Origin of the sequence: Cellulomonas algicola, assembly GCF_019024305.1 — a bacterium.
Classification (GTDB): Bacteria; Actinomycetota; Actinomycetes; order Actinomycetales; family Cellulomonadaceae; genus Cellulomonas; species Cellulomonas algicola.
This window is the reverse complement of record NZ_JAHKSJ010000011.1, coordinates 1-56517: the sequence shown is the minus strand read 5'-3', so window position 1 is coordinate 56517 and position 56517 is coordinate 1. Positions and strand designations below refer to the sequence as shown.

51 protein-coding genes and 2 tRNA genes are annotated in these 56517 nt (G+C 74.1%); 27 read left to right on the top strand and 26 right to left on the bottom strand.

The features are described from left to right. Positions 1-20 precede the first annotated feature (20 nt). The gene (locus tag KOV94_RS09725) at positions 21-473 is read left to right on the top strand and encodes a ribose-5-phosphate isomerase (protein ID WP_218051918.1); all 453 of its coding nucleotides are present in this window, start codon (positions 21-23) and stop codon (positions 471-473) included. A gap of 125 nt (positions 474-598) precedes the next feature. On the opposite strand, the gene KOV94_RS09720 is transcribed toward KOV94_RS09725, so the two are convergent. Further along, positions 599-1867, bottom strand: a complete 1269-nt coding sequence (locus KOV94_RS09720; protein WP_124343229.1) for a GNAT family N-acetyltransferase — start codon at positions 1865-1867, stop codon at positions 599-601. 106 nt (positions 1868-1973) lie between these two features. On the opposite strand from KOV94_RS09720, the gene KOV94_RS09715 reads away from it, so the two are divergent. Further along, on the top strand, positions 1974-3059 hold the full coding sequence (locus KOV94_RS09715) for a PP2C family protein-serine/threonine phosphatase (protein ID WP_124343230.1): 1086 nt from the start codon (positions 1974-1976) through the stop codon (positions 3057-3059). A gap of 112 nt (positions 3060-3171) precedes the next feature. Here KOV94_RS09715 and KOV94_RS09710 read toward each other — a convergent pair whose 3' ends face one another. The 9 genes from KOV94_RS09710 to KOV94_RS09670 all read right to left on the bottom strand — a co-directional run bounded on the left by KOV94_RS09710 (position 3172) and on the right by KOV94_RS09670 (position 10022). Then, entirely contained in the window at positions 3172-3501 is a 330-nt protein-coding gene (locus KOV94_RS09710) for an MGMT family protein (protein ID WP_124343231.1), read from the bottom strand. A gap of 29 nt (positions 3502-3530) precedes the next feature. Further along, positions 3531-4595: an LLM class F420-dependent oxidoreductase gene (locus tag KOV94_RS09705; RefSeq protein WP_218051917.1), complete on the bottom strand. Its 1065-nt coding sequence runs from the start codon at positions 4593-4595 to the stop codon at positions 3531-3533. A 99-nt stretch (positions 4596-4694) separates the two neighbouring features. Continuing rightward, positions 4695-5681 (bottom strand): DUF1648 domain-containing protein, encoded by a 987-nt coding sequence (locus KOV94_RS09700; RefSeq protein ID WP_218051916.1) that lies wholly within the window; start codon positions 5679-5681, stop codon positions 4695-4697. After that, a complete protein-coding gene (locus KOV94_RS09695; protein WP_124343234.1) occupies positions 5678-6025 on the bottom strand; it encodes a GntR family transcriptional regulator in 348 nt (115 codons plus the stop codon). Before KOV94_RS09695 ends, KOV94_RS09700 begins: the two co-directional genes overlap by 4 nt. Before the next feature lie 149 nt (positions 6026-6174). Then, positions 6175-6759, bottom strand: a complete 585-nt coding sequence (epsC, locus tag KOV94_RS09690) for a serine O-acetyltransferase EpsC (protein ID WP_218051915.1) — start codon at positions 6757-6759, stop codon at positions 6175-6177. Between the two features lie 40 nt (positions 6760-6799). Continuing rightward, entirely contained in the window at positions 6800-7735 is a 936-nt protein-coding gene (gene cysK / locus KOV94_RS09685; RefSeq protein ID WP_124343236.1) for a cysteine synthase A, read from the bottom strand. 407 nt (positions 7736-8142) lie between these two features. Further along, positions 8143-8784, bottom strand: a complete 642-nt coding sequence (locus KOV94_RS09680) for an SGNH/GDSL hydrolase family protein (protein WP_218051914.1) — start codon at positions 8782-8784, stop codon at positions 8143-8145. Between the two features lie 130 nt (positions 8785-8914). Continuing rightward, positions 8915-9307: a PASTA domain-containing protein gene (locus KOV94_RS09675; RefSeq protein WP_124343238.1), complete on the bottom strand. Its 393-nt coding sequence runs from the start codon at positions 9305-9307 to the stop codon at positions 8915-8917. A gap of 280 nt (positions 9308-9587) precedes the next feature. Beyond that, positions 9588-10022 carry a YdeI/OmpD-associated family protein gene (locus tag KOV94_RS09670; protein WP_124343239.1) on the bottom strand — a complete coding sequence of 145 codons (435 nt, stop codon included), beginning with the start codon at positions 10020-10022 and terminating at the stop codon, positions 9588-9590. A 139-nt stretch (positions 10023-10161) separates the two neighbouring features. On the opposite strand from KOV94_RS09670, the gene KOV94_RS09665 reads away from it, so the two are divergent. Next, positions 10162-10677: a gluconokinase gene (locus KOV94_RS09665; RefSeq protein ID WP_218051913.1), complete on the top strand. Its 516-nt coding sequence runs from the start codon at positions 10162-10164 to the stop codon at positions 10675-10677. A gap of 16 nt (positions 10678-10693) precedes the next feature. Beyond that, entirely contained in the window at positions 10694-12067 is a 1374-nt protein-coding gene (locus KOV94_RS09660; RefSeq protein ID WP_235843467.1) for a GntT/GntP/DsdX family permease, read from the top strand. A gap of 87 nt (positions 12068-12154) precedes the next feature. On the opposite strand, the gene KOV94_RS09655 is transcribed toward KOV94_RS09660, so the two are convergent. Next, complete coding sequence (locus KOV94_RS09655) at positions 12155-12571, bottom strand: CBS domain-containing protein (RefSeq protein ID WP_218051912.1); 417 nt, start codon at positions 12569-12571, stop codon at positions 12155-12157. A 231-nt stretch (positions 12572-12802) separates the two neighbouring features. Here KOV94_RS09655 and KOV94_RS09650 point away from each other — a divergent pair, with 231 nt between their 5' ends. Beyond that, positions 12803-15121: a glycoside hydrolase family 43 protein gene (locus KOV94_RS09650; protein ID WP_218051911.1), complete on the top strand. Its 2319-nt coding sequence runs from the start codon at positions 12803-12805 to the stop codon at positions 15119-15121. A gap of 7 nt (positions 15122-15128) precedes the next feature. Here KOV94_RS09650 and KOV94_RS09645 read toward each other — a convergent pair whose 3' ends face one another. The 3 genes from KOV94_RS09645 to KOV94_RS09635 form a co-directional block, all read right to left on the bottom strand. After that, entirely contained in the window at positions 15129-16265 is a 1137-nt protein-coding gene (locus tag KOV94_RS09645; RefSeq protein ID WP_218051910.1) for an epoxide hydrolase family protein, read from the bottom strand. 52 nt (positions 16266-16317) lie between these two features. Further along, complete coding sequence (locus tag KOV94_RS09640; protein ID WP_124341613.1) at positions 16318-17106, bottom strand: hypothetical protein; 789 nt, start codon at positions 17104-17106, stop codon at positions 16318-16320. A gap of 140 nt (positions 17107-17246) precedes the next feature. Then, positions 17247-17317: transfer RNA gene (locus KOV94_RS09635), tRNA-Gly, on the bottom strand. 97 nt (positions 17318-17414) lie between these two features. Between KOV94_RS09635 and KOV94_RS09630 the strand changes: the two genes are divergently transcribed. The 6 genes from KOV94_RS09630 (at position 17415) to clpX (ending at position 23717) form a co-directional block, all read left to right on the top strand. Further along, positions 17415-17488 (top strand) — tRNA-Pro (locus KOV94_RS09630). 153 nt (positions 17489-17641) lie between these two features. Continuing rightward, a complete protein-coding gene (locus KOV94_RS09625) occupies positions 17642-18979 on the top strand; it encodes a glycosyltransferase (protein WP_124341612.1) in 1338 nt (445 codons plus the stop codon). 211 nt (positions 18980-19190) lie between these two features. Beyond that, positions 19191-20591, top strand: coding sequence for a trigger factor (gene tig / locus KOV94_RS09620; protein ID WP_124341620.1), 1401 nt, complete (start codon positions 19191-19193; stop codon positions 20589-20591). Positions 20592-20831: 240 nt separating this feature from the next. Then, positions 20832-21449: an ATP-dependent Clp protease proteolytic subunit gene (locus KOV94_RS09615; RefSeq protein WP_371852313.1), complete on the top strand. Its 618-nt coding sequence runs from the start codon at positions 20832-20834 to the stop codon at positions 21447-21449. A 49-nt stretch (positions 21450-21498) separates the two neighbouring features. Next, positions 21499-22203, top strand: coding sequence for an ATP-dependent Clp protease proteolytic subunit (locus KOV94_RS09610; protein ID WP_124341611.1), 705 nt, complete (start codon positions 21499-21501; stop codon positions 22201-22203). Between the two features lie 236 nt (positions 22204-22439). Beyond that, on the top strand, positions 22440-23717 hold the full coding sequence (clpX, locus tag KOV94_RS09605) for an ATP-dependent Clp protease ATP-binding subunit ClpX (protein ID WP_124341610.1): 1278 nt from the start codon (positions 22440-22442) through the stop codon (positions 23715-23717). 90 nt (positions 23718-23807) lie between these two features. On the opposite strand, the gene KOV94_RS09600 is transcribed toward clpX, so the two are convergent. Next, entirely contained in the window at positions 23808-26516 is a 2709-nt protein-coding gene (locus KOV94_RS09600; RefSeq protein WP_218051909.1) for a cation-translocating P-type ATPase, read from the bottom strand. An 82-nt stretch (positions 26517-26598) separates the two neighbouring features. Continuing rightward, complete coding sequence (locus KOV94_RS09595) at positions 26599-27603, bottom strand: ABC transporter substrate-binding protein (protein WP_160142816.1); 1005 nt, start codon at positions 27601-27603, stop codon at positions 26599-26601. 358 nt (positions 27604-27961) lie between these two features. Here KOV94_RS09595 and KOV94_RS09590 point away from each other — a divergent pair, with 358 nt between their 5' ends. Continuing rightward, the gene (locus tag KOV94_RS09590) at positions 27962-28288 is read left to right on the top strand and encodes a chorismate mutase (protein WP_124341607.1); all 327 of its coding nucleotides are present in this window, start codon (positions 27962-27964) and stop codon (positions 28286-28288) included. A 138-nt stretch (positions 28289-28426) separates the two neighbouring features. Further along, positions 28427-29626 (top strand): baeRF2 domain-containing protein, encoded by a 1200-nt coding sequence (locus KOV94_RS09585; RefSeq protein ID WP_124341606.1) that lies wholly within the window; start codon positions 28427-28429, stop codon positions 29624-29626. Positions 29627-29692: 66 nt separating this feature from the next. On the opposite strand, the gene KOV94_RS09580 is transcribed toward KOV94_RS09585, so the two are convergent. Both KOV94_RS09580 and valS read right to left on the bottom strand, forming a co-directional pair. Then, positions 29693-31510 (bottom strand): AMP-dependent synthetase/ligase, encoded by a 1818-nt coding sequence (locus KOV94_RS09580; RefSeq protein WP_218051908.1) that lies wholly within the window; start codon positions 31508-31510, stop codon positions 29693-29695. A 55-nt stretch (positions 31511-31565) separates the two neighbouring features. Beyond that, positions 31566-34235 carry a valine--tRNA ligase gene (valS, locus tag KOV94_RS09575; RefSeq protein WP_218051907.1) on the bottom strand — a complete coding sequence of 890 codons (2670 nt, stop codon included), beginning with the start codon at positions 34233-34235 and terminating at the stop codon, positions 31566-31568. A gap of 209 nt (positions 34236-34444) precedes the next feature. Here valS and KOV94_RS09570 point away from each other — a divergent pair, with 209 nt between their 5' ends. The 6 genes from KOV94_RS09570 to KOV94_RS09545 all read left to right on the top strand — a co-directional run bounded on the left by KOV94_RS09570 (position 34445) and on the right by KOV94_RS09545 (position 39369). Next, positions 34445-35416: a TIGR03557 family F420-dependent LLM class oxidoreductase gene (locus tag KOV94_RS09570; RefSeq protein ID WP_124341618.1), complete on the top strand. Its 972-nt coding sequence runs from the start codon at positions 34445-34447 to the stop codon at positions 35414-35416. Continuing rightward, positions 35413-36210, top strand: coding sequence for a coenzyme F420-0:L-glutamate ligase (locus KOV94_RS09565; RefSeq protein WP_124341603.1), 798 nt, complete (start codon positions 35413-35415; stop codon positions 36208-36210). Before KOV94_RS09570 ends, KOV94_RS09565 begins: the two co-directional genes overlap by 4 nt. A gap of 134 nt (positions 36211-36344) precedes the next feature. Then, positions 36345-36842 (top strand): type II toxin-antitoxin system HicB family antitoxin, encoded by a 498-nt coding sequence (locus tag KOV94_RS09560; protein WP_218051906.1) that lies wholly within the window; start codon positions 36345-36347, stop codon positions 36840-36842. A 100-nt stretch (positions 36843-36942) separates the two neighbouring features. Beyond that, positions 36943-37788: a DUF4097 family beta strand repeat-containing protein gene (locus tag KOV94_RS09555; protein WP_218051905.1), complete on the top strand. Its 846-nt coding sequence runs from the start codon at positions 36943-36945 to the stop codon at positions 37786-37788. Between the two features lie 34 nt (positions 37789-37822). Beyond that, positions 37823-38611: an ABC transporter ATP-binding protein gene (locus tag KOV94_RS09550; protein WP_218051904.1), complete on the top strand. Its 789-nt coding sequence runs from the start codon at positions 37823-37825 to the stop codon at positions 38609-38611. Further along, positions 38608-39369 carry an ABC transporter permease gene (locus tag KOV94_RS09545; protein WP_124341599.1) on the top strand — a complete coding sequence of 254 codons (762 nt, stop codon included), beginning with the start codon at positions 38608-38610 and terminating at the stop codon, positions 39367-39369. Before KOV94_RS09550 ends, KOV94_RS09545 begins: the two co-directional genes overlap by 4 nt. A gap of 104 nt (positions 39370-39473) precedes the next feature. On the opposite strand, the gene KOV94_RS09540 is transcribed toward KOV94_RS09545, so the two are convergent. Beyond that, complete coding sequence (locus KOV94_RS09540) at positions 39474-39860, bottom strand: YbjQ family protein (RefSeq protein ID WP_124341598.1); 387 nt, start codon at positions 39858-39860, stop codon at positions 39474-39476. Between the two features lie 259 nt (positions 39861-40119). On the opposite strand from KOV94_RS09540, the gene KOV94_RS09535 reads away from it, so the two are divergent. Then, positions 40120-42222, top strand: coding sequence for a carbohydrate-binding module family 20 domain-containing protein (locus KOV94_RS09535; protein ID WP_308160466.1), 2103 nt, complete (start codon positions 40120-40122; stop codon positions 42220-42222). Between the two features lie 87 nt (positions 42223-42309). Here the strand turns inward: KOV94_RS09535 and KOV94_RS09530 are convergent, their stop codons facing one another. From KOV94_RS09530 to KOV94_RS09500, 7 genes are all read right to left on the bottom strand, one after another. Beyond that, complete coding sequence (locus KOV94_RS09530) at positions 42310-42885, bottom strand: HhH-GPD-type base excision DNA repair protein (protein ID WP_124341118.1); 576 nt, start codon at positions 42883-42885, stop codon at positions 42310-42312. Then, the gene (gene cofC / locus KOV94_RS09525) at positions 42882-43511 is read right to left on the bottom strand and encodes a 2-phospho-L-lactate guanylyltransferase (protein WP_218051903.1); all 630 of its coding nucleotides are present in this window, start codon (positions 43509-43511) and stop codon (positions 42882-42884) included. The genes KOV94_RS09530 and cofC overlap by 4 nt, the downstream gene beginning before the upstream one ends. Continuing rightward, the gene (gene cofD / locus KOV94_RS09520) at positions 43508-44494 is read right to left on the bottom strand and encodes a 2-phospho-L-lactate transferase (RefSeq protein WP_124341116.1); all 987 of its coding nucleotides are present in this window, start codon (positions 44492-44494) and stop codon (positions 43508-43510) included. Before cofD ends, cofC begins: the two co-directional genes overlap by 4 nt. After that, positions 44491-45303: a putative F420-0 ABC transporter ATP-binding protein gene (locus KOV94_RS09515; RefSeq protein ID WP_124341115.1), complete on the bottom strand. Its 813-nt coding sequence runs from the start codon at positions 45301-45303 to the stop codon at positions 44491-44493. Before KOV94_RS09515 ends, cofD begins: the two co-directional genes overlap by 4 nt. Continuing rightward, complete coding sequence (locus KOV94_RS09510; RefSeq protein ID WP_218051902.1) at positions 45294-46373, bottom strand: putative F420-0 ABC transporter permease subunit; 1080 nt, start codon at positions 46371-46373, stop codon at positions 45294-45296. The genes KOV94_RS09515 and KOV94_RS09510 overlap by 10 nt, the downstream gene beginning before the upstream one ends. Then, positions 46370-47392: a putative F420-0 ABC transporter substrate-binding protein gene (locus KOV94_RS09505; protein WP_218051901.1), complete on the bottom strand. Its 1023-nt coding sequence runs from the start codon at positions 47390-47392 to the stop codon at positions 46370-46372. Before KOV94_RS09505 ends, KOV94_RS09510 begins: the two co-directional genes overlap by 4 nt. 318 nt (positions 47393-47710) lie before the next feature. Further along, positions 47711-49048 (bottom strand): aminotransferase class I/II-fold pyridoxal phosphate-dependent enzyme, encoded by a 1338-nt coding sequence (locus KOV94_RS09500; RefSeq protein WP_218051900.1) that lies wholly within the window; start codon positions 49046-49048, stop codon positions 47711-47713. A 256-nt stretch (positions 49049-49304) separates the two neighbouring features. Between KOV94_RS09500 and KOV94_RS09495 the strand changes: the two genes are divergently transcribed. The 7 genes from KOV94_RS09495 to KOV94_RS09465 all read left to right on the top strand — a co-directional run bounded on the left by KOV94_RS09495 (position 49305) and on the right by KOV94_RS09465 (position 56502). Next, the gene (locus KOV94_RS09495; RefSeq protein WP_218051899.1) at positions 49305-50153 is read left to right on the top strand and encodes a nitrilase-related carbon-nitrogen hydrolase; all 849 of its coding nucleotides are present in this window, start codon (positions 49305-49307) and stop codon (positions 50151-50153) included. A 28-nt stretch (positions 50154-50181) separates the two neighbouring features. Further along, on the top strand, positions 50182-51606 hold the full coding sequence (hydA, locus tag KOV94_RS09490) for a dihydropyrimidinase (protein WP_218051898.1): 1425 nt from the start codon (positions 50182-50184) through the stop codon (positions 51604-51606). Between the two features lie 56 nt (positions 51607-51662). Further along, positions 51663-52694: a TIGR03842 family LLM class F420-dependent oxidoreductase gene (locus tag KOV94_RS09485; protein ID WP_162351613.1), complete on the top strand. Its 1032-nt coding sequence runs from the start codon at positions 51663-51665 to the stop codon at positions 52692-52694. Beyond that, positions 52691-53569 carry an ABC transporter permease gene (locus tag KOV94_RS09480; RefSeq protein ID WP_218051897.1) on the top strand — a complete coding sequence of 293 codons (879 nt, stop codon included), beginning with the start codon at positions 52691-52693 and terminating at the stop codon, positions 53567-53569. The genes KOV94_RS09485 and KOV94_RS09480 overlap by 4 nt, the downstream gene beginning before the upstream one ends. Continuing rightward, positions 53566-54465, top strand: coding sequence for an ABC transporter ATP-binding protein (locus KOV94_RS09475; RefSeq protein WP_218051896.1), 900 nt, complete (start codon positions 53566-53568; stop codon positions 54463-54465). Before KOV94_RS09480 ends, KOV94_RS09475 begins: the two co-directional genes overlap by 4 nt. Beyond that, complete coding sequence (locus KOV94_RS09470; RefSeq protein WP_218051895.1) at positions 54462-55238, top strand: ABC transporter permease; 777 nt, start codon at positions 54462-54464, stop codon at positions 55236-55238. Before KOV94_RS09475 ends, KOV94_RS09470 begins: the two co-directional genes overlap by 4 nt. Positions 55239-55344: 106 nt before the next feature. Then, entirely contained in the window at positions 55345-56502 is a 1158-nt protein-coding gene (locus KOV94_RS09465) for an ABC transporter substrate-binding protein (protein ID WP_218051894.1), read from the top strand. Positions 56503-56517: the final 15 nt, after the last annotated feature.

The window sequence follows — 56517 nt, the reverse complement described above, 5'->3', positions numbered from 1 at the left end:
CGGTGCGGCAGGATGACCCCATGCGGATCCATGTCGCCTCCGACCATGCCGGTTTCGAGCTCAAGGTCGCGCTCGTCGAGCACCTGCGCTCCGAGGGGCACGACGTCGTCGACCACGGCGCCGACACGTACGACGCGCTCGACGACTACCCGCCGTTCTGCTTCGCCGCGGGCGAGGCCGTCGTCGCGGAGCCCGGCAGCCTCGGCGTCGTGATCGGCGGGTCGGGCAACGGCGAGCAGATCGCCGCGAACAAGGTCACCGGGGTGCGCGCGGCGCTCGCCTGGAACTTCGACACCGCGCGACTGGGCCGCCAGCACAACGACGCGAACGTCGTGGCGATCGGCGCCCGCCAGCACTCCGTCGACGAGGCGATCGCGCTCGTCGACGCGTTCGTCGCGGAGCCGTTCAGCCAGGACCCGCGCCACCAGCGCCGCATCGACCTGCTGGCGGAGTACGAGCGCACGCGCGGCTGACGAGCGCCGCGCGCGAGGGCACGCGTCGCCGACGCCCACTCGCCGGGCGCGAGGGCAGGGCGGCCGACGACGTCGACCGGGCGGACGGGCACGCGTGAGGTCGACCCGCGCGCGCCCGTCCCCGGTCAGAACACCCAGCTGCAGACCGGCGCCACCGGCCAGCCGAACGCCGAGGCCGCCCCCTGCACGGCCTCCGCGCGGACCGGCGTGACGAGCCCGGCCCGGACCTGCGCGGCGAGCGAGCGCCCGCCGAGGTAGAGCGCCCCCAGCTCGCGCACGTCGAGCGCCACGTCGGCGGCGTCCTCCGTGCGCTCGACGCGCGCCTCCCACGCGCCGTCCGTCGGGCTCGTCGCCGTCGTGACGCGCCATCGCCCCGCGTTGGCCGGCAGCAGCGCGTCGCGGACGTCGAGCACGACGTCGACGGGTGCGGCGTAGCGGCGTGCGGTGAGTGCCGCGGGCACGTCGAGCAGACGCACCCACAGGTTGTCGACCATCTTCGGCACGATCCCGCGCGGGTCCACGAGCTGGTGCAGCAGCGCGTCGTCGACGGGGAGCATCGGGCCCTCGACCGTCGCGGTGAGGTCGAGGTCGAGCACGAACGACCAGAGCCGGTGCGCGGCGGCCGCGTCGACCGCGACGGCCTCGCGGACGCGGACCTCGTACCGCGGGCCGCCCTCGGTCCACACGTCCTTGCGCCGCAGCGTCGCGTACCCGCGGACCTCGCCCGCGGTGTCGTGGACCGTCGCGAGCCGCAGCGGCTCCCCGCCGTCGCGCCACGCGGGCGGGTCGACGAGCTGACGACGGCGCAGCACCTCGGTGTCGCGTGTGATCCACCCCGGCCGTCCGGCGCCCGCCGCGCGGTGCACGGCGTCGAGCACGTCGCGGTGCGCGAACGCGTCGAGCGTCGTGAAGCGCACCGTGAGGTCGGCCGACCCCGGGACGTCGCGCAGCGCGGCCCCGCGCGACAGCTTGACGCGCAGGTCGTCGGCGGCCGAGCCGTAGCCGAACCGTCCGTAGATCGCGTGCTCCGCGGCGAACAGCGCCGAGACGGGCTCGCCGCGGTCGAGCGAGCGCGTGAAGTGGCTGTCGATCATCGTCGTGAGCAGGCCGCGGCGGCGCTGGTCGGGCCGCACCCCGACCCAGGTGAGACCCGAGCACGCGACGCTGCCGCCGGGGACGGGGAGCGTGAACGGGAAGGACGCGTGGACGGCGGCGAGCGAGCCGTCGGGCGCCTCGACGCCCATCGTGCGGTCGAACGGCACCGTGAGCGGCACGATCGCGTCGGTCTCGGGTGTGGAGTCGAACGCGAACGCCAGGCGGTCGGTCTCGAGGAACTCGGTCTGACGGGTCTCGGGCACGGCGACGACGCGGTACCCCTCGGGCAGGCGGCTCATGGTCGCCATGGTCGCGGGCCGCCAGCGGTGCGCGCGAGCGGTTTCCCGACGACGGACCGGTCCTGCCGCCCTGTTCGTGGCCGCGACCTGCGGATACGCTCGAGCGATGACGACGGGCGCGGTGGTCGGCCCGGGACCCCTCACGCGGATCGTGCTCGCCGTGCGGCGGCGCGTCCTGCGCTCGCAGCGAGGTCTGGCGGGGCTGCTGATCCTGCTGTCGGGCGCGGTCGTCGCCGGGATCGTCCTGCAGTCGCGGTGGGTGCCCCCGTCGACGCTCCTGCTGCTGCTCCTCGCGGGCGTCGTGCTGCTGCGCCTGCACCCGCTCGCGGCGCTCTGCGTCGTGGTGCTCGTCGAGGCGCTCGTCCTCATGCTGGCCGACGTCCCGGCGATGGTGCCCGGGGTGGTGGTCCTCATCGGCGTCGCGACGGTCGTCGCGCTCGTGTTCGCGAACGAGCGCGACCGGCTGGGACTGCGCGGCGCGCCCGGCGGGCACATGCTCGTCGACCTGCGGGACCGGTTGTCCGCGCACGGCCGCGTGCCCGCGCTGCCGGCGGGCTGGTCGGTCGACACCGAGATCCGGTCCGCGCACGCCGACGCGTTCTCGGGCGACTTCATGGTCGCGCGGCTACGCCGCGGGGCGGTGCTCGAGGTCGTGCTCGTCGACGTCTCGGGCAAGGGGCTCGACGCGGGCGTCCGGTCCCTGCAGCTGTCCGGCGCGTTCGGCGGGCTGCTCGGTGCGCTGCCGACCGAGTCGTTCCTGCAGGCGGCCAACGCGTACGTGCTCGACCAGGACTGGGAGGAGGGTTTCGCGACGGCCGTGCACGTCGCCGTCGACCTCTCCTCGGGCGACTACACGGTCGCGTCGGCCGGGCACCCGCCGCCGCTGCACCTGCACGCGGGCGCGGGCCGGCTCGACGTGGTCGACACCGTCGGCAGCCCTGCGCTCGGGGTCGTCGACGACCTGCCGTACCGGCCCCGGTACGGGCGCCTCGAGCCCGGCGACGTGCTGCTGCTCTACACCGACGGGCTGGTGGACACGCCCGGCACGTCGCTGGACCGCGGCCTCGACCGGCTGATGGGCGCGGCCGACCGCGTGCTCGCCCCGCGCGCCGGCGGTGCCGCGGCCGTGCTCGCGGCGGTGCGCGCCGACGACTCGGACGACCGCGCCCTCGTGCTGGTCCGACGCGACTGAGCCGGAGCCCCGGCAGACGGAGCCGCTCACACGGGGATCGGGGCTTGGACCCCTGCCCGGCACCCTCGCGGGCGTCAGCGAGACGGCGGTCAGGCGTCCGAGCCGGCGACGGTCAGTCGGCGGGGAACCAGATCGCCCGCCGGAGCGCGACGCGCGAGCCGTCGGCGGTCCGGGGCGTCCCCTCGGCGACGAGCTGCTCCATCGCGCGCACGCGGTGCCGTGCGGGCGGCGCGCCCTGCGCGTTGACGACGCGCCACCACGGCACTCCCGACCCGGCGCGGCTCATCACCTGACCGACCTGACGCGGTCCGCCGCGGGGTCGCCCACCCTCGCGCACGGCCTGCTCGCTCACCACCTCGGCGACCGTCCCGTAGGTCATGACGCGACCCGACGGGATCGTCGCGACGAGGTCGAGCACGGCCTCGACGTAGTCGTCGTCCACGTCAGCGGGCCTCCGCGTGCCGGTCCACGTCAGACGGCGTCCGCGGGTGCGTCGACCGCGCCCGCCAGCAGCGCGGCGACCGCGGGCAGCGCGCGCGGGTCGGTCTGGACGAGCATCGTCGTGATCGCGGTGCCCTGCCACGCCGGGAGCTGCGCACGGATGTCGTCCGGGGTCCCGACGAGCGCGATCTCGCGCACGAGCTCGGTCGGGACCGCGGCGACGGCCCGCGCCTTGTCGCCCGCGAGGTAGTGCGCCTGGATCTCGTCGCACGCCTCGGCGTAGCCCAGCCGGTCGAGCACGTTGCGGTGGAAGTTCGCGCCCTTCGCACCCATCCCGCCCGCGTACAGCGCGACGTGGGGGCGGATCGCGTCGGCGGCCTGCTCGACGTCGTCGGCCAGGACGACGGGTACCGCGGCCGTGACCTCGAACTCGTCGACCGGCCGGAGCGCGCCGGACCGCTTCGCGAACCCCTCGGCGAGCAGCGCACGGTGCTCGGCGTCCATGCGCGGCGTGTAGAACATCGGCAGCCAGCCGTCGGCGATCTCGGCCGTGAGTGCGGTGTTGCGCGGCCCCTCGGCGGCCAGGTGGATCGGCAGGTCGGCGCGCAGCGGGTGCACGGTCGAGCGCAGGGGCTTGCCGAGGCCCGTGCCCTGGTCCGCGGGGAGCGGCAGGCGGAAGAAGTCGCCGTCGTAGGTCACGGGCGCCTCGCGTGCGAGCACGTGGCGGACGATGTCGACGTACTCCCGGGTGCGGGCGAGCGGCCGCGGGTACGGCTGGCCGTACCAGCCTTCGACCACCTGCGGACCGCTCGCGCCGAGCCCGAGCACGAAGCGCCCGCCGGACAGGTGGTCGAGCGTGAGCGCGGCCATCGCGGCGGCCGTCGGGGTCCGGGCGGAGAGCTGCGCGATCGCGGTGCCGAGGCGGATCCGCGACGTGCGGGCGCCCCACCACGCGAGCGGGGTCAGCGCGTCGGACCCGTACGCCTCGGCCGTCCAGACCGAGTCGAAGCCGAGCCGTTCCGCGGCGAGCACGGCCTCCTGCGCGCCCGGCGGCGGACCGGCCGACCAGTACCCGACGTAGTACCCGAGGCGCATCCGTCCACCCTCCGCTCGACCGGCGCGTCGGCGGTGACGCGCGGCGGTCAGGTTACCGGTCGGTCGCCTCGCGCGGCTGCCCCGGCTCCGGCCGACCCGTCAGGAGACCCGGGAGCGCTCGGCGAGCGTGTTGAGCAGGGCGGCGGCTGTCGCGGCGTCGTCGACCGTGACGACCGTGGTGCGCCCGCCGGTCCGCTCGACGACGAGTGCGTCACCCGCGCGCAGGACGAACCCGGCCCGACCGTCGAGCGCCACGCGGTATCCCCACCCGCCGAAGTCCCGCAGCGGGCTGATCGTCTCCGCGTGCGCGGCGACGACCTGCTCGAGCGGGACGTGCACGCGCGGCCAGCCGAGCGGCGAGCGTGCGACCAGCCCGGCGGCGCTGACCGTGACGCGCAGGACGAGCATCGTCGCGAGCAGCGCGGCGAGCACGGCGGCGATCGCGAGGAGGAGCCAGGTGTCGAGCACGATCGACAGCACGACCTGGAGCGCGATCACGGGGAGCGCGACGCCGATCGCCGCGGGTGACCACACGCTCACGGTCCACGCGGCGCGCTCGTCGGGCGCGAGGGGCAGCCGTGCTGCGTCGGCGGGCGGGGCGTCGGTCGTGGTGACGTCGGGGTCTCCGGGCACCAGGAGTGCGGCGACGACGCCGAGCACGAGGCCCGTCGCGAACGCGGCGACGACGACACCCGTGATCGGACCGGTGTCGCGCGCGTCGTCGAGTCCGCGCTGCAGCGCGAGCGAGCCCACGACGAGGACCGCGAGCAGCGCGGCGATGCCGACGGACGTCCCGGCGGCGATGCGGCGCGTGGTCGCCTCGGCGCCGAGCCGCAGGGCGAGCACCCAGCACGACAGCGACAGCAGGACCGACGTGAGGGCGAGCAGCAGCAGCGCACCCGCGAGGGACGAGAAGTCGTCGGGTGTGCCGCCGGGGCCCCAGTGCGTCGCGACCGGGTCGGGCAGCTCGTCCGCCCACGTCAGCGCCACGAGCACCGCGACGGCGGTGAGCGCGACGGGTGCGACGAGCGTGACCAGGGTGGTCGCTCGGCGGTGGGGGATGGTCGGGCGGTGGTCGGCGGTCACCGGAGGGCCTCCTTGAGCAGGGCGAGCGTGGTGGCGGGCGGGACGTGCAGCCGGCGGGCGGTCTGCACCACCTGGTCGACGGCCTCGTGCAGCGCGGCGAGGTCGTCCGTGCGGGCGACGACGGCACCGCGGCCGCGCCGGAGCTCGATGACGCCCTCGTCGCGGAGCTCCTGGTAGGCGCGCAGCACGGTGTGCAGGTTGATGTCGAGCGACGTCGAGAGCTCTCGGGCGGCGGGGAGGCGCGCACCCGCGGTGAGCTCGCCGCGGGCGACGGCACGACGCACCTGGTCCGCGAGCTGCTGGAACAGCGGCTCGGGGGAGGAAGGGTCGACGCGCAGCAGCATGCGTCAACTCTAGTTGTTTGCACACAACTAGAACAAGTGCGCGAACACGGTGCGCCGGCACCGCGCGCCCGACGCCAACGACAGAGACCGGGGCGCAGCCCGACGACCGGGCGGGCGAGGCTCGTCGACCCGGTCGTGACGCGGTCGCGTCAGATGTAGATCGCGGGGTCGTCGACCTCGACGTCGAACGGCGCCGCCTTCGGCCGCAGCCGGATCTGCGCGGGCACGCCGACGGCGATCGCGTCGGCCGGGACGTCGTGGATCACGACCGCGTTGGCCCCCACCTGGGCGCCGTTCCCGACCCACACCGGCCCGAGGATCTTGGCGCCCGCACCGACGACGACGCCGTCGCCGAGCGTGGGGTGGCGCTTGCCGCGCCGCATGGACTTGCCGCCGAGCGTCGACCCGTGGAACAGCACCACGTCGTCGCCGACCTCGGCGGTCTCGCCGACGACCACGCCCATGCCGTGGTCGATGAACAGCCGCCGCCCGAGCCGGGCACCGGGGTGGATCTCGACCCCGGTGGCTGCCCGCGCGAGCTGCGACAGCAGTCGCGCGGGCAGCCGGAGACCGGGCTCCCGCCACATCCGGTGCGCCACCCGGTAGACCCACACCGCGTGCACGCCGGGGTAGCCGAGGGCGACCTCGAGGGCCGAGCGCGCCGCGGGGTCGCGGTGGCGGGCGGCGTCGAGGTCCTCCTTCAGGAGGTCCAGCAGGCGCAGGGGTGCGGTCATGAGCCTTCCGGTCTGAGCGGGGGGGCGGGCGGCCGGACGCTCAGTCGAGCAGGTCGGCGTAGAGGATCGTCGACAGGTAGCGCTCGCCGAACGACGGGATGATCGCGACGATCAGCTTGCCCGCGTTCTCGGGACGCTGCGCGAGGAGCTTCGCGGCGTGCAGCGCGGCACCCGACGAGATGCCGACCAGCAGGCCCTCCTCGGCGGCGGCGCGGCGCGCGACCGCGACGGCCGTCTCGGCGTCGACGTCGATGATCTCGTCGTAGACCGAGGTGTCGAGGATCTCTGGCACGAAGTTCGCGCCGATGCCCTGGATCTTGTGCGGGCCGGGGGCGCCGCCGTTGAGGATCGGCGACTCGGCCGGCTCGACGCCGACGATCTTCACGCCCGGCTTGCGCTCCTTGAGCACCTGGCCGACGCCCGTGATCGTGCCGCCCGTGCCGATGCCCGCGACGAGGATGTCGATCTCGCCGTCCGTGTCGGCCCAGATCTCCTCGGCCGTCGTGCGGCGGTGGATCGCCGGGTTGGCCTCGTTGGCGAACTGACGCGCCAGGATCGCGCCCTCGCGCTCCTTGACGACCTCGTCGGCCTTGTTGACCGCGCCCTTCATGCCCTCCGAGCCCGGCGTGAGGATGAGCTCCGCGCCGAACGCGCGCAGCAGCGCGCGCCGCTCCTTCGACATCGTCTCCGGCATCGTGAGGACGACCTTGTAGCCGCGTGCCGCACCGACGAACGCGAGCGCGATGCCCGTGTTGCCGGACGTCGCCTCGACGATCGTGCCGCCCGGCTTGAGGTCGCCCGACGCCTCGGCCGCGTCGATGATCGCGACGCCGATGCGGTCCTTGACCGAGTTGGCCGGGTTGTAGAACTCGAGCTTGCCGACCACCGTGGCGGGGGCGCCGTCGGTGATCTTGTTGATGCGGACCAGCGGGGTGTTGCCGATCAGCGCGGTCGCGTCGTCGTAGATGCGGGCCATGGTTCCTCTTCGGTCGAGCCGTCCCGTCCGGGTGGGAGCGGCGTGCAGGGGTGGGGGACAGCGTGCGGGTCCGCCGGACCGGGGGACGGGGCGCGTCGGGAGGCCGGCGGGGTGGTGCGGCGGGGCGAGCACTGGCGGGGCGGGGCGCACGCCCCGGTCAGGTGATCCTCGCGCGAGGGTCGCCAGCGCTCTACCGACAGCGACAGCAGCGCGCGGCCTGCGCGGGGGCGACGGAGACGGCGGTGCGGGTCTGCACGCTCATCGCTCTCCTCCGGTCGCGGACTGCTCACCGCGTCTCGGGACGAGCGCGGGGTCGCCCGTCGGGCGACCGCAGTCGCGCCGACGTTATCTCCAAGCCCAGGCCCGCGCAAAGGCCCTCCACCCCTCGGACCACGCGGCGCCGCTGGTCAGCGCGCGCCCACGCCGACGGCGTCGAGCCACGCCTCCGCGAGCAGGCCGAACCCCGCGGGCGTCGGGTGCACGCCGTCGTACGCCCACGCCGCCGACGACGTCCGCACCGCAGCGGCCGCGAACAGGCCGTCGGCGGGCACGAGCACCGCCCGGTGCTCGGCGGCCAGGCGCCGCACGACCGCGATGCGCGGGTCGAGGTCCTCGCGCCACGCGTGCTGGTCCGGGGTCACGGCGACCAGGAACGGCTCGACGAGGACGAACCGCGCGCCCAGCCGGTCGGCGGCCGACGAGAGCATCGCGCCGAGGTTGTCCTCGTACTCGGCGGTCGACGTCGGCACGCCGGAGTCGTAGCGCCGCCAGGTGTCGTTGATGCCGACCAGGACCGAGACGACCTGCGGCTCGAGCGCCAGCGCGTCCGGCTCCCACCGGGCCCGCAGCATCGCCGACGTGTCGCCGCCGACGCCGCGGTTGAGGAACTCGAGCGCCAGGTCGGGGCGGCGGGCACCCGCGAGAGCCGCGACGATCCCCGCGTACCCGTGCCCCAGACTCGTCGGGTCGGAGCGGTCGCGACCCCAGTCCGTCACGGAGTCGCCGGTGAGCAGGACCCGGTCGCCCGGGCGCAGGAACGTCGTCGTCACCGGGGCATCCCACCACACGCGGACCGCCCCGCCCGGCCGCCACGAGCCGCGCGGCGCCACGCCTCGACAGGTGCAGGAACGCCGAGGGCGGCCCACCGCGTGCTGCGGGGGCCGCCCTCGGGAGCGGGTGTCAGGACGCCGGGTCGTCCGTGCGGCGGACGTCCAGCGTGACGACGGTGCCGGCGTCGACCTCGCCCGACAGCGGGTCCTGCGCGACGACGACCCACAGCGTCGGGTCGTCGACCGTGCGGCCCTGCCCGGTCGAGTCGACGGTCTCGACCGTGAGGCCGCGGGCCTCGAGCGTGTCCTGCGCGGTCGCGAGGAGCAGGTGCGTCTGGTCGATGACCTCGACCTTGCCCGACGCCTCCTCGTCCGTGCCCGAGGTCACCTCGGCGCTCGTGCCGGTCGGCGTCGCGTCGTCGTCCGAGCCGGAGTCCGAGCAGCCGGCGAGGAAGGCCGTCGCGGCGAGCGCGGCCGTCGCGGCGCCGACGACGAGACGGGTGCGGGTGGCGTGCAGCTTCATGGGTCCATCCCCTGGGTGTGTCGCAGGTACAACCGGCGTGAGGGCACGACGACGAGACCCCTCGTCGTGGCGTCCCCCCACGAGTGCGGGCCGCAGCGGCGGCTCGCTAGTCCTCCACGACCGTAGGCCCGACCACCGACACGCGTCTCGTGCATAACGGGCGGGTCAGGACGAATGCCCCGGCCGACGACGTGTGCGTTCGGCCACACCCAGGGCCCCGACCTGCGACGTCGTCGGCGCGCGGGTCCGCCGGCCAGGCCTGGACGGGCCCCGTCCGATGTCAGCGCAGCGCGTCGACCACCTTCGCGACCCGCCGCTCACGCGTCGTTCGCTGCTTCGCCTCGACGACGCTGCGGACGTGCTCCTTGCGGTGCGACGGCGCCAGCGCGTCGAACGCCGCCCGCAGCCCTGCGGCGTCCAGCGCGGCGGCGAGGTCCTCCGGCAGCTCGACCGTGCGGGGCTGGTCGTCCAGCACGAGCGTCACGTCGTGCTCCTCGTCGCCCGCGACCCCCGAGGCAGCGCGCACCGCGGCCGACACGGGCACCAGGAAGCGGCCGCCCATCGGCGCGACCGTCGAGCGGTACGTGTAGCCGTTGAGCGTCACGACCACCGGCGGCCGCCTGCCCGCCCCCAGCCCGAGGACGAGCTCCTCGGGCACGTCGATGCCGACGTTGTTCGCGCCGGAGCGGATCAGGACGGTGCGGAACGTGGTCACGTCGTCACGGTGGCACACCCCGGCGTGCCGGGCACGCGTCCCGGCCGTCCGGTGCTGCGAGCAGGTGCACGGCGTGCGAGGCTCGACGCGGACCCGTCGAGCGCAGCGGCGGTGCCGGACCGTCGCGAGGGGGGCAGCGATGCCGGTCGAGCACGTCGTCGTCATGGGAGTCGCCGGGTCGGGCAAGACGACCGTCGGCCGGCTGCTCGCGGAACGGCTCGCACGCCCCTACGCCGAGGCCGACGCGTTCCACCCGCCCGAGAACGTCGCGAAGATGGCGGCCGGCACCCCGCTGACCGACGACGACCGCGCGCCGTGGCTCGCGGCGATCCGCGACTGGCTCACCGCCCGGGCCCGCGACGGGCAGGACACCGTGGTCACCTGCTCCGCGCTCAAGGTCGCCTACCGGGACGTCCTGCGGGACGCCGAGGGGCGCGTCCGCTTCCTGCACCTGTCCGGGCCGGGCGAGCTCATCGCCGACCGCATGGCCCACCGCGCCGGGCACTTCATGCCGACGTCGCTGCTCCCGTCGCAGCTCGCGACGCTCGAGCCGCTCACCGACGCCGAGGACGGCGTCACGGTCGTCTTCGACGTCCCGCCCGCCGACGTCGTCGAGCGCGCGCTGCGCGCGCTCCACCCGGACCGACCCGTCTGACCCGCAGGGAGGCATCGTGCTCCACACGCTCGTCGCCGCCGCACCCGAGGGCGTCAGCGACGTCCGGCTCGTCGTCGCCGCGGTCGTCGGCATCGCCGTCATCGTCGTGCTCATCGTCTGGGCGAAGCTGCACCCGTTCCTGTCGCTCACCATCGGCTCCGGCGTCCTCGCCGTCGTCGCAGGCATCGCCTACCCCGACGCGTTCGCGAGCTTCGTCAAGGGCGTGGGGGAGACGGTCGCCGGCGTCGGGCTGCTCATCGCGCTCGGCGCCATCATCGGCAAGCTGCTCGTGGACAGCGGTGGCGCCGACGAGATCGTCGACACGATCCTCGCGCGCACCCCGGCCGGCCGGCTGCCGTGGGCGATGGCGCTCATCGCGTTCGTCATCGGCATCCCGCTGTTCTTCGAGGTCGGCGTCGTCCTGCTCATCCCCGTCGTCATGCTCGTCGCGCGACGGTCCCGCGTGCCGCTGATCCTCGTCGGCATCCCCGCGCTCGCGGGCCTGTCCGCGCTGCACGGGCTCGTCCCGCCGCACCCAGGTCCGCTCATCGCGATCGACGCGCTCGGCGCCGACCTCGGGCTCACCCTCGGGCTCGGTCTGCTCGTCGCGGTCCCGACCGTGATCATCAGCGGCCCGCTCCTCGCACGCCCGATGGCACGGTGGGTCCCGATCGAGGCGCCCGAGCGCTTCCTCGGCGAGGCCGAGCGCGACGACGAGCACCGCCGCCCCGCGTTCGCGACCGCCCTCACCGTCGTGCTGCTGCCCGTCGTCCTCATGCTCGCGCGCACCGTCGTCGAGGCCGCGGGCGCCGAGGAGAGCGGCGCCGGGCGCGCGCTCGCGTTCCTCGGCACACCGCTGGTCGCGCTGCTCGTCACGTCCCTCGTCGCGCTCGTGCTGCTCGGCACAGCGCTCGGCCGCACCCGCCAGCAGGTCAGCACGCTCGTCGACAAGTCGTTCGCGCCCATCGCGTCGATCCTGCTCATCGTCGCCGCGGGCGGCGGGTTCAAGGCGACGCTCGTGGACTCCGGTGTCGGCGACGTCATCGCGAACGCGCTCGCCGACGCGCCCATCTCGCCGCTGCTCGCCGGCTGGCTCGTCGCCGTCCTCATCCGCCTCGCCACCGGGTCGGCGACCGTCGCGACCATCACCGCCGCGGGCATCGTCGCGCCGCTCGCCGCCGACCTCACGCCCACGCACGTCGCGCTGCTCGTCCTCGCGATCGGGGCCGGGTCCGTGTTCCTCAGCCACGTCAACGACGCCGGGTTCTGGCTGGTCAAGGAGTACTTCCGCATGACCGTCGGCCAGACGTTCAAGACGTGGTCCCTGATGGAGACCGTCCTGTCGGTGACCGGGCTGATCCTGGTCCTGCTGCTGAGCCTCGTGCTGTAGGCGCCGACGGCGCGCGGCGGGAGCGGCCGGGGCAGTCGTGCACCCGCGGTCCCGTCCCGCCGCGCGCCGCGGCCGACGAGGTTCCGGTCAGTCGTTCGGCGGGGCCTCCGAGATGTCGGCGAGGGCCGAGTCCGGGTCGAGGTCGACCGCCAGGTCGCCGATGCTCACGATGCCGACGGCCGGGTCGCCGTCGACCACGGGCACGCGCCGGACGGCGCGCTCGCGCATGAGGCGGACGACCTCGTCGACGTCGTCGTCGGGTCCGACCGTGACCACGTCGCCCGTCGCGAGCTGCCCGACGGGCGCGTCGAGGCCGATGCCCTGGGCGAGGCCGCGGACCACGAGGTCGCGGTCGGTGACGATGCCGACGACGGCGCCGTCCTCGGCGACGACGAGCGACCCGACGTCCTGCGTCGCCATGGTCTGGGCGACCGCGTGCAGCGTGTCCGTGACCTCGACGACCGTCGGGTGCGGCGTCATGAATGCGGAGACCGTGCGAGTCATGGGTTCCTCCTCGTCGGTGGACGCCCCGGGCGCACGCCGCGCCCGGGGGACGCGGCGGGGTCTGCACCGCGGTCCCACCGTCGGCCAGGTCCGCCGGCGACGCATCTCGAAGACAACGCGCCGGACGGCGTCGCGGCCGGTCGGGCGCGCGTCCGGCGGTCCCGGTCGCCCGGTCGGCGGGCCCGGGGTAGAACGGATGCCCAGCCCATCGACGACGATCGGCAGGACCCCGTGCGCCCCTCCGCCTCGCTCACCGTGACCACCGCCCTCGCGCTCGTGCTGACCGCCGCGGCGGCGGTGCCGGCCACCGGCGCAGCAGCCGACCACGACGGCGCGGCGGGGAACGCGTCGACGTACCTCAACCCCGTGAGCGCCGGGTTCGCCGACACGTTCGCCGACCCGGCGGTGCTCCGCGGCAAGGACGGCTGGTGGTACGCGTACGGCACGACCGACCCGCTGCGCGAGGGCGAGGGCACGCGGCACCTGATCCCGACCGCGCGCTCGACCGACCTGGTGTCCTGGGAGTACGTGGGCGACGCGTTCACCGAGGACGCGCTGCCCGGGTGGGCGGACACGAGCCGGGGCGCCGCCGCGCTGTGGGCACCCGACGTCCGGTACGTCGACGGGCAGTACCGCATGTACTACGTCGTGACCGAGACGACCGTGACCGACGAGCCGAACGACAGCGCGATCGGGGTCGCCACCGCGCCGACGCCGACCGGACCCTGGACGCCGACGGCCGAGCCGGTGGTCGGGCCGCGGCACGGCGCCGGGGGAGCGGGCGACTTCCTGTGGACGTTCGACCCGTCGCACGTCGTCGCGCCGGACGGCACGGAGCACCTGTTCTACGGCTCGTACTACGGCGGGATCTGGACGGTGCCGCTGTCGGCCGACGGCACGCAGGCGGTCGGCGAGCCGGTGCAGGTGGCGATCGACAACAAGTACGAGGGCGCGTACGTCGTCCAGCGTGACGGCTGGTGGTACCTGTTCGCGTCGTCCGCCAACTGCTGCGCCGGGCCGACGACCGGGTACAGCGTGCACGTCGGCCGGTCGCGCGACCTCGCGGGGCCGTACCTCGACCGTGAGGGCGTGCCGCTCCTGCAGTCGCGCGCGGGCGGGACGCCGGTGGTGGCGCCGAACGGGAACCGGTGGGTCGGGACCGGGCACAACGCGGTCGTCACCGACCTCGCCGGCCAGGACTGGCTCGCGTACCACGCGATCGACCGCGACGACCCGTACCTCGACGGCACGGACGGCATCAACGAGCGACCGATGCTCCTCGACCGGCTCGAGTGGCTCGACGGCTGGCCGACGGTGCGCGGCGGCGCGTGGGCGTCCGGCGACGAGCAGCGCGCGCCGGTCACCGACGGCCGCACGGCCACGACCTTCGCCGACGGCCTGTCGCGCGCGTGGTCCACGACGGGCCCCTGGGCCGACGTCGACGAGCCTGACGCCGGACGACACCTGCGGTCGGACGGCCGCGCCACGGTGGTCACCCGCTCCGCGGTCGGGAAGGACGCGCGTGTCGAGGCCGACGTCCGGTTCGACGCGGGTGTCGCGGCGCCGGCGTCGCTCGTCCTGACCGCACGCTCGGTTGCGCTCACCGCGACGCTCGACCCGGCGACGCGCACGCTCGTCGTCGCGCGGACGGAGCGCGGCCGGACCGTGGACCGCGCGTCGGCACCGGTCCCGGAGTCGGTGGACCTCACGACGTGGCACGCGACGGCGCTCACGGTCCGCGGCGGCGTCGCCCGTGCCGAGCTCACGCACGCCCGGCTCGGCGACCCGCTCGCGACGGTCGCCCTCGACGTGCGGCACCACGCCCTGCCCGGCGCGCGCGGCGGTGCGGTCGCGAGGGGTGCGGGCGTGCACGTCGACAACCTGAGCGCGCTCGCCGCGGCCCGTCCGGCCACGCGGACCGTCGCCGTGCCGCGGCCCGGCGCTCTCCTGCGGGACCTGAGCGACGAGTTCGACGGCACGGCCCTCGACGACGGCTGGCGCACGGTCCGCGACCCGCGGGTGACCGTCGCGGACGGGGCGCTGACCTGGCCCACCGAGGCGGCGGACCTCGTCGGCCCGACGAACGACGCCGGCGTGCTCCTGCGCGACGTGCCCGAGACCGACTGGGTCGCCGAGACGCGCCTGACCACCGACCTCGGCACGGACACCGTCCGGAACTACCAGCAGGGCGGGCTGGTCGCGTACGTCGACGACGACCTCTGGGCGCGGCTCTCGCACGTCGCGATCTGGAACACCCGGCAGACCGAGTACGGCACCGAGCGCCCGTATGCCGGACGCCTCTCCTACGGCGGGACGATCGTCGGGCCGCCCGACGAGACGACGTGGCTGCGGCTCGTCCACCGGACCGACCGGACGGGCGAGCACGACGTGCAGGCGTTCACGAGCACCGACGGGCGGACCTGGGTCGCGGGCGGCGTCTGGACGTTCCCCGCCGGGTCCGACCTCCAGGTCGGGCTCGTGTCGCACGGCGGGGCGGGGGCGACCAACCAGTTCGACTACCTGCGGGTGTCCCGCCTCGCCCGCGGGTGACGCGGGGTCAGGTCGCCGCGCGCAGCGGGCGGAAGAAGTCGCGCAGCTCCTGCGCGTAGCGTCCGGGGGTCTCGAACGGGGCGAAGTGGCCGCCCGCCGGGGGCTCGGTCACGGAGACGACGTGCGCGACGCGGTCGAGCCACTCCCGGGGCGGCCGCAGGATGTCGCCCGGGAAGAGCGAGAACCCGGACGGCACCTCGACGCGGCGCGCGTGCTGCGCGGGCGGGATGGCGGCGTTCGCGTGGTACATGCGCATCGACGAGCCGGCGGTCCCGGTGAACCAGGTGGTGCTGAGCAGCGTGAGGACCTCGTCGTCGGTGAACGCCGTGATGCCGGTGCGCGGGTCGCTCCAGGCGTGCAGCTTCTCGACGACCCACGCCGCCAGACCCGCGGGGGAGTCGGTGAGTCCCACGGCCTGCGTCAGCGGCTTGGTGCGGTGGACCGCGCCGTAGGCGCCCTCGGCCGCACGCCACCGGTCCACGTCCGCGAACCAGTCGCGCTCCACGGGGGACAGGTCGGCGACGTCGCCGGTGAGGACCGGGAGCCCGGCGTCCATGCGGTGGACGCCGACGAGGTGCTCGGGGTGGTCGAGCGCGAGGAAGCGCGTCACGGCGCTGCCGATGTCGCCGCCCGCGGCGCCGTACCGGTCGTACCCGAGCGCGTCCATCAGGTCCGCCCAGACCCCGGCCACCGCCACCGAGTCGAGGACGACGTCCGGCGGGAGCACCGAGTGCCCGAACCCGGGCATGTCGGGGACGACCACGTCGAACGCGTCGTCCGGGTCGGCGCCGTGCGCGCCGGGGTCGGTGAGCGGCCCCACGACCTTGGAGTACCGCCACGACGAGTCGGGCCAGCCGTGCGTGAGCACGAGCGGCAGCGCCGGCGACGCACCCGGCGGTCGGACCGCGCGCACGTGCACGAAGCTGACCTCGACGCCGCGCACCCGCACGCGGAAGCGCGGCACGAGCGCCTGCTCGGCCTCCCGCGCCGGCCAGTCGAAGCCGTCCGCCCAGTAGGCGACCAGGTGCCGCAGGTACTCCTGGTCGGTGCCGAGCGACCAGCCCGCACCGCTCGGCGCCGCGGGCCAGCGCGTCGCGCGCAGGCGCGTGCGCAGGTCGTCCCACGCCTCGGGGGAGGCGGTCACGTCGTGCCGCTCCGGCGACGGCGCCCGGCTCGTCGCGCGGTCGACCGGTGGCCTACTGGACACGGAAGTCGAAGGCGTCCGGCTGACGGTGCCCGTACTTGTCGCGCAGGAAGTTGCCGCTCGTGCTCAGGTCCGCCGTCAGGCGACGCTGCCGGCTCGCGTCGAGGGTGTCGGCCTGGGCCGCGAGGATCCGCAGCTGCTCGGTCAGCTCCTCGACGGGGGTGCGCCCGTCGGGCTGGCGCTCGTGCACCCTGCCCGGCGGGATCGCGAGGTAGCTCGTGAGCACGGACGGCAGGTACTGCCGCACCATCGCGTCCAGCTCGTACTCGAACCGCGCGTCACGGGTGGGCTCACGCTGCTCCGAGGCGATCACGGCGTCCAGCACGTCGCAGATCCGCACGACGGTCCGGTGGGTGTCGCCGGGCAGGCGCCGCCGGTTCCGGTCGGCCTGCTCGCGGACCCGGGCGACCGTCGACGTCAGGTCCTCCGCCCCCTCGACAGGGGTGGTGTGCGGCGCGCGGGACGTCGAGACGACGGTCGCGGTCCCCACCACGTCGTGCTTCCACCACCGGCGTCGTGCCGGCAGCCAGAGGTCGCGCAGGTGCCAGGAGCGGACGCCCGAGGCGCCCATCGCGACGAGCGCGAGCAGGGTGCGCAGTCCCCAGGGGGCGTCGAGCACGAAGACCGCCGCGGAGAACGCCCCGGCGTAGACCAGGCCCTCGACGGACGTCCGGAGGTGCTTGCGCACCGCGCCGATGACGAGCACCAGGTAGCCGAGCAGGGGCAGGAAGACCAGGACGGCCGCCACCTTGACGACGTTGCCGAGCGTCAGCCGCGTCATGAGCCCTCCTCGAGCACCCCGAGCCGGAGTCGATCATCTCAGACTTCGCCCGGATGGGCGCCGCCCGGATCGCGACATCCTCGACGTCGTCGACGGGGAGCCCGCGGACGACGTCGGCCGACGGGCGTCCTGCGGTGGGGAGCGGACGACGGGAATCGAACCCGCGTAGCCAGTTTGGAAGACTGGGGCTCTACCATTGAGCTACGTCCGCACAGGTCCGGCAGGCCGGACCGCGGCACCCAGGGTACCGGGTGCGCAGGAGCGGATCGTGCACCCCACCCGGCCACCCGGCCGTACCGGGGTGCGCACGGGATGTGGCGCAGGTTGGTAGCGCGTCCGCTTTGGGAGCGGAAGGTCGTGGGTTCGAATCCCGCCATCCCGACCTCGTTCACCCGGGGACCGACGTCGACGTCGGTGTCGGCGACGCGTGCGAGCGACCCGGTGCCTCGGACCCGGCGTATCAGGAACCGCGGCCGCGGCCCCTGAGTCGACGGGCCGGACGGACCGGCCGCCGACGAACCCCCGGAGCCCCCGCATGAGCCGGATCCTGTTCTCCCTCACGCCGATCACCGGCCACGTCCGTCCCGCGCTGCCGGTCGTGCGCGCGCTCGTCGACGCCGGTCACGACGTGGTCGTCCACACCGGCACGAAGTTCGCGTCCGCGGTCGCGGCGACCGGCGCCACCGCGGCACCCGTGGTGCACGGCCGCGACCTCGACGACGCCGAGCTCGACGCCTGGTCCGCGGCGCACGGCGCGCCCGAGCCGGGTGTGAAGCGGCTGCAGTGGGACGTGCTCCACCACTTCCTCGGGCCCGTGCCGGGCGACCTCGCCGACCTCGAGGCCGTCGTCGCGGGCTGGCGCCCTGACGTCGTCGTCACCGACACCACGGGCATCGCGGGTGCGCTCCTCGCGCGCCGGCACGGCATCCCGTCGGTCCAGCTGACCGTCACGCCGCTGCCCGTGTCGAGCCGCGACACCGCCCCGTTCGGCACCGGCCTCCAGCCGCCCCGCACAGGGCTCCAGGCGCTGCGCTACCGCCTGCTCGACGCGTTCATCAAGCGGGCCGTGTTCAAGGACGCCCAACGGAAGGCGCTCGCGCTCGTCGACGACGCCGGGGTCGAGCGCCCCGACGGGTTCTTCCTCGACTGGATGCCGACGTTCGCGACCCGCGTGCTGCACCTGTCGGTGCCGTCGCTCGAGTACCCGCGCAGCGACCTCCCGGCGAACGTCGAGACGGTCGGCGCGGTGCTGCCGCGCGGCGTCGACCTGTTCGAGCCGCCGGTGTGGTGGCGCGACGTGCTCGCCGCGAAGGCCGACGGCCGGCCCGTCGTGCTCGTCACGCAAGGCACCGTCGCGACCGACCCGTCGCGGCTGCTCTACCCCGCGGTCGAGGCCCTCACCGGCACGCGTGCGCTCGTCGTGCTCACGACGGGCACCGCCGAGCCCGGGGACGTCTTCGCGGGCGAGCTGCCCGCGAACGTGCGCGCCGCGCGCTTCGTGCCGTTCGAGCAGCTCCTGCCGCTCGCCGACGTCATGGTGACGAACGGCGGGTTCGGGGGTGTGCAGCAGGCGCTGGCGGCGGGCGTCCCGCTCGTCGTCGCCGGTCGGACGGAGGACAAGGCGGAGGTCGGGGCGCGCGTCGCGTGGGCGGGTGTCGGGGTCGCGCTGCGGACCGACCCGACGACCGACGCGACGACGACGCAGGCCGTGGCCGACGGGGTCCGCCGGGTGCTCGAGGAGCCGTCGTTCGCGCGCCGCGCGCAGGAGCTCGCGGCCGAGTACGCCCGGTACGACGCCGTCGCGCGCGTCGTCGAGGTGGTCGAGGAGCTCGCGGGCGAGCAGGCGTCCGCGACGGACGCGGCCGCGGCCTGACGGGGACCCGTGTCGGGTGCGGGGCGCGGGCAGCCGTCGGAGGGCGCGGGGGCGTCCCCGGCGGCCCCGTCCCCGGCGGGCGGCTTTGGCGGCGGCTCGTCGCCGTGGCGTACCATCGAGGGTCGCGTGCGCGTGCCGGCAGGCAGCGCCGCCCGAACCGTCCGGCGCCGCACTCGCCGGTACCCACCCGAATCAGTTGGAGACCATCGAAGTGAAGAGCGCCGTCGAGACCCTGGACCCGACCAAGGTCAAGCTGACCGTCGAGGTGACCTACGACGAGCTCAAGCCGAGCATCGAGCACGCGTACCAGCACATCGCCGAGCAGGTCAACGTGCCGGGCTTCCGCAAGGGCAAGGTGCCCCCGCGCATCATCGACCAGCGCGTCGGTCGTCCGGCCGTCATCGAGCACGCCGTCAACGAGGGCCTGTCCGGCTTCTACGCCGAGGCCGTCCGCGACAACAAGCTGCGCCCGCTCGGTCAGCCCGAGGTCGAGGTCACCAAGGTCCCCGGCCTCGTCGCCGGCGAGGACCAGGGCGAGCTGCACTTCACCGCCGAGGTCGAGGTCCGCCCCGAGATCACCGTCCCGGCGCTCGACGGCCTGACCCTCACGGTCGACGACGTCGAGGTCTCCGACGAGGACGTGCAGGGCCGTCTCGACGCGCTGCGCGAGCGCTTCGGCACGCTGGTCGGCGTCGACCGCCCGGCCGCCGAGGGCGACTTCGTCGTGCTCGACCTGACCGCCACGATCAACGGCGACGAGGTCGACTCGGTCTCCGGCGTCAGCTACCAGATCGGCTCGGGCAACATGCTCGAGGGCCTCGACGAGGCGCTCACCGGCCTGTCCGCGGGCGAGACGACGACGTTCGTCACGAGCCTCGCGGGCGGCGAGCACGCCGGCGAGGAGGCGCAGGTCTCCGTCACCGCGACGAACGTCAAGGAGCGCCAGCTCCCCGACGCCGACGACGACTTCGCGCAGCTCGCGTCCGAGTTCGACACGCTCGACGAGCTCACGGCGGACCTGCGCGAGCAGGCGTCGCGCATCAAGGCGTCGAACCAGGCCGTCCAGGCCCGCGACCTGCTGCTCGAGAAGCTCCTCGAGGGCACCGAGATCCCCGTGCCGCAGGGCGTCGTCGACGCCGAGGTGCACCGTCACCTCGAGGGCGAGGGCCGCCTGGAGGACGACGAGCACCGTGCCGAGGTCGGCGAGCAGGCGACGACCGCGCTGCGCAACCAGATCCTTCTCGACACGCTCGCCGAGCAGCTCGAGATCAAGATCAGCCAGCAGGAGCTGCTCGACTACCTGGTGAGCGCCTCGCGCCAGTACGGCATGGACCCGAACACGTTCATCCAGACCGTCGACCAGCAGGGCCAGATCCCGGCGATGGTCGCCGAGGTCGCCCGCTCCAAGGCCCTCGCCGTCGCGCTGCGCCGCGTCGCCGTGACCGACGGCGCCGGCACGGCCGTCGACCTGTCGGAATTCATCGGCACGGACGAGGAGGACGCCGCCGCCGACGCCGCCGAGCAGGCCGCCGCGGGTGCGACGACCGACGCCGCGACCGACATCTCCGGTATCGCGGACGCGCCGGTCGAGACCGAGGACGCCAAGGCCTGATCCGCCGTCCGGGCGACCGGACGCACCCGTCGAGGGCCCCGTACCGCAGGTCGGTGCGGGGCCCTCGCCGTCGGGACTGCGCCGACAGCGAAACCCCCGGCCGCGGGGCCCTGACCGGCGCCTCGTGCGCGTTAGGGTCGCAGCAGCGCACGGCCGGCAGGGGACGTCCCGACGGCCCGGTGCAGCACCACCCGCAGGACAGTGCGTCGAAGGACGCGAACGCCAGACGAAGGAGCCTTCGTGAACGTGCAGGTGCCGGCGATGGCCCGGGCAGACTCCCCGGGTCTCGGCCTCAACGACTCCATCTACAACCGACTGCTCCGCGAGCGGATCATCTGGCTCGGCTCCGAGGTGCGCGACGAGAACGCGAACGCCATCTGCGCGCAGATGATGCTGCTGGCCGCCGAGGACCCCGACAAGGACATCTGGCTGTACATCAACTCGCCGGGTGGCTCGATCACCGCGGGCATGGCGATCTACGACACCATGCAGTACATCCAGCCGGACGTCGCGACCATCGCGATGGGCATGGCCGCGTCGATGGGGCAGTTCCTGCTCTCGTCGGGCGCCAAGGGCAAGCGCTACGCCACGCCGCACGCGCGCGTCATGATGCACCAGCCCTCGGGCGGCATCGGCGGCACGGCGACCGACGTGCGCATCAACGCGCAGCTGATCCTCCACATGAAGACGGTGCTCGCCGAGCTGACGGCCGAGCAGACCGGCAAGAGCGTGGAGCAGATCAACTCCGACGCGGACCGCGACCGCTGGTTCACGGCGCCCGAGGCCCTCGAGTACGGCTTCATCGACCACGTCGTCGAGACGGCGGGGTCCGTCACGGGCGGCGGCGGCACCGCCTGAGCGGCGCCCCGACCCGACGACCCTTCCGCGACCTTCTGAGGAGACCCTCGTGAGCATCGAGTCCCAGTTCATCGCCCGTGCGGGCCGGCTCGCCGGTCCGGGCGGCCAGGCCCCGCAGGGCCCCGTCGGCCGCTACGTGCTGCCGCAGTTCGAGGAGCGCACGGCCTACGGGTTCAAGCGCCAGGACCCCTACACCAAGCTGTTCGAGGACCGGATCATCTTCCTCGGCGTGCAGGTGGACGACGCGTCCGCGGACGACGTCATGGCCCAGCTGCTCGTGCTCGAGAGCACGGACCCGGACCGCGACATCACGCTGTACATCAACTCGCCCGGTGGCTCGTTCACGGCGCTGACAGCCATCTACGACACGATGCAGTACATCAAGCCGCAGCTCGTGACGGTCTGCCTCGGGCAGGCGGCGTCGGCGGCCGCGGTGCTGCTCGCCGCGGGCTCGCCGGGCAAGCGTCTGGCGCTGCCCAACGCACGGGTGCTGATCCACCAGCCCGCGATGGAGGGCGGCGGCTACGCGCAGGCCTCCGACATCGAGATCCACGCCAACGAGCTCATCCGCATGCGCGAGTGGCTCGAGCAGACGATCGCGCACCACACGGGCCGCGACATCGAGCTGGTCCGCAAGGACATCGAGCGCGACAAGATCCTCACCGCGCAGCAGGCGCTGGAGTACGGGATCGTCGACCAGGTGCTCGAGAGCCGCAAGGGCGCGCACCCGACGGTCGTGCAGCCGACCGCCTGACACCCGACGGACGCCGCCGTGACCGCCCGGTCCGGCGGTGTCCCGGTGGGGGACGCAGGTCCCGACGGTCGGACAATCCGGACGACCGTCCGAGGGACACGCCGCGCGCCACGGCGGGGTTCGGCTGACATCGGGCCCCGCGTGGTGTGCAATGGGAGGACGTCGCACCCGCGGGTGCGACGGGGACGACGCACCGCCCGACGGGCGGAGGGCGGACACGGAGGAAGGGGACACACGTGGCTCGAATCGGGGACGGAGCCGATCTCCTCAAGTGCTCGTTCTGCGGGAAGTCCCAGAAGCAGGTGAAGAAGCTCATCGCGGGCCCCGGCGTGTACATCTGCGACGAGTGCATCGAGCTGTGCAACGAGATCATCGAGGAAGAGCTCGCCGAGGCCACCGAGGTCGGCATGGTCGAGCTGCCCAAGCCGAAGGAGATCTTCGACTTCCTCGAGCAGTACATCATCGGCCAGGAGTCCGCGAAGCGGGCGCTGTCGGTCTCGGTGTACAACCACTACAAGCGCGTCCAGGCCGGTGAGCTGGGACGCAGCTCGGACGACCACGTCGAGATCGCGAAGTCGAACATCCTGCTGGTCGGCCCCACGGGCACCGGCAAGACGTACCTCGCGCAGACGCTGGCCCGCATGCTCAACGTCCCGTTCGCGATCGCCGACGCGACCGCGCTGACGGAGGCCGGCTACGTCGGCGAGGACGTCGAGAACATCCTCCTCAAGCTCATCCAGGCCGCCGACTACGACGTCAAGAAGGCCGAGCAGGGGATCATCTACATCGACGAGATCGACAAGATCGCCCGCAAGAGCGAGAACCCGTCGATCACGCGCGACGTCTCCGGCGAGGGCGTCCAGCAGGCGCTCCTGAAGATCATCGAGGGCACGACCGCCTCGGTCCCGCCGCAGGGCGGTCGCAAGCACCCGCACCAGGAGTTCATCCAGATCGACACGACGAACGTCCTGTTCATCGTGGCCGGCGCGTTCTCCGGGCTGGACGACATCATCGCCGCCCGCGCGCGCAAGCGCGTCGTCGGCTTCGGCGCCCCGCTGCTCGAGTCGCACGACGAGGGCGACCTGTTCGCCGAGGTCCGCCCCGAGGACCTGCAGAAGTACGGGCTGATCCCCGAGTTCATCGGGCGTCTGCCCGTCGTCGCCGCCGTGTCGCGGCTCGACCAGAGCGCGCTCGTGCGGATCCTGTCCGAGCCGCGCAACGCGCTCGTCAAGCAGTACCAGCGGATGTTCGAGATCGACGGCGTCGAGCTCGAGTTCGAGGACGAGGCCGTCGCCGCGATCGCCGACCAGGCGCTCCTGCGCGGGACCGGCGCGCGCGGTCTGCGGGCGATCATGGAGGAGGTCCTCCAGCAGGTGATGTTCGAGGTCCCGAGCCGCGACGACGTCGCCCGGGTCGTCATCACGCAGGACGTCGTCCTGGACAACGTGAACCCGACGCTCGTGCCGCGGGAGACGCCGCGCGACAAGCGGACGCCGCGCGAGAAGAGCGCCTGAGCCGCCACCCGGCGCGATCGACCACCCGAGCCCTCGACGGTCCTCCGTCGGGGGCTCGGTCGTCTCCTGCGCGGCCCCGGCGGAGGCGGGTCAGCGCCGCCCGGGGGAGCGGCGGCCGAGCGCCTTGACGGCCTCGACGAGGACCAGCACGCCGACGGCGATCGCGGCCGTGAGCGCCCAGTCGCGCGGCGCGATCGGGGCGGACTCGAACCAGTCGTGCATGAAGGGCGCGTAGACGAACACCACCTGCAGCGCGAGGAGCGTGCCGACCGCGACCCACACGACCGTGTTCCCGACGAGCACGCGGGGCGTCAGGCTCGACGCGTGCAGGAACCGGCACGAGAACAGGAACGCGACCTGCCCGAGCGCGAGCATCGTGACGGCGCTGGTCTGCGCCACGCCGTCGGTCGAGCCGAGGTTCTTCTCGACGAGGTAGACGCCGAGGGTCGCGCCGCCGATGAGCAGCGACGCGCACACGACGAGGACGAGCGAGCGCCCGGACAGGACGGACTCGGACGGTGAGCGCGGCGGCCGGTCCATGACCCCGGCCTCCGCGGGCTCGTAGGCGAGCGCGAGCGACAGCGTCACGGCCGTGACGAGGTTGACCCAGAGGATCTGCACGGGGGACAGCGGCAGCGCGAGACCGAACAGCACGGCGACGAGGATGACGAGCGACTGCGCGCCGTTGGTGGGCAGCAGGAAGACGACGGACTTGCGGATGTTGTCGTAGATCCGCCGCCCCTCCTCGACGGCCCGCTCGATGGTCGCGAAGTTGTCGTCGGCGAGGACGATCTCCGCGGCCTCCTTCGTCGCCTCGGTGCCCTTGATGCCCATGGCGATGCCGACGTCGGCGCGCGTCAGGGCGGGTGCGTCGTTCACGCCGTCGCCGGTCATCGCGACGACCTCGCGGTGCGACTGCAGCGCGCGCACGATGCGGATCTTGTGCTCGGGGCTCGTGCGCGCGTAGACGTCGACGTCCTGGACGTGCACCCGGAGCTCCTCCTGGCTCATCGCCTCGAGCTCGGCGCCCGTCAGCGCCCGGACCTCCTCTCCGGGGCGGACGATGCCGAGCTCACGCGCGATCGCGACCGCCGTGCCCGCGTGGTCGCCGGTGATCATCTTCACGGAGATGCCGGCGCGGTGGCAGTCCGCGATGGCCGCGACGGCCTCCGGACGGGGCGGGTCGACGATGCCGACGACACCGAGCAGGACCAGGTCGTGCAGGTCGTCGAGGTCGAGCGCGGACGCGCCGGGGTCGGCGGGTCGTGCCGCGGCCGCGAGCACGCGCAGGCCCTGGCCGCCGAGCTCGTCGATCGTCGCCTCCCACCGGGCGACGTCGAGGGGCTCGGGTCGCCCGTCGGGTCCGCGCTGCGCGGTCGAGCGGTCGAGCAGGCGGTCGGGTGCGCCCAGCACGTGCACGCGGAGCACGTCGTCACCCGGGAGCCGGTCGAGGGTCGCGGACAGCTTGTTCGCCGACTCGAACGGCACCTCGGCCAGGCGCGACGCGTCGCCGACGTCCGCACCGGACTTCAGCGCGAGCGTCGTGAGCGCCCCCTCGGTCGGCTGCCCGACGACACGCCAGTGCCCGGCCTCGTCGGCCACGACGCGCGCGTCGTTGCAGAGCGCCGCGGCCTCGACGAGCGCACGCAGGTCGGGGTGGTCTGCGAGGCGCGCCGTCGCGCCGTCGCGCGTGACCCGGCCCGTCGGTTCGTAGCCCAGGCCCTCGACGTCGTACGTGCGCTCCGCGGTGACCACGGTGCGCGCCGTCATCTCGTTCCTCGTCAGCGTCCCGGTCTTGTCCGAGCAGATCGTGGTGACGGACCCCAGCACCTCGACCGCGGGCAGCTTGCGGGTGATCGCGTGGCGGCGCGCCATCTGCTGCACACCCAGCGCGAGCGTGATCGTGACGAGCGCCGGCAGCCCTTCCGGCACGGCCGCGACGGCGAACCCGATCGCAGCCGAGATGAGCTCGGGCGGGTCCCAGTCGTGGATGACCCGGCCGATGACCAGCATGAGCGCGGCCATCACGAGGATGCCGCGCGACAGCAGCGTCCCGAGCCGGTTGAGCTGCTGCTTGAGGGGCGTGTCGAGGTGGTCGACGTCCGCGACGAGCGCCTGGATGCGGCCGATCTCGGTGCGCGCGCCCGTCGCCGTCACGACCGCGGTCGCCGTGCCCGCGGCGACGATCGTGCCGCTGAACAGCATGCTGGACCGGTCGCCCACGCCCGCGTCCGTCCCGACCGCCGCGACGTCCTTGACCGCGGGCACCGACTCGCCCGTCAACGCCGACTCGTCGACCTGGAGGTTCGTCTCGTCCAGCAGGCGCGCGTCCGCCGGCACCTTGTCACCGGACCGCACGCGCACCACGTCGCCCGGCACGAGGCTCTCCGCAGCGACCGTCGACCAGTGCCCGTCGCGCAGCGCCGTGGCGTCGAGCGACAGCATCGTGCGGATCCCGTCGAGCGCGCGCTCCGCCTGACCCTCCTGGAGGAAGCCGACGACCGCGTTCGCGACGGCGACGACGAGGATGACCGTGAAGTCGACCCAGTCGCCCAGGAACGCCTTGAGGACCGCCGCGGCGAGCAGGATGTAGATGAGGACGTCGTCGAAGTGCTGGAGGAAGCGGACCACCGGGTGCGCCCTCGCCGGCTCCGGCAGGCGGTTCGGGCCCGTCTCGGCGAGGCGTCGCTCGGCGTCGGCCGCCGTCAGGCCGCGCGCGTCCGTGTCGAGCGAGGCCAGCACGTCGCCGGGCGGCAGCGCGTACGGACGCAGGTCGGGCAGGGTCGACGCAAGGCTCATGTCGTCACCTCGGGCATCGTGGCCGGTGCCCGCATCGTGGCACGGCGATCCGTGCGCGGGCCACCTCGGCGGTTGCCCCGACCTACGAGCCGGACCCGGCCGTCACGTCGTGGACCGCGTGCGCCATGTGCGGCTCCACGGCCAGGAACCCGAGCTCCACGAGGTCGTCCGCGAAGGCCCGCAGGCGCTCGACGCCGGCGTCGTCCAGGGGCGCCACCTCCGGTACGTCGAACGTGCCGATCACCTTGATCGCGTCGCCCGGCGCGCCGGCGCGCGAGTACAGGTCCGTGATGGCGGACGGCTTGTCCTCGACCGCCGCGGCCTGGGCGGCGAGACCGTCGAACAGCGCCCGGACCGCCTCCGGGTGCTCGTGCGCGAACGTCCGCGACACGACGTGCACGGTGGCGTCGTTCGAGCCGACCTGGTCGCCCCGCGCGACGACGACCGCTCCCGGCGTGCTCTGCGCGGTCGCGAAGTGCTCGTCGGCCGTCGCCCACGCGTCGACCGTACCGGCCACGAATTCCGCGGTCGCGTCCGACTCGCTGAGGTACACCCGCTGGACGTCGTCGCTCGTGAGGCCGACCGTGGCGAGCGCCTTCGCCAGGACGTAGTCCCCGACACCGCCGGGCGTCGGGCCGACGGCGACCGTCAGGCCGCGCAGGTCCGCGACGCCGGTGACCGGGACCCCCGCGCCGACGACGACTCCCTGGTCGTCGCCCGAGGTCGTCTCCACCGCGAACGCGACGACGTCGCGCTCCTCGGCCGCCCACGTCAGCAGCTGGGCCGCGTCGGTCGTCGTCACGTCCGCCTGGTCGGTGAGCAGCGCGTCGTACGCGACCGACGGGACCGTGTAGGGCCCGAGCCACTGCGCCGCCACGCCCGCCTCGTCGAGCGCGTCGTCGACGAGCCCCGATGTGCGGCCGAGGGTCAGGTGGTTGGCCGTGGAGACGTCGGCGACCCGGACGGTCGTCGCCGTGCCGTCGGCGGGCGTCGACCCGCCGCCGGACGCGCCGTCCGCGGCGCACGCGGTCAGCAGGGCGGCCGCGGCGGTCGCGGTGGCGGCGAGGGCGGTACGACGTCGGGTCACGACGTGCTCCTTCGTGCGGTGGCCGGGCAGGCCGGCGGCGGGGCCGTGCGCGGGTGCGCGTCGGCGACGGTTCGGTGGTCGACCGCACAGGGGGAGGCCGGGACGGCCGCGACGCGGGCGGGCGCCGGCCCCGCACGCACGCCGGCGTCAGCCGGCCCGTGCGCACCTCGACCACGCGACCCGTGCGGCCCGAGCGGCGCTCGTGCGCCCTCCTGCCGCCCCACCCGTCGCGTCCCCCTGCTCCGGTCGGTCGCGCGACCGTAGCGGTGAAACGGACGAATGGGACGAGTCGTCCCATGTGCTGGTCAGCGGCGGACCGTCCGGCCGATGCCGAGGGGGTGCGCCTAGGATCGCGGGCGTGAGCGACCTGCCGGCACCGATCCCCACTGAGCTGGCGCGGCTGCGCCACAGCATCGACAACATCGACGCGGCGCTCGTGTACCTGCTCGCCGAGCGGTTCAAGGCGACCCAGCAGGTCGGCGTCCTCAAGGCCGAGCGCGGGCTCCCGCCGTCGGACCCGGGCCGTGAGGAGCAGCAGGTCGCGCGCCTGCGCGAGCTCGCGCACCAGGCGGACCTCGACCCGGTGTTCGCGGAGAAGTTCCTCGCGTTCATCGTCGAGGAGGTCATCCGCCACCACGAGGCCATCGCGCAGGACCACGCCGCGGAGCGCGCGCAGCAGCCGTGACGCCGGCGCGGTCGCGACCCGTCAGGGGTGGCGCGCCGCGCGCATCCGGACGAGGGTAGGTACGTCAGCCCCGGCAGGACGCGCGGGTCCGCTGCGCCCGCGGTCGCCGAGGACCGTCGACCACTCACGAGGTGCTGCATGGACCTGCACTGGCTGAAGCCCCTCCTCGGGCGCCCGGCTCCGTTCACGACCGTCTACCTGGACGTGACGCGTGCCGACGTCGCGGGGGAGGCCGAGGCGGCCGACCGTTGGCGGGCCGTCCGCCGGACGCTCGAGCGCGATGGCGCACCCGCGGCCGTGCTGGACGAGATCGGCGAGCGGTTCGCCGTGCCGACCGGCGTCAAGGGCCCGCACGGTCGCGTCATCGTCGCCGACGCCGAGGGCGTGCGCGTCGACCGCGTGCTGTCGGAGCCCCCCGCGCAGTCGAGCGCGGTGTTCGGACCGGCGCCCGCGCTGCTGCCGGCCGTGCGCGCGGCCGAGGAGGGCGTGCACCACGTGCTCGTCGAGGTGGACCGCAACGGCGCGGACCTCACGTGGCACACCGGCGACGGCGCACGGACCGGCGACGCGTCCGAGGTCGAGCACGTCGACGGTGGCCACGACGACGTGCACAAGGTCAAGGACGGCGCGCTGTCGCGGCGGAACCAGACCCGCGCCGAGGACTCGTGGGAGCGCAACGCGGAGGCGGTCGCGGCGGTCCTGGGCAAGCGGGTGGCCGAACGGTCGCCCGACCTCGTCGTGCTCACGGGCGACGTGCGCGCCGTCGCGCTCGTGCGCGACGAGGTCGACCAGCACGTGCGCGCCGTCCTCGTCGAGGTGCCGGGTGGCGCGCGGGGCGAGGGCGTCAAGCGGGACGCGTTCGCCGCCAAGGTCGCCGACGCGCTCGACTCGTTCCGCAACCGGCGGCGCGAGGCCGTGCTCGCGCGGTTCCGGGAGGGGCAGGGCCGGGGCGACGGCGCGGTCACCGCGCTCGACGACGTGATCGAGGTGCTGCGTCGGGGGCAGGTCGACGAGCTCGTGCTGCACGAGTCGACGCTCACGGGCGCCCTCGCGGACAAGGAGCTGTGGGTCGGACCCGAGCCGCTCCAGCTCGGCACGAGCATCGCCGACCTCGACGCGCTCGGCGTGTCCGGCGACGCGCGCCGCAAGCTGCCCGCCGGCGTCGCGCTGGTGCGGGCCGCGCTGGGTCAGGATGCCGGGGTCACATTCGCTGAGGACGGCAGCGTCGAGCTCGTCGGCGGGGTCGGCGCCGTCCTGCGCTGGTCGGACGGGTCGACGCCCAGCGAGTCGGTGCCGACGCAGTCGGCCGACCAGCGGCGGCTGCGCAACGTCGTCTGACGCCGTCTCCGGACAGGTCGACGCGGTGGTCGGCGCGGAGAGGGCGGGGTTGCTCCTCCGCGCCGGTCAGCCGTGGTGCTCTCGCGTGTCGACGTAGAGCGCGTCGATGTCCGCCGCGAAGTCCTTGAGCACGAGCGCGCGCTTCACCTTGAGCGACGGCGTGAGGTAGCCGTTCGCCTCGGTGAGGTCGGTCGGCAGGACACGGATCTTGCGGATCGACTCGGCGCGCGACACGGCCTCGTTCGCGCGGTCGACGGCGCGGTCGAGGGCCTCGAGCACGCGCGGGTCGGACCCGGCCGTGACGACGTCCATGGGCGGCATGCCGTGGTTGGACAACCACCCGGGCAGCATCTCGGCGTCGAGCGTGACGAGCGCGCCGATGAACGGACGCTGGTCGCCGACGACGACGACCTGGCTGACGATGGGGTGGCCGCGCAGCCGGTCCTCGAGGACGGCGGGGGCGACGTTCTTGCCGCCCGCGGTCACGATGATCTCCTTGGTGCGGCCCGTGATGCGCAGGTAGCCGTCGTCGTCGAGCGTGCCGAGGTCGCCCGTGCGGAACCAGCCGTCGACCAGCGCCTCGGCGGTCGCCTCCGTGTTGTGCCGGTAGCCGCGGAAGACGTGCGGGCCGGAGATCCAGATGCCGCCGTCGTCGTCGACCCGCACGGACGTGCCGGGGAACGCGGGACCGACGGAGCCGACCTTGGTGAGGCCCGGACGGTTGACCGTCGTCGGTGCGGTGGTCTCGGTCAGGCCGTAGCCCTCGAGCACGCGGACGCCGATCCCGCGGTAGAAGTGCCCGAGCCGCTCGCCGAGCGGGGCGCCGCCGGAGATGGCCCACTCGGCCCTGCCGCCCAGCGCGGCGCGCAGCTTCGTGTGCACCAGCGCGCCCGCGAGACGGTGCTGGGCCTTCAGCGCGGCGGACGGCCCGGCGGGGGTGTCGTGCGCACGCGAGAAGGCGATCGCGACCTTCGCCGCCCAGCGGAACAGCCGCAGCTTCGTGCCGCCGCCCGCCTTCTGCTCGGCCGAGTTGTAGACCTTCTCGAACACGCGCGGTACGGCGAGGACGAACGTCGGCTGGAACGCCGCGAGGTCCGGCAGCAGGTTGCGCGTGTCGGGCGTGTGGCCGAGGACGGCGCCGGACGGGATGCACAGGACCTCGATGTACCGCGCGAACACGTGCGCGAGCGGCATGAACAGCAACGTCCGCGAGTGCGGCTGCGCGCACACCTCGCCCAGCCCGTCGACGCCGTTGAGCGTGTGGAACACGAAGTTGCCGTGCGTGAGCTCGACGCCCTTCGGGCGGCCCGTCGTGCCGGACGTGTAGATGACGGTGGCGAGGTCGTCCGCGCCGGCCAGCGCCGAACGTCGCTCGATCTCGGCGTCCGGCACCCTGGCGCCCTCGGCGACCAGCCCGTCGACCGCGCCCTCGTCGATCACGAGCACGTGCGCGAGGCCCGGCAGGTCGTCGCGGACCTGTGCGACCACGCTCGCGTGCGCCGCGGTCTCGACGAGCGCGATCCGTGCGCCCGTGTCGGCGGCGATCCACCGCACCTGCTCGGGCGACGACGTCTCGTACACCGGCACGCCGACGCCGCCCGCCGCCCAGATCGCGAAGTCGAGCAGCGTCCACTCGTACCGGGTGCGCGACATGAGCGCGACGCGGTCGCCGGGCTCGAGCCCGCGCGCGACGAGGCCCTTGGCGACGGCGCGCACCTCGGCGGCGAAGGCCGTCACCGTCACGGGCGCCCACGTCCCGCCGAGTCCGGTGGACCGTTCGATCAGCACGCCGTCCGGGTCACGCGCGAGCCGCTGCGCGAGCAGCCCCGGGATGTTGGCGCGCGGGTCGAGGCCGACCGGGCTGGGGGAGGAGAACTCGCGCACTGCCGCGCTCCTGTCGCTGGTCGCTGGGATGTCTGCTCGGCTGCGCCGCGGTGCGTCAGGCCTGCGCGGCCTTCGGCTGCGGCTCGGCGAGCACCGCGTCGCGCGCGACGACCTGCTCGCCGTCCTGCTCGACGAGGTCGAGCGAGCCGACCGCGCGCCCCGCGGCCCGCACGTCGTCCAGCGCCACGTCGACGCCGGCGCGCAGCGCTGCGGGCACCGCGAGCGTCACCGCGGTGATCTCGGTGCGCATCGACACCTTGGCCTCCGACTTCACCTTGCGCAGCGCGGCGAGCGCGGCACCGGCGGCTGCGACCACGCCCGGGTCGGCGTCACCCGCGGCGGCCCGCAGCGGCGCGGCGTCGGGCCACGGCGCACGGTGCACCGAGCCCTCGCGCCACCACGACCAGACCTCCTCGGTCGCGAACGGCAGCACGGGCGCGAACAGGCGCAGCATCGTGTCGAGCGCGACGCCGAGCGCGGCGCGCGCCGACGCGGTCTCGGCCGACACCTCCTGCGCGCCCGCGCCGTACGCGCGGTCCTTGACGAGCTCGAGGTAGTCGTCGCAGAACGTCCAGAAGAAGGTCTCCGACAGCTCGAGCGCGCGCGTGTGGTCGTAGGACTCGAGCGCCTCGGTCGCCTTCGCGACGACGTCGGCGAGCCCGGCGAGCATCGCGCGGTCGAGCGTCACGGTCACGAGCGCCGGGTCGAGCTCCGCCGTGCCGAACGACAGCGCGAACTTCGACGCGTTGAGGATCTTGATCGCGAGGCGGCGGCCGATCTTCATCTGGCCGACCTCGAACGCCGCGTCCGTGCCGAGGCGGGCGGACGCCGCCCAGTACCGGACCGCGTCGGATCCGTGCTCCTCCAGCAGGCCCATGGGCGTCACGACGTTGCCCTTGGACTTCGACATCTTCTTGCGGTCGGGGTCGAGGATCCAGCCGCTGATCGCCGCATCGGTCCACGGCAGGGTGCCGTGCTCGAGGTGCGAGCGGACCACGGTCGAGAACAGCCAGGTCCGGATGATGTCCTGGCCCTGCGGGCGCAGGTCCATCGGGAAGACGCGCGCGAACAGGTCGGGGTCGGTGCGCCAGCCGCCGACGATCTGCGGGGTCAGCGAGCTGGTCGCCCAGGTGTCCATGACGTCCGGGTCGCCGACGAAGCCGCCGGGGACGCCGCGCTGGTCGGCCGTGTAGCCCGCGGGCACGTCGGACGACGGGTCGATCGGCAGCTGGTCCTCGGTCGGCAGCAGCGGCGCGTCGTGGTCGGGGTCGCCGTTCTCGTCGAGCCGGTACCAGACCGGGAACGGCACGCCGAAGAACCGCTGCCGCGAGATGAGCCAGTCGCCGTTGAGGCCGCCGACCCAGTTCTCGTAGCGGACGCGCATGAAGTCGGGGTGGAAGTCGAGCTCCGCGCCACGCGCGAGCAGGCCCTCGCGCAGGTCGGCGTCGCGGCCGCCGTTGCGGATGTACCACTGGCGGCTCGTGACGATCTCGAGGGGCTTGTCGCCCTTCTCGTAGAAGTTCGCCTTGCGCTGGGTGGCCTGCGGCTCGCCGTCCAGGTCGCCCGACGCGCGCAGCCCGTTCACGACGGCCTCGCGTGCCGAGAACGTCGTCTTGCCCGCGAGCTCCTCGAACGCGGCACGACCGGCGTCCGTCGTGAGCCACTCGGGCGTCTCGCGGACGATGCGACCGTCGCGACCGACCACCGAGCGGGTGGGGAGCTGCAGCTCGCGCCACCACTGCACGTCGGTGAGGTCGCCGAAGGTGCAGCACATCGCGATGCCGGCGCCCTTGTCGGGCTCGGCGGCCGGGTGCGCGAGGACGGGCAGCTCGACGCCGAACAGGGGCGACGTCACCGTCGTGCCGAACAGGTGCTGGTAGCGCTCGTCGTCGGGGTGCGCGATGAGCGCGACGCACGCGGGCAGCAGCTCGGGTCGCGTCGTCTCGATGTAGACGGGCTCAGCGGCGTCAGCCGCACCAGCACGGTGGAAGGCCACGCGGTGGAACGCGCCCGGGTAGTCGCGAGCCTCGAGCTCGGCCTGCGCGACCGCCGTCTGGAACGTCACGTCCCACAGGCCCGGCGCCTCGGCCTGGTACGCCTCGCCGCGCGCGAGGTTGCGCAGGAACGCCTGCTGGGCGACCGCGCGGGCCTCGGCGGACACCGTCTGGTAGGTCATCGACCAGTCGACGGACAGGCCCAGGTGGCGCCACAGCGCCTCGAACTGGCGCTCGTCGTCGGCGGTCAGGCGCTCGCAGAGCTCGACGAAGTTGCGGCGGCTCACCGGCACCTGGTCGGCGGGCTTCACGGGCTTGCCGTCGGTTCCCTCGTGCGGCGGCACGAAGCCCTCGACGTAGGGGAGCGACGGGTCGCAGCGCACGCCGTAGTAGTTCTGCACGCGCCGCTCGGTCGGCAGGCCGTTGTCGTCCCAGCCCATCGGGTAGAACACCTCGCTGCCGCGCATGCGGCGGAAGCGGGCGACGACGTCGGTGTGCGTGTACGAGAACACGTGCCCCACGTGCAGCGAGCCCGAGACCGTCGGGGGCGGGGTGTCGATCGAGTAGATCTCCTCGCGCGTGCGCGAGCGGTCGAACGCGTAGAGGCCCTGGGCCGTCCACGCGGAGTCCCAGCGGTCCTCCAGGCCGTCGAGCGAGACCTTGTCCGGTACCGCCCGCGTGCCCGTGGTGCCAGGGGTCGTCGTGGGGGCGGTCGGGTTCAGGTCGCTCATGGGCACACATCCTCCCAGATCCGCGACCAGGACCCGCGCGGGTTTCCCCGGGCGGACCGGCCCTGTGCGCGAGGGAACACGCGCGACACACGGCGGGGTTAGTGTCGCGGGAGGGCCACCCGCACGAGGCGGGCCGCCCGGCACGACGAGGGAGAGCGACGCGGGTGAGCGGTGTGACGGCGAACGGTCTGACGGTCGGGTACGCGGCGATGCTGGAGCAGTTCCACCCCACCGAGGCGGTGGACCTGTCGGCGCACGCCGAGGAGCACGGCTTCTCGGGCGTGATGGCGGCCGACCACTTCCAGCCGTGGGTGCCCGCGCAGGGGCAGTCCTCGTTCGTGTGGAACGTGCTGACGGCCGTCGGTGAGCGGACCCGCGGCGACTTCGGGCCCGGCGTGACCGCGCCGACGTTCCGCTGGCACCCCGCGATGGTCGCGCAGGCATCGGCGACGCTCGCGGCGATGTACCCGGGCCGGCACTGGCTGGGGCTCGGCTCGGGCGAGGCGCTGAACGAGCACATCATCGCCGAGTACTGGCCCGAGGCTCCCGAGCGGATCAACCGCATGTTCGAGGCCATCGACATCATCAAGAAGCTCTTCACCGCGTCGCTCGCGGGCCGCGACGTCAAGCACGCCGGGCAGTTCTACAAGCTCGAGTCGACGCGGCTGTGGACCATGCCGGAGGAGGCGCCCGAGATCCTCGTCGCGACCGCCGGTCCCGTCACCGCCAAGCGCGCGGGCAAGCACGCCGACGGGCTCATCACGGTCGGCGCCCCGCTCGAGAAGATCAGCGGCCTGTTCGGCAAGTTCCACGAGGGTGCGCGGGAGGCCGGGCGGGACGCGGACGCGATGCCCAAGGTCCTGCAGCTGCACATGTCGTGGGCGCCCACGGACGAGGAGGCGCTCGCCAACGCGATGCGCGAGTGGCCCAACGGCGGCATGAAGTTCCCCAAGGCCGACATCCGCTCGCCGTTCGACTTCGAGCAGATGGCCCGGCTCGTGCGCCCCGAGGACTTCGAGGGCCGCATGGTCATCTCGTCCGACCCCGACGTGCACCGCGCCGAGATCCAGAAGTACGTCGACCTCGGGTTCGACCGGATCTACCTGCACAACGTCGGCCGCAACCAGCGCGAGTGGATCGAGGTCTTCGGCGCCGACGTGCTGCCGAAGCTGTCGCGATGACCAGCGGCCCGACGGACGAGCTGCGGGTCTGGGCGCCCGCCGGGCTCGGCGAGGTGCGGCCGGGCGACGACCTGCCGACGCTGCTCGTCGACCTGCTGCGCGCCGACGCGACGGCCCGGCCGGACCGTGCGCTCGCGGACGGGGACGTGCTGGTGCTCACCAGCAAGGTCGTGTCGAAGGCCGAGGGGCGCGTCGTCGCCGCGGCCGACCGCGAGCAGGCGATCACCGACGAGACCGTGCGCGTCGTCGCGACGCGCGAGCACGCCGCCGGGGTCACGCGGATCGTCGAGAACCGGCTCGGCCTCGTCATGGCGGCCGCGGGCGTCGACGCGAGCAACACGCCCGACGGCACGGTCCTGCTGCTGCCGGTCGACCCCGACACGTCCGCACGCGCGGTGCGCGTCGCCGTCGCCGCGGCGTTCGGCGTGCGCGTCGGCGTCGTCGTGTCCGACACCGCAGGGCGACCGTGGCGTCAGGGTGTCGCCGACCTGGCGATCGGCGCGGCGGGTGTCGCGGTGCTCGACGACCTGCGCGGGCAGGTCGACTCGTTCGGGCGACCGCTGACGATGACCGTGACCGCCGTGGCGGACGAGATCGCCGCGGCGGCCGAGCTGGTCAAGGGGAAGGCGGCCGGGCGGCCGCTCGCGGTGGTCCGCGGCTTGGGGCACGTCGTCACCGTGGACGACGGGCCGGGCGCGCGCGTGCTGGTGCGGACCGGCGACGACGACATGTTCCGGCAGGGGAGCGCCGAGGCGTACGCGCAGGGCTGGAAAGACGCGGTCGAGCGAGGCTGAGGGCGCCGCGGAGCGCACATGACGCGGTGTCTCACTGTCGCGACACCACCGCGCGTCACTGGTGACACCATCTGACGAAAATTTGACACCACAAACGCTTGTGGTGACACCACTGTGGTGTCATGCTAGGTGTCATGGAACTCGGGCAGTACGTCAGCGACCTCCAGCGCCAGCTCATGGACGCCGCCGAGCACGGCGGGGACGACACCCGCGCCGTCGCCGAGCGGCTCGCCGCGGGCCTCGACGCGGCCACCCGTCTCGTCCTGCTCGACGCCCTGTCGGCGGCCGCCGGCGAGATCACGCGTGACCTCGCACCCGGCTCGGTCGACGTGCGGCTGCGCGGCCGCGAGGTCGAGTTCGTCGTCACGCAGCCCGCGTCCGACGGGGACGCCGAGGAGGCGAGCACGGTGACCGCCGCGCCCGTCGACCTCGACGACGTCAGCACCTCACGCACGACGCTCCGCCTGCCCGACGCGCTCAAGGCGCGCGTCGACGAGGCGGCCACCGCCGACGGCCTGTCCGTCAACGCCTGGCTCGTCCGGGCGATCGCGGCAGCCCTGCAGCCCAAGCAGCGACGATCCGCGCAGCGCACGCTGCGCACCGGCGACAGCTTCGCCGGCTGGGCCCGCTAGCCGGGCACCGCACGCCCGGGACGACCAGCTCCTCGAGCACCACCAGCCCCGCGGACCCGCGGGGCGGGACAAGCACACCCTGACCACGGGAGGCGTCAGCATGCCCACGTACAGCACCCCCCAGCCCATCGACCTCGCGGTCCACGTCCCCGTCGGGGACCTGCGCGTCGTCGCGAGCGACCGCACGGACACCGTCGTGACGGTCACACCCTCGAACCCCACGAAGCAGGCCGACCACCGTGCGGTCGAGGAGACCAAGGTCGAGCTCGACGGGCGGCGGCTCACGGTCCTCGGGCCGCGGCCGCGGCTCAGCTGGATCGGCCCCGGGCCGTCCGACTCGGTCGACGTCGTCGTCGAGCTGCCCGCCGGCTCGCGTCTGACGGCCGAGCTGTCGGTCGGCAACGTCCAGACGGTCGGTCGGCTCGGCGCCACCCGGGTCAAGAGCTCCTCGGTGCGGATCGACACCACCGGCGACCTGTGGGTGCGCGCCATGCACGGCACCGTCGAGGTGGACCGCGTCGAGGGTGCCGCCGAGATCACGGCCGACCACGGGCGCGTCCTGGTCGGCACCGTGCACGGCGACGCCGTGCTCAAGGCCTCGCACGGGTCCGTGCGCGTCGAGGAGTCCGGGGGCGACCTCGACGCGAAGCTCTCGTACGGCGACCTCGACATCGACCGGGCGCTCGGCTCCGTCACCGCGAAGACGGCCTACGGCAGCGTCCGCGTCGCCGAGGTCTCGAGCGGGTCGATCCAGGTCGAGAGCGGCTACGGCCAGGTGGCCGTCGGTGTGCGCCCCGGCGTGGCCGCGTGGCTCGACCTGTCGTCGAAGGACGGACGCGTCCGCAACCAGCTCGACGGCGAGCGTGCGCCCGACGAGGGCGAGCGCACCGTCGCGGTCCGGGCGCGCACGCGCTCGGGCGACATCACCGTCCAGCACGCCCGCTGAGCGGCCACCACCACCAGAAGGGACGCGACACCTCATGAACGTCACCTCACCCGCCATCCGCGTGCGCGGCGTCGAGAAGTCCTTCCAGGACCTCCAGGTCCTGCGCGGCGTCGACCTCGAGGTCGCGCCGGGCAGCATCTTCGCCCTGCTCGGCTCGAACGGCGCCGGCAAGACGACGATGGTGCGGATCCTGTCGACGCTGCTGAAGCCCGACGCGGGCACGGCCGTCGTCAACGGCTTCGACGTGACCGTCGCAGCGCGCGACGTCCGCGAGTCGATCAGCCTGACCGGGCAGTTCGCCGCGGTCGACGAGATCCTCTCCGGACGCGAGAACCTCGTGCTCGTCGCGCGGCTGCGGCACCTGGACGACCCCGGCCGCATCGCGGACGACCTGCTCGCGCAGTTCAGCCTCACCGAGGCCGGCTCCCGGCGCGTGTCGACCTACTCGGGCGGCATGCGGCGGCGCCTGGACATCGCGATGAGCCTCGTCGGGCACCCGACCGTGCTGTTCCTCGACGAGCCGACGACGGGCCTGGACCCCGAGGCGCGCCAGGAGGTCTGGCAGGTCATCCAGGGGCTCGCCCGGCAGGGGACGACGGTCCTGCTCACCACGCAGTACCTGGAGGAGGCCGAGCAGCTCGCCGACCGCATCGCGATCCTCCACCAGGGCCGCATCATCGCGAACGGCACGCTCGCCGAGCTCAAGGCGCTGCTGCCGCCCGCGACCGTCGAGTACGTCGAGAAGCAGCCGACGCTCGAGGAGATCTTCCTCGCGCTCGTCGGGACCCACGCCACCACCGAGTCCGGGAAGGACCAGTCATGAGCACCCACGTCTACGCCGACACCGTCGCCCTCACCGGGCGCTCGCTGCGGCACATCAGCCGCAGCGTCGACACGATCATCACGACCGCGCTCACGCCCATCGCCCTGCTGCTGCTGTTCGTCTACGTGTTCGGCGGGGCGATCGAGGCCGGTGGCGAGAGCTACGTCAGCTACCTGCTGCCGGGCATCCTGCTCATCGCGATCGCGTCGGGCATCGCGTACACCGCCGTCCGGCTGTTCACGGACCTGCAGAGCGGCATCTTCGAGCGGTTCCACTCGATGCCGATCGCGCGCTCGTCGGTGCTGTGGGCGCACGTGCTGACGTCGCTCGTCGCCAACGGGATCACGGTCGTGATCATCGTCGGCGTCGGGCTGCTCATGGGCTTCCGGACGTCGGCCGGGGTCGGGGCGTGGCTCGGTGTGGCGGGTATCCTCGCGCTGTTCACGCTCGCGCTCACGTGGCTCGCCGTCATCGCCGGTCTCACCGCGAAGTCCGTCGACGGAGCCGCGGGGTTCTCCTACCCGCTGATCTTCCTGCCCTTCATCAGCTCCGCGTTCGTCCCGACGGAGACCATGCCCGGGCCCGTGCGGTGGTTCGCCGAGAACCAGCCGGTGACGTCGATCGTCGACAGCATCCAGCACCTGTTCGCGGGCGAGCCCGTCGGCAGCGACCTCTGGGTCGCGCTGGGCTGGTGCGTCGGCATCCTCGTCGTCGCCTACCTCGCGGCGATGTCCGCGTACCGGCGGCGGGTCGGCTGATGCCGCACCGCTCGTCCCTCGTCCGGAACCCGGGCTGAGGCGCCAGGATCCTCGACCGCACGCCGGTCGGGGATCGTGGCGTGTCAGCCCTCCCCGCGCCTGCGTCAGCCGCCCGGCGGCGGCGTGCTCGCGGCGACGTGCGCGGACTGACCGGTCGCACCGGCATCGCCCGCCGGGATCGGCTCCGCGACGACCGCCGTCCCGTAGACGCACACCTCGCTGAACTGCCCGACGGCCCCGGTGTCGAACCGCATCGCGACGATCGCGTTCGCGCCGCGCTGCCGGGCCTCGTCGACCATGCGGCGCATCACCTCGTGCCGGCTCTCGTACATGATCTTCGTGTACTCGGGGATCTCCCCGCCGCCGATCGAGCGCAGGCTCGCGGTGAGGCTGCCGCCGATGTTCGTCGAGCGGACCGTCAGGCCCATGACCTCGCCGAGCACGGCCTGCACGCGGTAGCCGGGGATCTCGTTCGTCGTCACCACGATCACGCGCGCATCGTGTCACGCGCGCCCGACGGCAGGGCAGGACCGCGGCCCGGATTCATCCCCTGTCCGCGGCGTCGCCCCGGTGGTACGTTCGCCCGCAACGCGGTGCTGCAAGTTGCAGCAAGAAGTTGCTGCCGTTCCGAGACCCGGAACCGGTCCGACGCCACGCCCACCCGGCGAGCAGCGCAGCTCGACGTCCGGACCGCCCGCCCACGCCCAGCCGCGCACGACGACGTGCGCCGAGCCCGATCGGAGCCTCTCCGTGACCGCCACCACCCGCACGCCCGCGCGTGCCGCCCGACCACGCCGGCGACGCGCCGTCGCCGCCCTGGCCGCCCTGCTCGTCGCCGGCGCCGGCCTGACCGCCTCCGTCGCGCCGACCGGAGCGGCACCACCGTTGCCGCAGCCCGTCGTGCCGTCCGCGAACGGCCGCGGCGACGTCATCCTCAACCTCTTCCAGTGGACGTGGGACGCCGTCGCCCGCGAGTGCACCTCGACGATCGGGCCCGCCGGGTTCGGGTACGTGCAGGTGTCGCCGCCGCAGGAGCACGTCACCGGGTCGCAGTGGTGGACGTCGTACCAACCGGTCAGCTACCGCGTCGAGTCGAAGCTCGGGACGCGCGACGAGTTCCGCGCGATGGTCGCGACGTGCCGCGCCGCGGGGGTCGGCGTCATCGCCGACGCCGTGCTCAACCACACGACCGGCGCGGACCGGGGGAGCGGCACCGGCGTCGCCGGGTCGTCCTTCGGCGTCGACTCGTTCCCCGGGATCTACGGCGCCGCGGACTTCAACGACTGCCGGTCCAACATCGCGAGCTACGGCGACCGCTACCAGGTGCAGAACTGCCGGCTGGTGTCGCTGCAGGACCTGCGCACCGGCTCGTCGTACGTCCGGGACCGGCTCGCCGGGTACCTCAACGACCTGCTGAGCCTCGGCGTCGCGGGCTTCCGCATCGACGCCGCCAAGCACATCCCCGCCGCCGACCTCGCCGCGATCAAGAGCCGGCTCACCAACCCGGACGTCTTCTGGGTGCACGAGGTCATCGGCGCGAGCGGCGAGCCCGTCCAGCCGTCCGAGTACCTCGGCAGCGGCGACTCGCACGAGTTCTTCTACGGCCGCCGGCTCAAGGCCGCGTTCGACGGGAACCTCGCGAACCTGCGCACGATCGCCGACGGGCTGCTGCCGTCGTCGTCGGCGGGCACGTTCGTCGACAACCACGACACCGAGCGCAACGGCGAGACGCTCAGCTACAAGCGCGGCGCCGAGTACCGGCTCGCCAACGTGTTCCTCCTCGCGCACCCCTACGGCGCCCCGTCCGTCTACAGCGGCTACACGTGGGACGACAAGGACGCCGGCGCGCCCGGTGCCTCGGCGACGAGCGTGCCCGACGCGTCGTGCGCCGACAGCCGGTGGGTCTGCACGCAGCGGTGGACCCAGGTGCAGGGCATGGTCGGCTTCCACAACACCGTCGGCAGCGCGCCGCTCGTGCAGTGGACCGACGACGGTTCGCAGCTCATCGGCTTCGGCCGCGGCGACCGCGGGTACGTCGCGCTCAACGACCACGACCAGCCCGTCACGCGCACCTTCCAGACGTCGATGCCCGCGGGCTCCTACTGCGACGTCGTCGCATCCGCGACGTGCGCGTCGACCGTGACCGTGTCGTCGTCGGGCACCTTCACCGCGACCGTCCCCGCGCACGGGGCCGTCGCGATCCACGTCGGCCGTCCCGGCGGGCAGCCGACCGCGAGCACGACCGTCTACTACGCGACGACGCCCCGCTGGTCCGCCTACCGGATCCACCACCGCGTCGGCTCCGGGGCGTGGACCGCCGTGCCCGGCGTCGAGATGGCGCCCGCGTGCACCGGCTGGGTGTCGCGCGAGATCGCGACGGGCGGCGCCGCCGTCACCGCCGCGTTCACGAACGGCACCGGGACGTGGGACAGCAACGGCGGGCGGGACTACACGCTCATCGGTGCGGCGGTCCGCGTGGCCGGCGGCGTCGTCACCCCGGGCAGCCCGTGCGGCACCACGCCGACGCCCACCCCGACACCGACACCCACCCCGACCTCGTCGTCCGCCGCCGTCTCGTTCGGCGTCCAGGCCACGACGGCGTGGGGCCAGAACGTGTTCGTGGTCGGCGACGCCGCCGTCCTCGGCGGCTGGGACCCGGCGCGCGCCGTGCCGCTCTCGCCGGCTGCCTACCCCGTGTGGCGGGCGTCGGTCACGCTGCCCGCGGGCTCGACCGTGCAGTACAAGTACGTCCGCAAGGACGCGTCGGGTGCCGTGACGTGGGAGGGCGGGACGAACCGCACGGTCACCGTGCCGTCGTCCGGGACGCTCACGCTGAACGACACCTGGCGCTGACGCGCGACGCGCGGCCCGCCCCTGCGCTCGGGGCGGGCCGCGCGCTCGCGGTCCTGGTGCCGGCCGGGCGGCTCAGCTCAGCCGGTGTCAGGCCTTCGCGGCCCTGGCGGCGGCCTTGGCCGCCTGCTTCGTCGCGCGGACCTCGGCGAGCGACGTCGGGTCCGTCACGTCGGCGATCGAGCGGCGCGCGTCGACCTCGCCGTACGCGCCCGCCGCCTCGCGCCAGCCCTCGGGCTCCACGCCGTACTGCTTCCCGAGCAGCGCGAGGAAGATCCGCGCCTTCTGGTCGCCGAACCCGGGCAGCGCCTTGAGGCGCTTGAGCACCGTCGCGCCGTCCGGGTCGCCCGTCGTCCAGATCCGGGCCACGTCGCCGTGGTACGTCTCGACGACCTCGCGCGCGACCGCCTGGATGCGGCCCGCCATCGAGCCGGGGTAGCGGTGCACCGCGGGAGGGGTCGAGCACAGCGCGACGAACTCGTCGGGGTCGGCGTCCGCGACCTGGTGCACGTCGAGCCCGCCCATGCGCTCGGCGATCTTCGCCGGCCCGGCGAACGCGCTCTCCATCGTCACCTGCTGGTCGAGCAGCATCCCGATCAGCAGCGCGAACGGGTCCTCCGAGAGCAGTCGGTCCGCGGCGTCGTCGCCGGTCAGCCAGAGCGTCATGCGCCCATCCTGGCGTGCGCGCCGGGTGCGTGGGCACCCGGGTCGTCGACCAGCGTGTCGAGGTCGGCGGGCTCGTCGACGTCGTGCCGCAGCGTCGACGCGACGGGAAGGTCGAGCGCGACGTGCCCGGCGGCGGTGTGCCGGGCGGACGAGCCCGCACCGAAGGCCGGTCGCAGGTCGGACCCCGGGGCGGCGGTGAGCAGCGTCGTGCCCGTGCCCTCCGCGTCGGGGACGTGCGCGCGGGCGTGCGCGGCGGCCAGGCGCAGCCCCGCGTCGAGGTCGGCGGGACGCAGCCCGGGCAGGTCGCCGAGCAGGACCGCGACGGGTGCGTCGGGCGTGCGCGCGCGGACAACGGCCTCGCCCGCGAGGACCGCCTCGTCGAGCCCACCGCCGGGCGGCTCGTCGACGACGACCGCGCCGCCGCGCTGCGCCCACGACGCGAGGACGTGGTCGGGCGTCACGAGGACGACGCCCGCGACCGACTCGGCGGCCGACGCCGCAGCGAGGGTGTCGAGGGCCATCGAGCGCACGAACCGGGCGCGCTCGCCCGGTCCCAGGACGTCGGCGAGGCGCGACTTGCCGCGGTCGGCGTCCTTGACCGGGACGACGACCCACCACCCGGTCACGGCGCCCGGTCCACGAGGGCGAGCGCCCGCGCGGCGATCGCCGCGGTCGCCGGGACGTCCGTCATGAGCGTGGGCGCGGACTCGACGCGCCAGCCCTCGGACCGCAGCGGCTCGACGACCGCCGCGTCGGCGTCGTCGACGAGCCACGCGTCGAGCACGCCACCGTCGGCGCGGCGGCCGTAGTGACGCGCGACGGCGTCGGCCGCGGTCTCGACCCCGATCGCGGTGAGGCACGCGTCGGCCATGCCGCGCACGGGTGCGCCGCCGATCACCGGGCTGATGCCGACGACCGGGGCGGGCGTGGCGCGCAGCGCGTCGCGGATGCCGGGCACGCCGAGGATCGTGCCGACGGACACGACCGGGTTCGACGGCGGCACGACCACGACGTCGGCGTCGGCGAGCGCGTCGAGCACGCCCGGTGCGGGCTCGGCGACCGTCACGTCGTTCTGGTGGAACGCGCGCGCGGGGATCGCGGCGCGGTGCAGGACCCACCACTCCTCGAAGTGCATCGTCCGTCCGTCGACGGTCTCGACCGACGTCTCGACCTCGCTGTCCGTCATCGGCAGCAGCGTCACGCCGGGCTTCCACCGCTCCGCGAGCCGGGCGGTGACGCTCGACAGCGGCACGCCCGACAGCAGCAGCTCGGTGCGGGCCAGGTGCGTCGCGAGGTCGAGGTCGCCGAGCGTGAACCACTCCCAGCCGAGCCCGTACGCGGCGAGGTCGTCGGACACGCGGCGGCTCTCGTCGCGGCGACCCCAGCCCTGCTCCTCGTGCACCGCGCCGCCGAGCGTGTACATGAGGGTGTCGAGGTCGGGGCACACGCGCACGCCGTGCAGCCACAGGTCGTCGCCGGTGTTCGCCACGACCGTGACCTGCGCGGTCGTGCCGCCCGCGCCGTCGGACAGCCGGTCGCGCAGCAGCGCGAGCAGCCCGCGCGTGAAGCGCGCGCCACCGACGCCGCCGGACAGGACGGTGATCCTCATGCTTCTCCCGCGGGGACGGGAGCCGGCGCCGTGCGGGGCGCGGGCTCGTGGAACGCGATGACGGGCCGCCCGGTGCGCGGGTGCTCGAGGACGTCGGCGTCGACGCCGTAGACCTCGCGCAGCAGCGCGGGCCGCAGCACCTCGCGGGGGTGACCGGCCGCGGCGAGGCGCCCGCCGGACAGCACGACGACGTGCTCGCAGAACGCGGCCGCGAGGTTGAGGTCGTGCAGCGCGGCGACGGTCGTCGTGCCGAGGTCTCGCACGAACGCGAGGAGGGCGAGCTGGGCGCTCACGTCGAGGTGGTTGGTCGGCTCGTCGAGCAGCAGCAGCTCGGGCTCCTGCGCGAGCGCGCGCGCGACGTGCACGCGCTGACGCTCGCCGCCCGACAGGGACGACCACGCGCGGCCGGCCAGGTGCGCGGCATCGGCGGCGTGCAGCGCGCGGTCGACGGCCTCGTCGTCGGGGTCGGTGCCCCACAGCGAGCGGTAGGGGATGCGGCCGAGCGCGACGACCTCGCGGACCGTCAGCGGGACGCTGCTCGACGACTCCTGCTCGAGCAGCGCGATCCGGCGGGCACGCTCACGACGGCCCATCGCCGCGACCGGCGCCGCCGACGCCCCCGCGCCCACGAGCACCGCACCGCGCTCGGGCGTGAGCAGCCCGGCGACGAGGCGCAGCAGCGTCGTCTTGCCCGCGCCGTTCGGGCCGAGCAGGCCGGTCAGGCGCCCCGGGGGTGGGGTCGCGTCGACACCGTCGACGACCCACCGGCCCCCGAGGCGCGTGCCGACACCGCTGAGCGTCAGGTCCACGCCGACCCCCGTCCCCGGCGCAGCAGCACCGCGAAGACGGGCACGCCGATGAGCGCCGTGACGATGCCGACGGGCAGCTCGCGCGGGTCGAAGAGCGTGCGGGCGAGCGTGTCGGCCCAGACGAGGAACACCGCGCCGGCGAGCGCTGCGACGGGCAGCAGCCGGCGGTGCGCCGGGCCGGTGAGCGACCCGACGGCGTGCGGCAGGACGAGCCCGACGAACCCGATCGCGCCGCTCACCGCGACCATCGCGCCCGTGAGCAGCGCGACGAGCGTCATGAGCGTCCACCGGGTCCGGTCGACGCCGACGCCGAGCGCCGCCGCGGCCGTGTCGCCGAACGCGAACGCGTCGAGCCGCACACCGGCGAGCACGACGAGCGTCCCGACGACGAGCACCGCGCCCCCGGCGATCGCGACCGACGACCACGTCGCGCCCGCGAGCGAGCCGAGGAGCCACGACAGGATCTCCCGGTACGAGTCGCCGGTCGCGGTCCAGAAGATGACGAACGACGTGCCCGCCGCGCAGAGCTGCGACACCGCGAGCCCGGCGAGCACCGTGCGGCCCGGCGTGAGCGTCCCGCCCGAGCGGGCGAGCGCGAGCGTGGCGACCAGCGCGGCCATCGCGCCCACGAACGCGGCGACCGGCAGCAGCACGGCCACGCCGACGACCAGCACGGCGACCGCCCCGAGCGACGCACCCGACGACAGCCCGAGCAGGTACGGGTCGGCGAGCGGGTTGCGCGTGAGGCTCTGCATGACGGCGCCGGCGAGCGCCAGCCCGGCGCCGACGGCGGCGGCCGTCAGCACGCGCGGCAGGCGGAGCTCCCAGACGATCGCGTCGTGCAGCGGTGCGACGGGCGCGACGTCGAACCCCACGTGCGCCACGATGCTGCGCGCGACCTCGCCGACGCCCAGGTCCGCCGGTCCGATCGTCACGGTCACGAGGACCGTGACGACGAGCGCCGCGAGGCCGACGGCCACGAGCAGCGCGAGGCGGGTGCGCGCCGGTGCCGCCGTCGACGGGGCGAGCGGCGGGGTCGTGCGGGGGACGGTGGCGGTCGTCGTCGTCACCCCTCGTCCGGTGCGTCGTCCAGCGCGGCGACCTGCTCGGCGATCGACGCGACGGCCTCGGCGTTGCGCACACCGGCCTCGGTCGCGGCGAACGGCACGGTCACGTACCGCTTCTCGCGCACCGCGGTGAGCTGCGACGTCGCCGGGTTCGACTCGAGCAGCGCGATCTTGCTGTCGGCGGTGTTCCACGACGCGTCGACCAGCACGATCACGTCGGGGTCCGCCGCGACGACCTGCTCCCAGCCGACCGACGTCCACGTGTCGTGCACGTCGCCGAAGACGTTCGTCAGCCCGGCGGCGTCGAGGATCATCTGCGGCGCACCGATCCCGGCGCCCACGTAGGGGCTGTCGGTGCCCGACGAGTACCAGAGCGCGGTCGTCGGCTCGGCGGGCTTCTCGACCTCTGCGAGCGTGTCGCGCTGCGCGGCGATGAGCTCCTCGGCGCGGTCCTGCACGCCGAACAGCGACGCGACCTCGCGGATCTCGTCCTCGACGACGTCGAACGTCAGCGGGTCGGGCTGGTAGCCCTCCTCCTTGCACGCGGCGGGGGAGACGTACGTGCCGATCCCCAGCGCGGCGAGAGCGGTGCGGTCGCCGGCGCCGTCGGCGGAGAAGTTCGACTCCCAGCCCGCGTAGACGAAGTCCGGCTCGAGCGCGAGCAGCGCCTCCTGGCCCGGGACCTTGTCCGACACGACCGGGATCGCGTCGTAGGCGTCGGCCCACTCGTCGGGCACGGGACCGTCCGCGAACGCCGTGCCGACGACGCGGTCCTCGAGCCCGAGCGCGAGCAGCATCTCGGTCGACGTCGACTTGATCGTCACGACGCGCTCCGGCGGGGCGTCGACCGTGACGGGTGTGCCGCAGTTGTCGAGGTCGACGGGCGTGAAGCCGCCGGGCTGCGACGCGGCAGCGGTCGGCGACGACGTGCCCGACGCGTCGGACGCGCACGCCGACAGCCCGAGGGCGAGCGCGGCCGCGGCGACGAGGGGCACGAGGGGACGGCGGGTGGGGCGGGGCATCGGCACTCCGGGACTGGGCGCAGGGCGACCCCTGCGCGGGCGGGGGTGCGCTGCGCTGCGCACGACGGGACGGGTGCACGTCGCACCCCGGAGGGCCGCCGAGTGCCGGGCGGCTCGACCCGGTCAACACGACCAGGTTCCGGGTCCCACCCTAGGCCGCTGCGCCGCCTGTCCCGCAACCCGACGTCCACGCGCCCACCTGCGAGCCCGCCCGGCGGCGGGCGGACACCCCCACCCGGCGACCCGGGTCTGGTGACCGCTCATCCGCCCCTTCCGGTCACCAGCCCTGGGTCGACGGCGACGTCGGCCACGAGCGGGTCAGGGGCGGGCGGCGAGCGCGAGCGCCTGGGCGACCTCGGCGACGTCGTCGGAGAGCAGGCCCACGGTGACGCGCAGGTGCGCGGTGGCCTCGTCCGGGCCGTTGGCGACGAACGGCGTCCCGGGCGCCGCGCGGATCCCCGCGGCCTCGAGCCGCAGCAGCGCGGTGCGCTCGTCGTGCACGGGCAGCCACAGGTTGATCCCGTCGCCGCCGTCGACGTGCACGTCGAGCGCCGCGAGCGCGGTCGTGAGCGCCCGGCGTCGCGCGAAGTAGACGCGGCGGGCGTGCGCGACCGCGTCGATCGCGGCGGGGTCGGTGAGCAGGTCGACGAGCACGTGCTGCAGCAGGCGGCTGGTCCAGCCGGGGCCGAGCATGCGGCGCGCGACGAGCGCGTCGAGCACGCGGGCAGGCCCGCCGACGGCCGCGAGCCGCAGGTCGGGGCCGTGCGACTTCGAGTAGGACCGGACGTGCACGGTCGCGTCGGGCAGCCAGGTCCCGAGCGAGACGTCGCGCGCGGAGGAGATCTGCCCGCAGTGGTCGTCCTCGATCACGGTCACGGCGGTGGCTGCGGGCACGCGTCGGACGACGGCGGCGAGCTCGCGGGCCCGGGTCGGGGTGAGCGAGACGCCCGTCGGGTTCTGCGCGCGCGGCTGCAGGACGACGACGCCCGCACCGGCCGCCAGCGCACGGGCCAGGGAGTCGGGGCGCATGCCGTTGCGGTCGAGCGCGACGGGCACGCGCTGGAGTCCGAGCTGGTCGAGCAGGTCGAGCAGCGGCGGGAAGCCGGGGTCCTCGACGGCGACGCGGTCGCCGAACGACGCGACCTGCTCGAGCGTGCGGCTGATCGCGTCGACCGCGCCGTCGACGACGGTGAGCCGCTGCGGCACGAAGGGCCACGACTCGCGCAGGAGCGACTCGAGCTCGGGCACGAGCGGTGCCGACAGGTAGGTGCCGGCCTCGGCGGCGGGCGTCCGGGCCGCGACGCGCGCGAGCGCCGGGCCGAGCGGCGGGAGCAGGTCGGGATCGGGCGTGCCGGTCGACAGGTCGAGCCGGGCCGGCGCTCCCTCGGCGAGGTCGCGGTAGCGCGGGGGCAGCCACGCGGCGGGCGGCGGGAGGACGAAAGTGCCCGCGCGCCCGCGCGACGCGACGAGCCCGACGGTCGCGAGCGCCTGGAACGCACCGCTCACCGTCGCGGGGCTCACGCCCAGGTCGACGGCCAGCGCCCGCACGGTCGGCAGCCGGTCGCCGGGGACGAGCTCCCCGCCGTGCACGAGCCGCGCCACCGCGGCCGCGATGCCGCGCGGCGACCGGTCGTCGACGTGGGCGGCCAGATCCATGGCGGCAGCATGCCCGCGCGCAGGACCCGCCCTGGGCGAAGCCCGGGACGAACCGGACGCCGGTCGCAGGTGTTTACACGCGGCCCGCCGTTGTTCGCGCGGCGGAAACGGAGGGTAACGCCGCAGAAATGTTCAACGCCGACAGTCACATTCCAGGCGACGGGGCCCGGCCCGGCAGGCAGGTCCCGTCGCACGACGTGGGACCGCGGCACCGCGGCCGGGACCCGCCGCCGGCCGCCCGAGGACCGGAGGACCCATGACCGTCGTACGCGTCGCATTCACCCAGGCCACCTGGACCGGCGACAAGGAGTCGATGATCGCGCTGCACGAGGCGTGGACGCGCGAGGCCGCGTCCGCCGGCGCGCAGGTGATCTGCTTCCAGGAGCTGTTCTACGGGCCGTACTTCGGCATCACGCAGGACACCGCCTACTACGACTACGCGGAGTCCGTTCCCGGCCCGACGACCGAGCGGTTCGCGGCGCTCGCGGCCGAGCTCGGCATCGTGATCGTGCTGCCGGTCTACGAGGAGGACCAGCCCGGCGTGCTCTACAACACGGCCGCGGTGATCGACGCCGACGGCTCCTACCTGGGGAAGTACCGCAAGCACCACATCCCGCACCTGCCGAAGTTCTGGGAGAAGTTCTACTTCCGCCCGGGCAACCTCGGGTACCCGGTGTTCGAGACGGCCGTCGGGAAGATCGGCGTCAACATCTGCTACGACCGGCACTTCCCCGAGGGCTGGCGCGTGCTCGCCCTGAACGGCGCCGAGATCGTCTTCAACCCCAACGCCACCGCGCCCGGCATCTCCAACAAGCTCTGGGAGATCGAGCAGCCCGCGGCCGCGGTCGCGAACGGCTACTTCGTCGTCGCGAACAACCGCGTCGGGCGCGAGGACAACGAGTACGGCGACGAGGCCGTCGCGTTCTACGGCTCGTCGTACGCGGTCGGCCCGGACGGCAACTACGTCGGCGAGGTCGGCTCGAGCACCGAGGACCAGCTCCTGATCCGCGACCTCGACCTCGACCAGATCCGGCAGGTCCGCGAGCGCTGGCAGTTCTTCCGCGACCGCCGGCCCGACGCCTACGGCGCGATCGTCGCCCCCTGACCCGGCACCCAGCGGAGAGGACGTCCGAGTGAAGACCCTGATCACCGGCGGGACCGTCGTCAGCGCGACGGGCCGCACCCCGGCCGACGTGCTCGTCGACGGCGAGACCATCGCCGCGGTGCTCGCGCCCGGCTCGACGCTGCTGGGCTTCGACCTCGCGGCCCACGTCGACCGTGTCATCGACGCGACCGGCAAGTACGTCATCCCGGGCGGCGTCGACGCGCACACCCACATGGAGCTGCCGTTCGGCGGCACCGCGGCGTCGGACACGTTCGAGACGGGCACCCGCGCCGCGGCGTGGGGCGGCACGACGACGATCGTCGACTTCGCGGTGCAGCGCGCGGGGGAGCGCGTCATGGACGGGCTCGCCGCGTGGCACGACAAGGCGGCCGGGCAGTGCGCGGTCGACTACGCGTTCCACCAGATCGTCGGCGGCGTCGACGACGACAGCCTCAAGGCCATGGAGGGCCTCGTCGCCGAGGGCGTCACGAGCTACAAGCTCTTCATGGCGTACCCCGGCGTGTTCTACGCCGACGACGCGCAGATCGTCCGGGCCATGCAGAAGGCCGCCGACCTGGGGCTGCTCACGATGATGCACGCCGAGAACGGTCCCGCGATCGACGTCCTCGCGGCGCAGCTCGTCGAGCAGGGGAAGACGGACCCGTACTTCCACGGGATCGCCCGCGCCTGGCAGCTCGAGGAGGAGGCGACGCACCGCGCGATCATGCTCGCCGACCTCACGAACGCGCCCCTCTACGTCGTGCACGTGAGCGCCAAGCAGGCCGTCCAGCAGCTCGCGTGGGCGCGCGACAACGGCAAGAACGTGTTCGGCGAGACGTGCCCGCAGTACCTCTACCTGTCGCTCGAGGAGCAGCTCGGCGCGCCGGGGTTCGAGGGCGCGAAGTGGGTGTGCTCGACGCCGCTGCGCTCGCGGGCCGAGGGGCACCAGGACCACATGTGGCAGGCGCTGCGCACCAACGACCTGCAGATGGTGTCGACCGACCACTGCCCGTTCTGCATGAAGGGGCAGAAGGAGCTCGGGCTGTCCGACTTCCGCGCGATCCCCAACGGCATCGGGTCCGTCGAGCACCGCATGGACCTCATGTACCAGGGCGTCGTGACCGGCCAGATCACCCTCGAGCGCTGGGTCGAGCTCACCTCGACGACGCCCGCGCGGATGTTCGGGCTGTACGGCCGCAAGGGCGTCATCGCGCCCGGGGCCGACGCGGACGTCGTGGTCTACGACCCCGCGGGCCACACGTCCATCGGGGTCGGCGAGGGCCGGACGCACCACATGCACATGGACCACTCCGCGTGGGAGGGCTTCGAGGTCGACGGGCACGTCGACGTCGTCCTGTCCCGCGGGACGGTCGTCGTCGACGACGCCGGGTACCACGGCCGGGCCGGCCACGGGCGCTACCTCAGGCGCGACCTCTCGCAGTACCTCGTCTGACCTCCGTCCCCACCTCGTCTGACCCGCGTCCCCACGCCCCGGAAGGAGGACCGCCCGTGGACTTCGGTGTCGTCCTGCAGACCAATCCGCCCGCCTGGCGGACCGTCGAGCTCGCCCGCCAGGCCGAGACGCACGGCTTCGACTACGTGTGGACGTTCGACTCGCACCTGCTGTGGCAGGAGCCGTTCGTCGTGTACTCCGCGATCCTCGCCGCGACGCGCAAGGTGGTCGTCGGACCGATGGTGACCAACCCCGCGACGCGGGACTGGACCGTCACGGCCTCGCTGTTCGCGACGCTCAACGAGATGTTCGGCAACCGGACCGTGTGCGGCATCGGCCGCGGCGACTCCGCGGTCCGCACGCTCAACGGGCGGCCGTCGAACCTCGCGACGCTGCGCGAGTCGATCCACGTGATCCGCGAGCTCGCGAACGACCGTGCCGTCGAGGTCAACGGCCGGACCGTCCGGTTCCCGTGGGCCAAGGGCTCCGCGCTCGACGTGTGGGTCGCCGCCTACGGGCCGCTCGCGCTCAAGCTCACGGGCGAGGTCGGCGACGGGTTCATCCTCCAGCTCGCCGACCCCGACATCGCCGCCTGGACGATCAAGGTCGTCCGCGACGCCGCCGAGGCCGCCGGGCGCGATCCCGACGCGATCCAGTTCTGCGTCGCCGCCCCTGCGTACGTCGGCGACGGTGACTCCCCGGCCGCCCGCGCGCACATGCGCGAGCAGTGCCGCTGGTTCGGCGGCATGGTCGGCAACCACGTGGCCGACATCGTCGCCCGCTACGGCAGCGACAGCACCGTGCCGAAGGCCCTCACCGACTACATCAAGGCGCGCGAGGGCTACGACTACAACGAGCACGGCCGCGCCGGGAACTCGCACACGTCCTTCGTCCCCGACGAGATCGTCGAACGGTTCTGCCTGCTCGGCAGCCCGCGCGAGCACGTCGAGAAGCTCGAGGCGCTGCGCGACCTCGGCGTCACCCAGTTCGCCGCCTACCTCCAGCACGACAACAAGGAGGAGACCATGCGGCTCTACGGCGAGCGGGTCATCCCCGCGCTCGCGGACACCGTCGTGGCGACCGCATGACGGCGGGTCGGCGCGCCGCCCGGTCGGCGCTCTGGGGGGCCGCGGCGCTCGTGCTGCTCGTGGTGCTGTGGGAGGTCGTCAAGGCCGTCGTGCCCGACACCGGGTGGCACGTCGGCGAGGCGAGCGTCCTGCCGCGCACCGACGACGTCGCGATGCCGCACGTGTGGGACGTCGTCTCGCGCATCGGCGAGCCCGAGACATCCGCGACGGGCGCGCCGACCGTGCTCGTCGCGATGCTCCAGGCGTGCTGGTTCACCCTCCGCGTCGCCGCCGCCGGGTGGGTCCTGGGCGTCGTCGGCGGGGCGCTCGTGGCCGTCGTCATGCAGCGCTCGCGGCTCGCCGAGTCCGCGCTGCTGCCGTGGGTCGTGCTGTCGCAGACCGTGCCGCTCGTCGCGCTCGCGCCGCTCGTCGTCGGATGGGGCGGGCGCATCCACCTGGGCGCGCTCGAGTGGCAGAAGTGGATGTCGGTCGCGCTCATCGCGTCCTACCTCGCGTTCTTCCCCGTCGCGGTCGGCATGCTGCGCGGCCTGCAGTCGCCCACGACGGCGCAGGTCGAGCTGTTCCGGGCGCAGGCCGCGTCGTGGGGGCGGACCCTCGTCTCCCTGCGGCTGCCCGCGTCCGTCCCGTACCTGCTGCCCGCGCTGCGGCTCGCCGCGGCCACGGCCGTCGTCGGCGCGATCGTCGCCGAGGTGTCCACGGGCACCAAGGGCGGCATCGGGCGCCTCGTCATCGCCTACGCCCAGGCCGCGAGCGGCGACCCCGCCAAGCCGTGGGCGGCCATCCTCGCCGCCGCGGTGCTCGGCCTCGTCGCCGCCGGACTCGTCACCCTGCTCGGGCTCGGCCTGGGCCGCTACCGCCACGCGGAGGTCTCATGAGCGACGTCACCACCGCCACCGAGGCGACGGGCACCCCGCCCGACGCCGCGCCCGGCGCCACGTCCCTACCGGCCGCACCCGCCGGTCCCGCCACCGCCGTCGACGTGCGCGGCGTCTCCAAGGTGTTCGCCACGCGCGCCGGCACCGTCGCCGCGCTCGACGACATCCACCTGAGCGTCGCCGCGGGCGAGTTCGTGTCGCTCATCGGCCCGTCCGGGTGCGGCAAGTCGACGCTGCTGCGGCTCGTCGCCGACCTGGACCAGCCGACGACGGGGGAGATCGCGGTGTTCGGCCGTCCACCTCGGGTCGCTCGGGAGGCCCAGGACTACGGGATCGCGTTCCAGCAGGCCGGGCTCCTGCCGTGGCGGAGCGTCGCCGCCAACGTCGAGCTGCCGCTCGAGCTGCACGGCGTCGGCCGTCGGGAGCGCGCCGCGCGTGCCGCCGAGCTGCTCGCGCTCGTCGGGCTCACCGAGTTCGCCGGCCACTTCCCGCACCAGCTCTCGGGCGGCATGCAGCAGCGCGTCGCGATCGCCCGGTCGCTCGCGGAGAGCCCGAGCCTGCTCCTCATGGACGAGCCGTTCGGCGCGCTCGACGAGATGACGCGCGAACGCATGCAGACCGAGCTCGTGCGGCTGTGCGCCGAGTCCGGGGCGGCCGTCGTGTTCGTGACGCACTCGATCCCCGAGGCGGTGTTCCTCTCGCAGCGCGTCGTGGTCATGTCGCCGCGTCCGGGCCGGATCGCCCAGGTCGTGCCCGTGGACCTCGCGCGGGCCGACGAGCGCACCGACGACCTGCGGGAGGACGCGGCGTTCTTCGCGGCGGTCACCGCGGTCCGGGAGGCGCTGCACGGCGGTCACGGTGCGGACGTCCCGACGCGCGGGGTGGACGTCCGGTGAGCGCCGCCCGGGTCAGCCGGTGGGTCGCACCCGTCCTGGTCGGCGTGCTCGCGCTCGTCACGTGGCAGGTCGTCGTCGTCGCCGCCGACCTGCCGCCGTACCTGCTGCCCAGCCCGACCGCGATCGTCGAGCAGCTGCGCCAGGTCGTGCCGCTCGTGTGGTCGGCGGCGCTCGCGACGGGGGCGAACGTGCTGGTCGGGCTCGTGGCCGGTGCCGTCACGGCGGTGCTCGCCGCGTTCGTCGCCGCGCGCAGCCGCATCGTCGACGGCCTCATGTCGCCGACGGCCGCCGCGCTGTCGGTCATGCCGATCGTCGCGCTCGCCCCCGCGCTCAACACGCTGTTCGGCACGACGTCGACGACCCCGCGCCGGCTCGTCGTGGCCGTCGTGGTCTTCGCGCCGGTGTTCGTCAACACCCTGCGCGGGCTGCGGCAGGTGCAGCCCGTGCACCGCGACCTCATGCGGGCGTACGCGGCGTCGTCGTGGCAGGTCACCCGCACGGTCACGGTGCCCGGCGCGTTGCCGTACCTGTTCACCGGGCTGCGGATCGCGTCGTCGACGGGTGTCATCGCGGCCGTCGTCGCCGAGTACTTCGGCGGGCTGCAGAACGGGCTCGGGTCGCGCATCACCGCCGCCGCCGCGAACAGCGCGTACGCGCGGGCGTGGGCGTTCGTGCTCGGCGCGATCCTGCTGGGCCTCGTCCTCTACCTCGCGACGGCAGCGCTCGAACGTGCCGTCGCGCGTCGCCACGGTGCGGTCCCCGCCGGGACCTGACGCCGCCCACCCGTCCCGCCTGCCGACGACGCCAGGTGCGGTCGACCGCGACTCGCCCCCTCCGGCGAGCGCGCCCCGCCAGTGCCGCCCCCAGGAAGGACCCGAGATGACCCCCACCAGGCGTTCCGCGTGGACCGCGACGGCTGTCGGCGTCGCCACCGCGCTCGTGCTGTCGGCGTGCAGCAGCGGCAGCGGCGACCCCGAGCCCGAGGCGTCGGGCGACTCCGACGGGCTCACCCCCGTCACGCTCCAGCTGCAGTGGTTCACCCAGGCCCAGTTCGCCGGCTACATCGCCGCCGTCGAGCAGGGCTTCTACGAGGACGAGGGCCTCGACGTCGAGATCGTCGAGGGCGGCGTCGACATCGTCCCGCAGTCGGTGCTCGCCGACGGGTCGGTCGACTACGCGATCGCGTGGGTGCCGAAGGCGCTCGCGTCGCGCGAGCAGGGCGCAGGCATCACCGACGTCGCGCAGATCTTCCAGCGGTCCGGCACGCTCCAGGTCGCGTTCGCCGACTCGGGCATCTCTTCGGCCGCCGACCTCACGGGCAAGAAGGTCGGCAACTGGGGCTTCGGCAACGAGTTCGAGCTCTTCGCCGGCATGACGGAGGCGGGCCTCGACCCCGCGACCGACGTGACCCTCGTGCAGCAGCAGTTCGACATGAACGCGCTGCTGTCCGGCGAGATCGACGCCGCCCAGGCCATGACGTACAACGAGTACGCGCAGGTGCTCGAGGCGGTGAACCCCGCGACCGGCGAGCTCTACCAGCCCGAGGACTTCACGGTCGTCGACTGGAACGACGAGGGCACCGCGATGCTCCAGGACGCGATCTGGGCGAACTCCGAGCGCCTCGCGTCCGACGAGGAGTACGAGGAGACGACGGTCAAGTTCCTCAAGGCGAGCCTCGAGGGCTGGATCTGGGTCCGCGACAACCCGGAGGAGGCGCGCGACCTCGTCGTGGCGGCGGGCTCGCAGCTCGGCGCGAGCCACCAGCTGTGGCAGGTCAACGAGGTCAACAAGCTCGTCTGGCCGTCGCCGGGCGGCATCGGGATCATCGACGAGTCGGCCTGGGAGCGGACCGTCGACATCGCCCTGAACACCAAGAACGACCAGGGCGCGACGGTCATCACGGCCGAGCCGAGCGCCGACGCCTACACCAACGAGTACGTCGACAAGGCGCTCGAGGAGCTGCGCGCCGAGGGCGTCGACGTCGACGGCGCCGACTTCCAGGCCGCCGAGGTGACGCTCGAGCCGGGCGGCAACTGACCCACACCCGTGCGG

What these genes read in the sequence shown, in the direction of transcription:
- KOV94_RS09640 (WP_124341613.1), bottom strand. Translation starts at nt 17,106, where the DNA reads ATGACGCGGCTGACGCTCGGCAACGTCGTCAAGGTGGCGGCCGTCCTG.
- cofD (WP_124341116.1), bottom strand. Translation starts at nt 44,494, where the DNA reads ATGAGGATCACCGTCCTGTCCGGCGGCGTCGGTGGCGCGCGCTTCACG.
- KOV94_RS09500 (WP_218051900.1), bottom strand. Translation starts at nt 49,048, where the DNA reads ATGGATCTGGCCGCCCACGTCGACGACCGGTCGCCGCGCGGCATCGCG.
- KOV94_RS09665 (WP_218051913.1), top strand. Translation starts at nt 10,162, where the DNA reads ATGCCGGTCGAGCACGTCGTCGTCATGGGAGTCGCCGGGTCGGGCAAG.
- KOV94_RS09555 (WP_218051905.1), top strand. Translation starts at nt 36,943, where the DNA reads ATGCCCACGTACAGCACCCCCCAGCCCATCGACCTCGCGGTCCACGTC.
- cysK (WP_124343236.1), bottom strand. Translation starts at nt 7,735, where the DNA reads ATGGCCCGCATCTACGACGACGCGACCGCGCTGATCGGCAACACCCCG.
- epsC (WP_218051915.1), bottom strand. Translation starts at nt 6,759, where the DNA reads ATGACCGCACCCCTGCGCCTGCTGGACCTCCTGAAGGAGGACCTCGAC.
- KOV94_RS09570 (WP_124341618.1), top strand. Translation starts at nt 34,445, where the DNA reads ATGCTGGAGCAGTTCCACCCCACCGAGGCGGTGGACCTGTCGGCGCAC.
- KOV94_RS09705 (WP_218051917.1), bottom strand. Translation starts at nt 4,595, where the DNA reads ATGCGCCTCGGGTACTACGTCGGGTACTGGTCGGCCGGTCCGCCGCCG.
- KOV94_RS09505 (WP_218051901.1), bottom strand. Translation starts at nt 47,392, where the DNA reads ATGCCCCGCCCCACCCGCCGTCCCCTCGTGCCCCTCGTCGCCGCGGCC.
- KOV94_RS09600 (WP_218051909.1), bottom strand. Translation starts at nt 26,516, where the DNA reads ATGAGCCTTGCGTCGACCCTGCCCGACCTGCGTCCGTACGCGCTGCCG.
- KOV94_RS09695 (WP_124343234.1), bottom strand. Translation starts at nt 6,025, where the DNA reads ATGCTGCTGCGCGTCGACCCTTCCTCCCCCGAGCCGCTGTTCCAGCAG.
- KOV94_RS09560 (WP_218051906.1), top strand. Translation starts at nt 36,345, where the DNA reads ATGGAACTCGGGCAGTACGTCAGCGACCTCCAGCGCCAGCTCATGGAC.
- KOV94_RS09475 (WP_218051896.1), top strand. Translation starts at nt 53,566, where the DNA reads ATGAGCGACGTCACCACCGCCACCGAGGCGACGGGCACCCCGCCCGAC.
- KOV94_RS09495 (WP_218051899.1), top strand. Translation starts at nt 49,305, where the DNA reads ATGACCGTCGTACGCGTCGCATTCACCCAGGCCACCTGGACCGGCGAC.
- KOV94_RS09720 (WP_124343229.1), bottom strand. Translation starts at nt 1,867, where the DNA reads ATGAGCCGCCTGCCCGAGGGGTACCGCGTCGTCGCCGTGCCCGAGACC.
- KOV94_RS09725 (WP_218051918.1), top strand. Translation starts at nt 21, where the DNA reads ATGCGGATCCATGTCGCCTCCGACCATGCCGGTTTCGAGCTCAAGGTC.
- KOV94_RS09545 (WP_124341599.1), top strand. Translation starts at nt 38,608, where the DNA reads ATGAGCACCCACGTCTACGCCGACACCGTCGCCCTCACCGGGCGCTCG.
- KOV94_RS09480 (WP_218051897.1), top strand. Translation starts at nt 52,691, where the DNA reads ATGACGGCGGGTCGGCGCGCCGCCCGGTCGGCGCTCTGGGGGGCCGCG.
- valS (WP_218051907.1), bottom strand. Translation starts at nt 34,235, where the DNA reads ATGAGCGACCTGAACCCGACCGCCCCCACGACGACCCCTGGCACCACG.
- KOV94_RS09565 (WP_124341603.1), top strand. Translation starts at nt 35,413, where the DNA reads ATGACCAGCGGCCCGACGGACGAGCTGCGGGTCTGGGCGCCCGCCGGG.
- KOV94_RS09715 (WP_124343230.1), top strand. Translation starts at nt 1,974, where the DNA reads ATGACGACGGGCGCGGTGGTCGGCCCGGGACCCCTCACGCGGATCGTG.
- KOV94_RS09550 (WP_218051904.1), top strand. Translation starts at nt 37,823, where the DNA reads ATGAACGTCACCTCACCCGCCATCCGCGTGCGCGGCGTCGAGAAGTCC.
- KOV94_RS09625 (WP_124341612.1), top strand. Translation starts at nt 17,642, where the DNA reads ATGAGCCGGATCCTGTTCTCCCTCACGCCGATCACCGGCCACGTCCGT.
- KOV94_RS09655 (WP_218051912.1), bottom strand. Translation starts at nt 12,571, where the DNA reads ATGACTCGCACGGTCTCCGCATTCATGACGCCGCACCCGACGGTCGTC.
- KOV94_RS09675 (WP_124343238.1), bottom strand. Translation starts at nt 9,307, where the DNA reads ATGAAGCTGCACGCCACCCGCACCCGTCTCGTCGTCGGCGCCGCGACG.
- KOV94_RS09530 (WP_124341118.1), bottom strand. Translation starts at nt 42,885, where the DNA reads ATGACGCTCTGGCTGACCGGCGACGACGCCGCGGACCGACTGCTCTCG.
- KOV94_RS09585 (WP_124341606.1), top strand. Translation starts at nt 28,427, where the DNA reads ATGGACCTGCACTGGCTGAAGCCCCTCCTCGGGCGCCCGGCTCCGTTC.
- KOV94_RS09465 (WP_218051894.1), top strand. Translation starts at nt 55,345, where the DNA reads ATGACCCCCACCAGGCGTTCCGCGTGGACCGCGACGGCTGTCGGCGTC.